This is a genomic window from Marichromatium sp. PS1, from assembly GCF_041155115.1.
Lineage (GTDB): Bacteria > Pseudomonadota > Gammaproteobacteria > Chromatiales > Chromatiaceae > Marichromatium > Marichromatium gracile.
This window is the reverse complement of sequence record NZ_BAAFHB010000001.1, coordinates 1-56235: the sequence shown is the minus strand read 5'-3', so window position 1 is coordinate 56235 and position 56235 is coordinate 1. Positions and strand designations below refer to the sequence as shown.

The window sequence follows — 56235 nt, the reverse complement described above, 5'->3', positions numbered from 1 at the left end:
CAGCTCGACCTCGAGCAGGGCGATGCGGTTGTTCTCCGGGTCCTCGGCGCGGGCCTGTTCGAGCTGTGCGGCGGCCTGCTCGAGTGCGCCCTCGGCGATACTGGCGCGGGCCTGGTCGAGCAGCCCGCTCGAGGCGCGGGGGATGTGACGATCGAGGAACTCGCGGATCTCTCCCTCGGGCAGCGCACCCATGAACTCGTCGACCGGCTGGCCGTCCTTGTAGAGCCGTACCGTGGGCAGGCTGCGCACGCCGAACTGCGCGGCCAGCGCCTGCTCCTCCTCGGTGTTGACCTTGGCGAGCAGGAAGCGCCCGGCGTAGCGCTCGGCCAGCCCGGTGAGCAGCGGCATCAGCATGCGACAGGGGGCGCACCAGTCGGCCCAGAAGTCGACCAACACTGGGCGCTCGTAGGAGCCCTCGATGACGACCGACTGGAAGTTCTCGGCGGTGACGGTCACGACATGGGGTGAATCTGTCATGGGTGATGACTCCTGATGGTGTGGATATTGGCAAGGCCGGTGACGATAGCTACCGGTCGATGACGATTCAAGGCGGTCGCGATACGGCTGGGGCCGTGGTCGGGATGGTCGCGATCGTCGACAACGACCAGGATACGCGGCGTGCGGGCGCTCCCGTCACGCCCGCATCCATCGAGAGGGAGAGAGTAAGGAGATGTCCGATCCAATCCATGTGGTCTGCCCCGCCTGCGACGCGGTCAACCGGCTGGCACCGGCGCGCCTCGGCGCGGGCGGACGATGCGGGCGCTGTCACGCGCCGCTGTTCGGTGGCGAGCCGGTGGCGCTCGACGAGGCGCGCTTCGCCCATCACCTGGGGCGCAGCGATCTGCCGCTGCTGGTCGATTTCTGGGCGCCCTGGTGCGGTCCCTGCCAGATGATGGCGCCGGCCTTCGCCGCTGCCGCGCGCACCCTCGAGCCCGAGCTGCGCCTGGTCAAAGTCGACACCGAACGGGCCCAGGGGCTGGCCGCGCGGCTCGGTATCCGCAGCATCCCGACCCTGGCGCTGTTTCGCGGCGGGGTCGAGCGGGCCCGTCAGGCCGGTGCCATGGATGCGGCGGGGATCATCGCCTGGGCGCGCCACCAACTGCACGCCGGAGGGGGCTGAAGCGGATGATCGGGTTGGCATTTCGCCGCCCGTACCGACCGGCGCGCGTGGACAGTGCGCCGGCGGTTCTTTAGAATTCAGGCCGGTCAGGGCGCTGCCATTGACCTACCCTGTGTGTCCAACGCCGTCACCCGACGTCCCGTCGCGGTCGTTGCGCATCCTCGCCCGGATTCGGAGATACCCTTGAGAAAACCCGCAGTTCTGGTTCTGGAAGACGGTTCGGTCTTCCGCGGAACATCGATTGGCGCCGATGGCTCGAGCGTCGGTGAGGTGGTGTTCAACACCGCCATGACCGGCTATCAGGAGATCCTCACCGATCCCTCCTATCTGCGCCAGCTCGTGACCCTGACATACCCCCACATCGGCAACGTGGGCGCCAACCCGGAGGACGAGGAGTCCGCCGGCATCCAGGCCGCCGGCCTGATCATCCGCCACTTGCCCCAGCGCGCCAGCAATTTCCGCCAGCGCGAGCGTCTCGACGACTATCTGCGTCGTCAGGGCGTGGTCGGCATCGCCGACATCGACACCCGTCGCCTGACCCGCATCCTGCGCGAGAAGGGCGCGCAGAACGGCTGTCTACAGGCCGGCGACGCCATCGACGAGGCCGCGGCGCTCGCCGCCGCCCGTGACTTCCCCGGGCTCAAGGGCATGGACCTCGCCCAGCAGGCCACCACCGCCGAGCCCTATGCCTGGACCCAGGGCGAGTGGGCGCTCGAGGGCGGGCTGCCCGCGCCGCTCGACCCCGCCGACGAGGCGCTGCCGTTCAAGGTCGTCGCCTACGACTTCGGCGTCAAGCGCAACATCCTGCGCATGCTGGCCTCGCGCGGCTGCAGCGTCACCGTGGTCCCGGCCCGCACCCCCGCCGCCGAGGTGCTGGCGATGAACCCCGACGGGGTGTTCCTCTCCAACGGTCCCGGCGACCCCGAGCCCTGCGATTACGCCATCGCCGCGATCCGCGAGCTGCTCGAGCACCAGGTGCCGCTGTTCGGCATCTGTCTTGGCCACCAGCTGCTCGCGCTCGCCTCCGGCGCCCGCACCCTGAAGATGAAGTTCGGCCACCACGGCGCCAACCACCCGGTGCAGGATCTCGCTACCGGCGCGGTGATGATCAGCAGCCAGAACCACGGCTTCGCCGTCGACGAGGAGACCCTCCCCGAGACGCTGCAGCCGACGCATCGCTCGCTGTTCGACGGCTCGCTGCAGGGTATTCGTCGCTGCGACTGCCCGGCCTTCAGCTTCCAGGGGCACCCCGAGGCCAGTCCCGGCCCCTGTGACGTGGCGCCGCTGTTCGATCAGTTCATCGAGTCCATGCGCGCGCGCGGCTAGACGGGCGGCGTCGCGCGCGTTCCCTGATGGACGCGCGCGCGGGCTCGACGGATCCGCCAGCGACGGCGGAGTCCGGGGTCGACCGGGTGTTGCGGAGCGGTGCGGGCGCGGATCCCTCGCGGTCCGTCGCCAACGGCATTCGTCTTCCAGCATTTGCGTTCACGTACATCCATTCTCGGATCTCAAGAAACTAACAGAATGCCAAAGCGTACTGACATCCACAGCATCCTGATCATTGGCTCTGGCCCCATCGTCATCGGCCAGGCCTGCGAGTTCGACTACTCCGGCGCCCAGGCCTGCAAGGCGCTGCGGGAGGAGGGGTATCGGGTCATTCTGGTGAACTCGAACCCGGCCACCATCATGACCGACCCCGAGATGGCCGACGCCACCTATATCGAGCCGGTCACCTGGCGCGCGGTGGCGGCGATCATCGAGCGTGAGCGCCCGGATGCGCTGTTGCCGACCATGGGTGGCCAGACCGCGCTCAACTGCGCGCTCGATCTGGTGCGCGAGGGCGTGCTCGAGGAGTACGGCGTCGAGCTGATCGGCGCCTCGCGCGAGGCCATCGACAAGGCCGAGGACCGCGACCTGTTCCGTCAGGCGATGCGCAAGATCGGCCTCGACATGCCGCGCTCGGCGATCGCCCACAGCCTCGAGGAGGCCAATCAGGTCCAGGCCTCGATCGGCTTCCCGGCGATCATCCGTCCGTCCTTCACCATGGGCGGCAGCGGTGGCGGCATCGCCTATAACCAGGAGGAGTTCGAGGAGATCTGTCGCCGCGGGCTGGATCTCTCGCCGACCCGCGAGCTGCTGATCGAGGAATCGGTGCTCGGCTGGAAGGAGTACGAGATGGAGGTGGTCCGCGACCGCGCGGACAACTGCATCATCATCTGCTCGATCGAGAACCTCGATCCGATGGGCGTGCACACCGGCGACTCGATCACCGTCGCCCCGGCGCAGACGCTCACCGACAAGGAATACCAGATCATGCGCGACGCCTCGCTGGCGGTGCTGCGCGAGATCGGTGTCGACACCGGTGGCTCCAACGTCCAGTTCGCGATCAACCCCGAGAACGGGCGGATGATCGTCATCGAGATGAATCCGCGCGTCTCGCGCTCCTCGGCGCTGGCCTCCAAGGCCACCGGCTTCCCGATCGCCAAGGTCGCGGCCAAGCTCGCCGTCGGTTATACCCTCGATGAGCTGCGCAACGACATCACCGGCGGCGCCACCCCGGCCTCGTTCGAGCCGACCATCGACTACGTGGTCACCAAGATCCCGCGCTTCGCCTTCGAGAAGTTCGCCCAGGCCGATGCCCGTCTGACCACCCAGATGAAGTCGGTCGGCGAGGTGATGGCGATCGGTCGCACCTTCCAGGAATCGCTGCAGAAGGCGCTGCGCGGGCTCGAGATCGACAAGTACGGACTCGAGGAGATCGTCGATCCCGCCGACCCCGAGGCCATGGCCAAGCTGCGCCAGGAGCTGCGCCAGGCCGGTATCGATCGGCTGTTCTACGTCGCCGATGCCTTCCGCATGGGGCTCTCGCTCGAGGACATCCACGAGCTGAGCAAGATCGAGCCCTGGTTCCTCGCCGAGATCGAGGACCTGATCGCCAGCGAGCGCGCGCTGGTCGCCGCCGGGTTCGACGGGCTCGATGCCGAGCGGCTGCGTCAGCTCAAGCGTCAGGGCTTCTCCGATCGTCGCATCGCACGGCTGCTCGAGACCACCGAGGACGCCATCCGCGCCCGCCGTCACGCCCTCGGCGTGCGCCCGGTGTTCAAGCGCGTCGACACCTGCGCGGCCGAGTTCGCCGCCACCACCGCCTATCTCTACTCCACCTACGAGGAGGAGTGCGAGGCCGAACCGAGCGATCGCGAGAAGATCATGGTCCTCGGCGGCGGCCCCAACCGGATCGGTCAGGGCATCGAGTTCGACTACTGCTGCGTCCACGCCGCCTTCGCCATGCGCGAGGACGGCTACGAGACCATCATGGTCAACTGCAACCCGGAGACGGTCTCGACCGACTACGACACCTCCGACCGGCTCTACTTCGAGCCGCTCACCCTCGAGGATGTACTCGAGGTGGTCGAGTGCGAGCGCCCGCGCGGCGTGATCGTGCAGTACGGCGGCCAGACCCCGCTCAAACTCGCCCGCGCGCTCGAGGCCGCCGGGGTGCCGATCATCGGCACCACCCCGGACAGCATCGACCTGGCCGAGGACCGCGAGCGCTTCCAGCACATGATCCAGGATCTGGGTCTGCTGCAGCCGCCGAACGCGACCGCGCGCAGCGAGGCCGAGGCGGTGGCGCTCGCTGCCGACATCGGCTACCCGCTGGTGGTGCGTCCGTCCTACGTGCTCGGCGGTCGGGCGATGGAGATCGTCTACGAGGAGGCCGATCTCGAGCGCTACATGCGCGAGGCGGTACGCGTCTCCAACGAGTCGCCGGTGCTGCTCGATCGCTTCCTCGATGACGCCATCGAGGTCGACGTCGACGCCATCAGCGACGGCCAGGACGTGCTCATCGGCGGCATCATGGAGCACATCGAGCAGGCCGGCGTGCACTCGGGCGATTCGGCCTGCTCGCTGCCGCCCTACACCCTGCCGGCCTCGATCCAGGACCGGATGCGCGAGCAGATGGCGAAGATGGCGCGCGCGCTCAACGTCGTCGGCCTGATGAACGCCCAGTTCGCGGTCAAGGGCGAGGAGATCTATATCCTCGAGGTCAACCCGCGCGCCTCGCGCACCGTGCCCTTCGTCTCCAAGTCGATCGGCGTGCCGCTGGCCAAGGTCGCCGCGCGCTGCATGGCCGGTCGCTCGCTGACCGAGCAGGGCTACGAGCGCGAGAGCCGCCCCAAGCATTACTTCGTCAAGGAGGCGGTGTTCCCCTTCGTCAAGTTCCCCGGCGTCGACACCGTGCTGGGCCCGGAGATGAAGTCCACCGGCGAGGTGATGGGCGTCGGCGACACCTTCGGCGAGGCCTATGCCAAGGCCCAGGAGGGCGCCGGCTCGCTGTTGCCGGGGCGTGGCGGCAAGGCGCTGCTGAGTGTGCGTGATGCCGACAAGCCGCGACTGCTGCGCGTTGCCCGCGATCTCATCGAGTTCGGCTTCAGCCTCTATGCCACCCACGGCACTGCTGCGGCGGTGCGTGAGGCGGGGCTCGAGTGCGTCGGGGTGAACAAGGTCGCCGAGGGGCGTCCGCACCTGGTCGACATGATCAAGAACAAGGAGGTCAGCCTGATCGTCAACACCACCGAGGGTGCCCAGGCGATCGCCGACTCCGCCGAGATCCGTCGCGCCGCGCTCCAGCACAAGGTGTGCTACACCACCACCATCGCCGGTGCCGAGGCGACCTGTCTGGCGCTCAAGCAACTGGACATCTGCACCGTCAATCGGTTACAAGATCTCCATTGATCCAGGCCGAACGGGCGCCCCGCACGGGGTGCCCGTGGTCTCTTTTTGTCTTTTTGGGGTCCGCAACGGGCCCGAACGACCGCGCGCCCCGGCACGCGGTCCATCCATACGAGGGAATCACCCATGACCCAGGTACCTCTGACCGCGAGAGGCGCTGAGAAATTGCGTGAAGAATTGGACCAGCTCAAGCGGGTCGAGCGTCCGCGCGTGATCGAGGCGATCGCCGAGGCGCGCGAGCACGGCGATCTCAAGGAGAACGCCGAGTATCACGCCGCGCGCGAGCAGCAGGGCTTCATCGAGGGTCGTATCAAGGACATCGAGTCGAAGCTCTCCAACGCGCAGATCATCGATGTCACGACGTTGCCGAAGACGGGGCGGGTGGTGTTCGGCGCGACCGTGCACGTGCTCGAGCTGGACAAGGATCAGGAGCTCAAGTATCGGATCGTCGGCGAGGACGAGGCCGACCTCAAGCTGGGGATGATCTCGGTCTCCTCGCCGATCGCGCGCAGCCTGATCGGCAAGAGCGAGGGCGATGTCGCCTCGGTCGATGCCCCCGGCGGGGTGCGCGAGTTCGAGATCCTCGAGGTCGAATACATCTGACCCCGCGCGCGGGGTCGCTCAGCCGGCGCCGCCGCGCGAGACCCGCGCCAGCAGCCAGTCGAGCGCGCGGGTCGACAGGACCCGTCTCAGCCCGCCGAGCACATGGGTCGGCAAGGTGACATAATATCTCGGGCGGGGACGCGGGCTCTCGATGGCGTGGACCAGTGCGCGCAACACCGCCTCGGGCGGCAGGGTGAAGGGTTGCGCCTTGCCCGCCTTGGTCAGTCGTTGCTCGGCGCGGACATAGGCGTCGCGATGGACGCTGTGCTCGACGTCGATGTGGTCGCGAAAGGCGCGATGGGCGTTGTCGCGGAAGCGGCTGGTGATCGGTCCCGGCTCGATCAGCGAGACCGTGATGCCGCTGCCGCGCAGCTCCAGGCGCAGGGTGTCGGTCAGACCCTCGAGCGCATACTTGCTGGCGACATAGGCGCCGCGGAAGGGCAGTGGGATGAGCCCGAGGATGGAGCTGTTCTGGACGATGCGGCCCTCTCCCTGACGGCGCATCACCGGGATCACCCGGCAGGTCAACTCGTGCCAGCCGAGGAGGTTGGTCTCGAGCTGCGCGCGCAGCGCCGCGCGACTGAGGTCCTCGACCGCGCCGGGCTGGCCGTAGGCGCCGTTGTTGAACAGCGCATCGAGCCTGCCGCCGGTGAGCGCGAGCGCCTGCTCGAGCCCCGCGGCGATGCTCGACGAGTCGTCGAGGTCGATGCGCACCGCCTCCAGGCCGCTGGCGGCCAAGCGCTCGACATCGGTCTCGGCGCGTGCCGAGGCGATCACCCGCCAGCCGCGGCGCGCCAGCCCCTCGGCGCAGTGCGCGCCGATGCCGCTGGAGCAACCGGTGATGAGGATCGAGGGCTGACGGGTCGAGGGCATGGCGTCCTGGCTCAAACCTGGTTTCGAGGGGCTGTCATTGAAGGCCAATTCCATGCTGGCCCGCAACTCCTCATGGTATCGGCGCACGGTCGATGGGCCGCGACCGCCGTTGTTTATCCGATGACGAGGTATGATCAATGCCGATCTATGAATATCGCTGCGAGGCGTGCGGACACGAGATGGAGGCGATGCAGAAGATCAGCGATGCGCCGCTGACCGACTGTCCCGCCTGCGGCAAGTCCGAACTCAAGAAGCAGATCTCGGCAGCCGGCTTCCGCCTCAAGGGCGGCGGCTGGTACGAGACCGACTTCAAGCAGGGCAAGAAGAAGAACCTGCACGAGGGCTCGAGCGGCGGGTCCGACAAGGCCGCCTGACCCGGCTCGCGGGGGTCGTGCTTGCGTGTGCGCCCGCCGCTTCAGTATCTTCTCGCCCCCGCGAGGGGGGTTGATACGAAGCGGCACCCGCCGTCGGCGATGCGCCGTGAGGCCGGTCCCCCCTGTTCGAGCCGCAAGCCGCGCTGGCGCGCCCAGCGCGGTTTTTTGGTTTCTCATGTCCCGGACGCCGACGCCGTCCGGGGGCGGGGCACTCGGCCCCAGGCGAGCGACTGCGCGATGACGCGGCGCCGCGAACGATCAACGACGACTTTCAGGACAATGGGGCGATAGAACGATGCGCACGCACTACTGTGGGGACTTGAACGGCAGCCATGACGGCCAGGAGGTCGTGCTCTGCGGCTGGGTGCATCGGCGCCGCGACCACGGCGGGGTGATCTTCGTCGACCTGCGCGACCGCGACGGTCTGGTGCAGGTGGTGTTCGACCCCGATCGCGCCGAGATCTTCGCCCGCGCCGAGCAGGTCCGCAGCGAGTTCGTACTGCGCGTCAAGGGCCGGGTGCGGCCGCGTCCCGAGGGCACCGTCAACCCCGATCTCCCCACCGGCGAGATCGAGGTGCTGGGCCTGGAGCTGGAGATCCTCAACGCTGCGGCCACCCCGCCGATCCAGCTCGAGAGCCATGCCGCCGACGCCTCCGAGGAGGTGCGGCTGCGCTACCGCTATCTCGATCTGCGACGCCCCGAGATGCAGGCGCGGCTGCGTACCCGCAGCCAGGTCACCCGGGTGATGCGTCGCTTCCTCGACGAGCACGGCTTCCTCGATATCGAGACCCCGATCCTCACCAAGTCGACCCCCGAGGGCGCGCGCGACTATCTGGTGCCCAGCCGCACCCACCCCGGTGAGTTCTTCGCCCTGCCGCAGTCGCCGCAGCTGTTCAAGCAGCTGCTGATGATGTCCGGGATGGATCGCTACTACCAGGTCGCGCGCTGCTTCCGCGACGAGGACCTGCGCGCCGACCGTCAGCCCGAGTTCACCCAGCTCGACATCGAGGCCTCCTTCGTCGACGAGGAGACGCTGATGGGGCTGATGGAGTCGATGATCCGCACCCTCTTCGAGGAGGTCAACGGCGAGACCCTGCCCAACCCCTTCCCGCGCATGACCTATGCCGAGGCGATGCGTCGCTACGGCTCCGACCGTCCCGACCTGCGCGTGTCGCTGGAGCTGATCGACGTCGCCGATCTGATGGACGGGGTCGAGTTCAAGGTCTTCGCCGCTCCCGCCCAGGACCCCGAGGGCCGCGTGGCGGCGCTGCGCCTGCCCGGCGGCGGCTCGCTCACGCGCAAGGAGATCGACGGCTACACCCAGTTCGTCGGTATCTACGGCGCCAAGGGGTTGGCCTACATCAAGGTCAACGAGTGGTCGACCAAGGGGCGCGAGGGGCTGCAGTCGCCGATCCTCAAGTTCCTCCCCGATGCCACCGTCGAGGGCATCATGGCGCGCACCGGCGCCGAGGACGGCGACCTGATCTTCTTCGGCGCCGACAAGGCGCGGGTGGTCAACGAGTCGATCGGCGCGCTGCGCGTCAAGCTCGGTGAGGATCGCGGGCTGATGGCCGAGGGCTGGCACCCGCTGTGGGTGGTCGATTTCCCGATGTTCGAGCACGATCCCAACGCCGATCGCTGGGTGGCCCTGCACCATCCCTTCACCGCGCCCAAGGAGGAGCAGCTCGACAGCCTCTCCAGTGATCCGGGCCGCTGTCTGTCGCGTGCCTACGACATGGTGCTCAACGGCACCGAGGTCGGCGGTGGGTCGATCCGTATCCACCGCGAGGCGGTGCAGCGCCAGGTCTTCGAACTGCTCAAGATCAGCGACGAGCAGGCCGAGGAGCGCTTCGGCTTCCTCCTCCAGGCGCTCAAGTTCGGCTGCCCGCCGCACGGTGGCATCGCCTTCGGTCTCGACCGTCTGGTGATGCTGATGACCGGCGCGCAGTCGATCCGCGACGTCATGGCCTTCCCCAAGACCCAGACCGCGGCCTGTCTGCTCACCGACGCCCCCTCGGCGGTCGACGAGGCGCAGCTCAAGGAGCTGGCGCTGCGTCTGCGCCAGCGCGGCTGAGCCCGTCGCTCCCGCCCGCACGCCCGTCGCGGGCGTCGGCAACACGCGCCACCGTGAGGTGGCGTGTGCTCATTTCTCCCTCAGGCCGCCGGTCGTGACGCCGAGGCCGAACCAAGACAGGTAATGTTGATGGCCAAGTGTGTGGATCCCGGGATCCTGCGTCAGCTCAGGGTGAGCGAGGCGGAGGCAGAGGCAATGAGCCGGCTGCCGCGCAAGCGCCCGCAGTCGGTGCTGGTGGTCATCTGTACCCGCGGGGGCGAGTTCCTGATGCTCCGTCGGGCGCGTCCGCTGGCCTTCTGGCAGTCGGTCACCGGCAGCCTCGATGCCGGCGAGAGCCCGCGTCAGGCCGCGGCGCGCGAGGTCTACGAGGAGACCGGGCTGCGTGCCGGCGGGCGCTTGATCGACCTGCATCAGTCGGCGCTGTTCCCGATCGTGCGCGCCTGGCGCAAGCGCTATGCCCCCAACGTCTGCTTCAATCGCGAGTACTGGTTCGCGCTGGTGCTCGAGACCCGGCGGTTGGTGCGGCTCAATCCGCGCGAGCACCTCGAGTACCGCTGGGTGCCGGCGGGTGCCGCCGCGCGGCTCACCGCCTCCTGGACCAATCGCGACGCCATTCGCGCCCTGGCCGGTACGCTGGGCTGATCGCCGCGCCGTGGCGATCGCGGCTTATACTTGAGCCGTGCGCGGGATGTCCGGCGCATCCCCGGCCTTGAGTCGGGGTTCATCGTTGGGGGCAGAGTTAGTTGTCCGCTCCCGACTGGCCTGATGCGAGGAGGGGGAATGATGCGTATTCGTGGACTGCTGACCGCTGGTCTGGTGGCGGCGCTGTGGTGTGGGGGCGCGCTGGCGCGTGATCTGGTGAGCGCGGCCGATCCCGAGGCGGTGCTGACGGCGGCCAAGGGTTTCGGCAGCGCCGAGTTGCAGACCGACAGTGTCGGCGACCCGCGTATCCGTGGGCGGATGTTCGGGGTCATCTATCTGGTGACCTTCTATGGCTGCGATGACGGCAAGGACTGCAAGGACATCCTGTTCTATGCCGGTTGGGAACAGCCCGGCCTGACCCTTGAGGACGTCAACCGCTGGAATCGCGACAAGCGCTTCGGCAAGGCCTATATCGACGACGAGGGCGATGCGGTGCTGGAGTTCGCCGTCAACCTCAACTACGGCGTCACCCCGCGCAACCTCGAGGATACCTTCGACTGGTGGGGCGTGGTGCTGCGCGAGTTCCGCGAGGAGATGCTCTAGCGCGCGCTCGCGGGGCGTCACCGCTGATCCGTCATGCAATGCCCCAAGTGTCGTGCCGAGCAGTCCGATCACGCCGACATCTGCACGGCCTGCGGGCTGGTCTTCGCCAAGTACTACAAGCATCACCCGCCCGCGGGCGAGGCCCCGGCGCGTCCAGCGCGCCGGGGCCGGCGGCGGGCGTCGTGGCGCGTGAGCGAGCTGCTGCTCGGCGTACCCCCGGCCGGTGGCGCGCCGGTGCTGGCGCTCCGCGTCCTGCTCTGGTGCGTGCTGCTGGTCTGGGGGCTGCGGCTGATGGCCGCGCCGGTGTCGAGCAATGTTGTCGGCGAATCGCTGCTGCATCTGGTCAATCTGCCCTTCCACGAGGCCGGGCACGTCATCTTCGCCCCGCTCGGCGACTTCATCGGCTCGCTCGGCGGCACCCTGGGGCAGCTGCTGATGCCGCTGATCTGTCTGCTGGTGCTGCTGCTGCGTACTCGTGACCCCTTCGGGGCCAGCGTCTGTCTGTGGTGGTTCGGGGAGAACTTCCTCGATATCGCGCCCTATGTCGCCGATGCCCGCGCCGGGGTGTTGCCGCTGCTCGGCGGCAACACCGGACAGACCGCGCCCTATGGATTTCACGACTGGGAATACCTATTAACCGAGACCGGGCTGTTGCATCTCGATCGCGCGCTCGCTCAGGCCAGTCATCTGCTCGGCGCCCTGCTGATGCTCGCCGCGCTGCTCTGGGCGGCGTTGTTGCTGCTGCGCCAGTGGCGCGCGCTCGAACGCGGCTGAGTCCCGGCCCTCGGTCGTTCTCCTTTCGTTGTCCGCTTTGCTGTAAGGAATCCCATGTCCCGATCATCCTCCGTCGCGCCCGATCGTCCGGGCACCCGCGATCTGCGTGCCTTGGCGCGTCTGCTGCGCTTCACCCTGCCTTATCGCTGGCGCCTGCTCGCCGCGCTCGCCGCGTTGCTGTTCGCCGCCGGGTCGGTGCTGGCCTTCGGTCAGGTGATCCGGGTGGTGGTCGATCGCGGGCTGTCGAGCGGCTCGGCGGTGGCGCTCGATCGTTCGTTGCTGCTGTTTCTCGCCGTGGTGGTGCTCACCGCCGGGGCGATGATGGCGCGCAGTTATCTGCTCAACTGGATCGGCGAGCGGGTGGTTGCCGACATCCGGCGCGCGGTCTTCGATCGGGTGCTGGGACTCGATGTCGGCTTCTTCGAGACCACCCGCACCGGCGAGGTGATCTCGCGACTGACCAGTGATACCGCGCTGCTGCAGGTGGTGGTGGGCTCGACCCTGGCGATGGCGCTGCGCACCTCGCTGATGATGCTCGGCGGCATCGCCATGCTGGCGGTGACCAGCCCGGGCCTGACCGGGTTGGTGCTGCTCGGGGTGCCGCTGGTGATCGGCCCGGCCTGGCTGCTGGGGCATCGGGTGCGCCGTCTCTCGCGCGCCAGTCAGGATCGGGTGGCCGATGTCGCGGCCTATGTCGATGAGGTGATCCACGGCATCCGCACCGTGCAGGCCTGCGGTCACGAGCCGCTCGATCGGCGTCGTTACGGCGAGCAGGTGGAGTCGGCCTTCGAGGTGGCCCGTCAGCGCTCGCTGACCAGCGCCTTGCTTGCCGGGATCGCCACCCTGCTGACCTTCGGCGCGATCGGTGTGGTGCTGTGGATCGGCGGTCACCAGGTACTCGACGGGGCCCTCAGCGGCGGCGAACTCTCGGCCTTCCTGTTCTACGCCATCCTGGTGGCCAGTGCGGTCGGTTCGCTCAGCGAGCTGCTCGGCCAGCTGCTGCGCGGTGCCGGAGCCAGCGAGCGGTTGATGGAGCTGCTCGAGGCACGCCCGGCGATCGCCGCGCCGAGCGACCCGGTGGCGCTGCCGCGGCCGGCGCGCGGCGAGGTCCGTTTCGACGCGGTGCGCTTCTGCTACCCCTCGCGTCCCGATACCCCGGCGTTGGATGCGCTCTCGCTGGTGGTGCGCCCGGGCGAGCGGGTGGCGCTGGTGGGGCACTCGGGGGCGGGCAAGTCGACCCTGTTCCAGCTGTTGTTGCGCTTCTACGACCCGAGCGCCGGCAGGGTGTGTTTCGATGGCGTCGATCTGCGCGCACTCGACCCGCGCGAGCTGCGTGGACGGATCGGGCTGGTGCCGCAGGACCCGGTGATCTTCGCCACCAGTGCCTGGGAGAACATCCGCTACGGTATGGAGTCGGCGACCGACGCCGAGGTGCGTCGCGCCGCCGAGGCGGCGCACGCGACCGAGTTCCTCGATCGCCTGCCGCAGGGCTTCGACACCGATCTCGGCGAGCGCGGGGTGCAGCTCTCAGGGGGGGAGCGCCAGCGGATCGCCATCGCCCGCACCATCCTGCGCGACCCGGCGCTGCTGCTGCTCGACGAGGCGACCAGCGCGCTCGACGCCGAGAGCGAGCGCCTGGTGCAGCAGGCGCTCGAGGAGCTGATGCGCGGGCGCACCAGCATCGTCATCGCTCACCGGCTGGCGACGGTGCGCAACGCCGACCGCATCCTGGTGATCGACGGCGGACGCATCGCCGCCGCCGGAGGCCACGAGGCGCTGATCGCCGAGGGCGGGCTCTATGCGCGCCTCGCCGCGCTGCAGTTCCAGGAGCCGACGCCGGCGCGCGCGGCGCCGGTCGTCTGAGCCGGGGTCAGTCGCGCGGGGCCAGGTCGCGATCGAACAGCTCGCGATAGTGCTCGGCGTAGGGGGCGAGGGCGCGATAGACGAAGCCCGGCACCACCCGCGACTCCTGACGCTCGAACTTGCTGCGCACGTGGTTGAGGTTGCGCAGCAGCTTCATCTCGATCACCGCGCGGGCGAACTCCAGCCCGCGTGGTCCGCGGTTGCGCTGCAGCCAGGCGACCAGCTTGCGGATGAGCAGCGGCGGGCGCCCGGTGCCGGGCGGGTGGTTGAGCCGCTCCATGAAGCGCGGCATGCCGCGGGTGCGGTCGCCGCCCTCGGTGAGGGTGCCGAACTCGAGCTCGGGGCGCAGCATCTCGAACATCCGCTCGCCGCGCTCGGTGCGCGCCATCACCCACTGCCAGCCGAGTTCCGCGCCCATGTAGCCGATGGTCAGGTCGCTCAGCGCGTTGGGGTAGTCGAAGCAGGACAGACAGGCCGAGGGGAAGATGCCGTGGAGCTTGTCCATCGGGAAGTCGATGTAGTTGACCCGCTCGACCGCGCCGTCCTCGTGGCGCAGCCAGAGACTGAAGTCCTGCATGAACTCGTGATGGACCACGGTCTTGGGTGAGCGCGAGATCTGCTCGAGGAAGTATTCGAGATCGGGGTAGGAGACGTTGTCGCTGCAGGGGATGCCGATCACGTACAGCGCCTCGAGTCCGAGCTCGGACTCGATCGCGCGCAGCGCGTGCACCTGGCAGCCGGTGCCGATGAAGGCCAGGCGCTTGATGCCCTGCTCGCGCACCAGGTCGAGCAGCCCGAGGTTGGGCGACAGGCTGGGCTTGTTGCCGGCGGTGGCGAGCACCTCCTCGGGGGTACGGGCGAGGATCGGCTGGGCCTTGAAGCGGGTGCCGGGGGCGGCGGCGGTGGTGATCACCGCCTCGACCTCGCCGCGTTCGAGCAGCCGCGCGCCGAGGGTGGTGACCATGCCGCTCCACTGTGCGCCGGGACGCGCGGCGCGCATGCGCGCGGCATAGGTGGCGCGGTAGCAGCCGAACAGCAGCTCGTCGCCGTCGCCGCGGCTGCGACCGAACAGGCGCTGCTCGATGGCGTCGGTCTGGTTGTTGACGAACATGCACGCCTGGGTCATCTGCGGCTTGAGCGTGCTGTCGCACAGCCCGCAGTCGCTGCACAGACGGGGGCGACCCTGGAGTCGCTCGTCGTTGCTGAGCAGCGAGATCTGACCCATGCCCTTGGACGGGCCCTCGGCGACGGGGGCGGCGGACTGATTCATCGCTGCGCCTCGTGCGAGTGCTGGCTGGCTGCGGGATGACGGATCGGCATGCTGGATCTCCTCGTGGTCGATGGGCACGCCGCGCGCGTCGGTCTGCGCCGGGCGTTGCCCGGAGTGGCTTGGAGGGCGGTCGTCGGGGGACCGCCGTGGGCGGCGTGCAGTCTGCCGCAAATGGTCGCGCTCAGTCCATCGGCCCCGGTCATGGAAACCACGCGCCTTTCGGGGATTCTCGCCGGTGATTGATCCTGTCGGCTTGACCACGGTCGAGCAGGGGCGCTAGGGTCGCGAACTTGATCGAATAAGGCTTGGGGCGGGCTGCGCGCCGCGCGACCGGCTCCATGGTTCATCGGGACAACGTCCAGCAAGCGCCTGTGTGCGCGACGGTCTTGGGCGTGTCCGCTCAATCTGGCCGTTTGCGCCGAACAGACTAAGCAACAAGGTTTGCAGCGTTATGCCCATCCCGTTCCCGTTTTCCGCCGTTGTCGCCCAGGAGGAGATGAAACGCTCCTTATTGATCGCTGCCATCGATCCCTCGATCGGCGGTGTACTGGTATTCGGCGACCGCGGCACCGGCAAGTCCACCGCGATCCGTGGCCTGGCCGCCCTGCTGCCGAAGATGCGTGCCGTCGATTGCACCTATCAGTGCGACCCCGAGGCCAGCGATGACGTCCTGTGTGAGGACTGCCGCGCCAAGCGTGCCGCGGGGCGGACGCTGAAGAGCCGTCAGGTGCCGGTGCCGGTGGTCGACCTGCCGCTCGGTGCCACCGAGGACCGCGTGATCGGCGCCCTCGACCTCGAGCGCGCCCTGACCAAGGGCGAGAAGGCCTTCGAGCCGGGTCTGCTGGCGCGTGCCCATCGCGGCTTCCTCTACATCGACGAGGTCAACCTGCTCGAGGACCATCTGGTCGACTCGCTGCTCGACGTCGCCGCCTCGGGTCAGAACCTGGTCGAGCGCGAGGGCCTGAGTGTCCGTCACCCGGCGCGCTTCGTGCTGGTCGGCTCCGGTAACCCCGAGGAGGGCGAGCTGCGCCCGCAGCTGCAGGACCGCTTCGGTCTGTCCGTCGAGGTCAAGACCCCGCAGGACCTGCCCACCCGGATGAAGGTGGTGCGGCTGCGCGACGCCTTCGAGCGCGATCCCAACGCCTTCGTCGAGAAGTGGAAGCGTCAGGACGGCAAGGTGCGTCGCCAGATCCAGAAGGCGCGTGAGCTGCTGCCCAGCGTCGAGGTGCCGGATGCGACCCTCGAGCGCGCCGGCGAGCTGTGCATGAAGCTCGGCACCGACGGGTTGCGCGGCGAGCTCACCCTGATCCGCGCCGCGCGTGGCCTGGCCGCGCTGCAGGGCGACACCGAGGTCGTCGACCGCCACCTCAAGGAGGTCGCCACCTCGGCGCTGCGTCACCGTCTGCGTCGCGATCCGCTCGACGAGTCCGGTTCCACCAGCCGGGTCGAGCGCGCCGTGGCGGAACTGTTCGGGGAATGAACATGACCGCCGCGAATCCCGCCGCCGATCAAGGCGTCGACGCGGGTCCGCCCCCGGCCGGGGCGGGCCTGTCCGCGTGGGATGATGCGGTGCTGGCTGCGGCCCTGATGAGCGTCGATCCGGTCGGGACCGGCGGCGTCGCGCTACGGGCCCTCGCCGGCCCGGTGCGTGAGCAGTGGCTGAGCCTGATGCGCGATCTGCAGCCGCCCGAGGCGCCGCATCGCCGCATCCCGCTGCACGTCTCCGACGGTCGCCTGCTCGGCGGCCTCGATCTGGCCGCGACCCTCAACGCCGGTCGCCCGATCGCCGAACGTGGCCTGCTGGTGGAGGCCGATGGTGGTCTGGTGGAGCTGGCGATGGCCGAGCGCATCTCGGCCCATACCGCCGCGCGCCTGACCATGGCCTTCGACTCGGGCGAGGTGGTGCTCGAACGCGACGGCCTGGCGATGCGCACCCCGTCGCGCTTCGCGGTGGTCGCGCTCGACGAGGGCGTGGGCGAGGACGAGGGGCTGCTCAATGCGCTGCTCGATCGTCTCGCCTTCCACGTCGATCTCACCCACATCCGCGTCCACGAGGCGATCGCCTGCGACTACGATCCCGAGGACGTGGTGCAGGCGCGCGCGCGTCTCGCCGGGCTGACCCTCGACGAGGAGCAGCTCGAGGCGCTGTGCGGTACCGCGCTGGCGCTCGGTATCCCCTCGCTGCGTGCATCGCTGTTCGCCTGTCGGGTCGCCTGCGCCTCGGCGGCGCTCGAGGGTCGCGACCAGGTGGAGGCCGAGGACCTGGCCGTCGCCGCGCGTCTGGTGCTGGCGCCGCGTGCCACCCAGCTGCCGCCGAGCGAGGAGCAGCCGCCCGAGGAGCCGCCGCCACCGCCGGAAGAGCCCGAGGAGCAGGAGCAGAACCAGTCCGAGGAGCAGCAGCAAGAGCCGCAGGAACTCGAGGACACCGTGCTCGATGCGGCCAAGGCGGCGATCCCCGCCGATCTGCTCTCGCAGCTCCAGCTCGGCACCCTGCGTCGCTCGCGTTCGCGCGCCACCGGCAAGGCCGGTGCGATACAGAACGCGCCGACCCGCGGTCGTCCGGCCGGGGTGCTGCGCGGCGAGCTGCGTTCCGGGCTCAAGCTCAACGTCGTCGAGACCCTGCGCGCCGCGGCGCCCTGGCAGCGGTTGCGGCGCGAGGAGCGGGCGCGACGCGGCATCGAGTCCTCGCGCATCGAGGTGCGTCAGGACGACTTCCGCATCACCCGCTTCAAGCACCGCTCCGAGACCACGACCATCTTCATGGTCGACGCCTCGGGCTCCTCGGCGCTGCACCGTCTCGCCGAGGCCAAGGGTGCCGTCGAGATGTTGCTGGCCGACTGCTATGTGCGCCGTGACCAGGTGGCCCTGATCGCCTTCCGCGGCAAGGGCGCCGAGGTGTTGCTGCCGCCGACTCGCTCGCTGGTGCGTGCCAAGCGCACCCTCGCCGGGCTGCCCGGTGGCGGCGGTACGCCGCTGGCCTCGGGGATCGATCTGGGGATGATGATGGCCGACTCGATCCAGCGTCGTGGCGGTACCCCGATCCTGATCCTGATGACCGACGGTCGCGCCAACGTGGCGCGCGACGGCGCCGGTGGTCGGGCGCGCGCCTTCGACGAGGCCAAGGCCGCGGCGCGGGCGGTGCGGGCGCAGGAGATGAGCGCCATGGTGATCGACACCTCGCCACGTCCGCAGCAGCAGGGGCGCGAGCTCGCCGCCGAGATGGGTGCGCGTTACCTGCCGCTGCCGCATGCCGATGCCGGTGCGTTGAACCAGGCGGTTCGCGTGGCGACCGGCTGAGGCCCCGCGCTCGCGCCCGACCACCCCAGGGATGGTCGGGCGCGAGCGTTCATCGGGTTTGCCGAACGTCTTGCCGAAGGAGGTGAAAGGGATGCGATTCACCCTGACCAGACGGCTCGACTGGACGCGCGACGGCGACAGTTGGCCGAATCGAGGCGCCAGTCGCTTCGTCACCGCCGGCGGGATCCGCTGGCACGTCCAGCTGATGGGGCAGGGGCCGGTGTTGCTGCTGCTCCACGGCACCGGCGCCTCGACCCACTCCTGGCGCGATCTCGCGCCGCTGCTGGCCGAGCGCTTCACCATCATCGCCCCCGACCTGCCCGGTCATGGCTTCACCGAGGCCTTGCCCTACGCGCAGATGTCGCTGCCGGGGATGAGTGCCGCGCTCGGCGCGCTGCTCGAACGTATCGGACACCGCCCCGTCGCAGTCATCGGGCACTCGGCCGGGGCGGCGATCATGGTGCGTGCCGTGCTCGAGGCGCGGTTCGTACCGCATGCCCTGGTCGCGCTCAACGGCGCGTTGCTGCCCTGGCGCGGGGTGCCCGGGCGGGTGTTCTCGCCGACCGCGCAGCTGTTCGCCTCGGTGCCGGTGGTCTCGCGCTTTCTCTCCTGGCATGCGCTCGACCGCAAGGCCATCGAGGGACTGGTGGCCAATACCGGTTCGCGGCTCGACGAGGCCGGGATCGAGTTCTACCGACGGCTGGTCGCCGATCCCGATCATATCCGCGCCACCCTGACGATGATGGCCAACTGGGACCTGGAGCCGCTCGCCCGGGCACTCCCCGAACTCGCGCCGCCGCTGTTTCTGGTCGTCGGCGAGAACGACGGCACGGTCTCGCCGCGCGAGGCCGAGCGGGTGCGCGAGCGGCTGCCGAGCACCGAGATCCATCGTCTGTCCGGGCTCGGGCACCTGGCTCACGAGGAGCGTCCGCAGGATGTCGCGGTGCTGATCGGCGAGCTGCTCGGGCGGGCTGGTCTGCTGCCCGATCCGAGCTGATTCCGATCAAGTTTCAAAAGGCGCCGCCGGGGTGGACGGGGCGGTCATGCTGCTATAATGTCAAGCCATCTTGACACTAGATTGGGTATTAGAGACTTGACACTTGCGGCTCCACAGGTTTCCAAGGGCGTGACGGGCGCCAAGCCCCACGCGATCGTGATCGGCACCGGGTTCGGTGGTCTGGCCGCGGCGATTCGCCTTGGCGCGCGCGGTTATCGGGTCACCATGCTCGAACGGCTCGACGCGCCGGGCGGGCGTGCCTACATGCACCATCGCGACGGTTTCTCTTTCGACGCTGGCCCGACCATCGTCACCGCTCCCTTCCTGCTCGAGGAGTTGTGGTCGCTGTGCGGGCGCAAGTTCTCCGACGACATCGATCTGCGCTTGATGGATCCCTTCTACCGGATCCGTTTCGACGACGGCAAGGTGTTCGATTACAGCGGCGATCCCGAGGCGGTGAAGGCGCAGATCGCGCAGTACTCGCCGGACGACGTCGAGGGCTACGATCGCTTCATGAAGTACAGCGAGGGGGTGTTCAAGGTCGGCTTCGAGGACCTCGCACACATCCCCTTCACCTCCTGGACCGATATGGCCAAGATCGTGCCGGACATGGTGCTCAAGCAGAGCTACCGCACCGTCTACGGCATGGTCTCGAAGTACATCAAGGACCCCTATATCCGCCAGGTGCTCTCCTTCCACCCGCTGCTGGTCGGTGGCAACCCCTTCAAGGTCACCTCGATCTACACCCTGATCTCCTTCCTCGAGCGCAAGTGGGGCGTGCACTCGGTGATGGGCGGCACCGGCGCCCTGGTGCGCGGCATGGTCGACCTGATCGAGGGGCAGGGCAGTGAGATCCGCTACAAGGCCGAGGTCGAGCAGATCATGGTCGACTCGCGTCGGCGCGCCACCGGCGTGCGGCTGACCTCGGGCGAGGAGATCGCCGCCGATATCGTGGTCTCCAACGCCGACGCGGCCAACACCTATCGTCGGCTGCTGCCGGCGACGGTGCGTCGTCACTGGACCGATCGCAAGGTCGAGCGTTCCAGGTTCTCCGCCGGGCTGTTCGTCTGGTACTTCGGCACCAAGCGCCAGTACCCCGACGTCAAGCACCACACCATCCTGCTCGGCCCGCGCTATCGCGAGCTGATCGAGGACATCTTCCAGCACAAGCGTCTGGCCGAGGACTTCAGCCTCTACCTCTATCGCCCGACGGCGACCGATCCGAGTCTCGCCCCCGAGGGGTGCGACACCTTCTATGCCCTGTCCCCGGTTCCGCACCTCGAGAGCGGCACCGACTGGGCCACGGTGGCCGAGGAGTATCGGGCCAAGATCGCCCGTTATCTCAGCGACACCGTGCTGCCCGGCCTGGAGGACCAGATCGCGACCTCGCTGGTCACCACGCCGCAGGACTTCCAGGACAGGCTCAACTCCTATCTCGGGGCCGGGTTCAGTTTCGAGCCGACCCTCACCCAGAGTGCGTGGTTCCGCCCGCACAATGTCAGTGAGGACGTCAAAGGCCTCTATCTGGTCGGTGCGGGGACGCATCCGGGTGCAGGGATTCCCGGCGTCATCTCCTCGGCCCGTGTCCTCGATACGGTGGTGCCCGATGTTTCAGCCTTCGCTTAATGTCCTGAATCCGTCGCCGGGTCACGCCTCGGCGGACGATCTCGCTGCCTGCCGGGAGCTGCTGCGCTGTGGGTCGCGTTCCTTCTACGCGGCCTCCTTCCTGTTGCCGCAGCGCATCCGCGAGCCGGCGATCGCGCTCTATGCCTTCTGCCGGATCGCCGACGACGCGATCGACTTCGTGCCCGATGCCGCCGGCAAGGCGCGCGCCCTCACCGGGCTGCGTGCGCGGCTCGACCGCATCTACGACGGCAACCCGATCGACGATCCCGCCGATCGCGCGCTGGCCGACGTGGTGGTCCAGTACGCCATGCCCAAGGTGCTGCTCGAGGCCCTGCTCGAGGGCTTCGAGTGGGATGCCGAGGAGCGTCGCTTCGAGGACATCTCCGGGGTCTATGCCTACTCGGCCCGGGTCGCCTCGACCGTCGGCGCGATGATGGCGACCCTGATGGGTGCACGCGAGGCCGATCAGGTGGCCCGTGCCTGTGACCTCGGCGTCGCCATGCAGCTGACCAACATCTGTCGCGACGTCGGCGAGGATGCCCGCGCCGGTCGGCTCTATCTGCCCAAGCAGTGGATGCGCGAGGCCGGTATCGACCCCGATGCCTGGCTCGCCGACCCGGTGTTCAACGACGCCCTGGCCTCGGTGATCCGACGCATGCTGGATACCGCCGACGCGCTCTACCGGCGCGCCGACGTCGGCATCGCCGGGTTGCCGGTAGGGTGTCGCGCCGGGATCAACGCCGCGCGCTATCTCTATGCCGAGATCGGGCGTCAGCTCGAGCGCCAGGGGCTCGACTCGATCACGAGTCGCGCGGTGGTGCCGGCACCGCGCAAGATGCAGCTGCTCGCCCCGATCCTTGGCAGTACCATGCTGACCGCGCGCTATGTCGCGGCGCCTGCGCTGGAGGAGACCCGCTTCCTGGTCGATGCCGTGGTCGAGGCCACCCCGGTGCACATGCGTGCGCAGAACACGGGCGTCGGCGGCAAGGTGGTACGGGTGCTCGAGTTGTTCGAGGAGCTCGAGGCGCGTGAGCGCGCCGCCAGCGAGGCCGCGCGTGCCCGCGCCGGTCAGTTGGCGATGTCCTCGGCGCGCGGCTGATCGGCTGTCGCAGCCCGTCGAGACAACAACGCCGCGCCGGATCGGATCCGGCGCGGCGTTGTTGTGTGACACCTTATTAAATAGTACGCCGAGGATGCGTGGGTTCAGTCCCAGGTCTTGCGCGGCATGCGGAAGGGCAGCAGCATCTGTACCCAGTTGGCGGCGAAGCGATCGAGATCGAGGCTCTCGTGCACCGACTCGACGCGCTCGCCGCAGAGTCGGGTCTCGACCACCGAGCGGACGTAGAAGGGGGTGTCCTCCAGCGTCTGCACCACCCGCGCCTGATCGCCGGCCTCACACTGGGTGCCGCGTCCGACCCGCCAGACGCTGGCCGTCGGCAGCGCCGCCCGTGGCGGCGGCGCCACCTGCTCGACCTCGCCGTTGCGCGCGAAGCGCAGCGCCAGCTGGCTGTTGCGACCATCACGCTCGGTGGCATCGTAGAGGGTGGCGGCACCGTCGCTGAGCGCCGCACGCGACCAGTCCCAGCGCTGGAATCCGGCCTCCAGCGGCTCCTCGCCGCGGTTGGAGTCGAGATAACCGGCGCCGCTCCAGCGCAGGCCGGGATTCTGGAAGTCGAGTTCGACCCGCGCGACCGGGGCGATCGGCCACCAGCGATGACGAGCCTTGCCGTCGAGCACGAAGTCCTGCGGGTTGATGGCGCTGGGATGGACGCGGATGCGTCCGCGCAGTCGCGAGGGCAGGGGGACGGTGAGTTCGTCGACGTCGATGGTCAGCGCCTCGCCGTCCCAGTGCAGGCCGCTCGGGCCGATGCGCAGGGTATCGGCGCTCTGGTGCAGTGCGCCGCGACCACGCTCGGTCATCGCCCAGCGTTTCTTGCCGTCACGCCCGTAGAGCACCACGTTGAGCGCGCAGTGATCGAAGGGGTCGAGGTCGGGTGCGGCGCGACGTCGGCGCCAGGCGTAGTAGGGCGAGAAGACGTTGCCGAGCATGGCGATGACGGTCAGCCCGTGCTGGCCGTCGTCGCTCAGCGCGTCGACATACCACCACAGATAGCCGCCGGGGGTGATGCTCAGGTCGAAGCGAGGTCCGCGAGCAGGCTCGTCGCCGCCAGCTCCCCCGAGATCGCCGCCATCGGCACGCCCGCGCCCGGGTGTGTGCTCCCGCCCGCCAGATACAGCCGCGGGATTCGGGTCCGCGAGGCCGGTCGATTGAACGATGCCCGCCAGCCGTGGATCGCCGGGCCGTAGAGCGCTCCCCCGGTCGCCGGGAACAACCCCTCGAAGTCCCTCGGCGTGACGACCTGGCAGCGCTCCGGGTGTCGCGCCACCCTCAGGCCACATCGTTCCAACAGGGAGAATACCCGCCGTTCGCATTGCTCGATCTCCGAAGCGTCGAATGGCTGCATGTCGCCCCGTGCAGGGGCGTTGAGCAGCAACAACAGGCGCTCTGGACCCGACGGGATGTTGCCCTCGCCGCGGTCCTGGGCGCAGATATAGACGGTCCCCTCGCGCGGGACCCGTCGATGACGAAAGATATCGTCGAATTCGGCCTGGTAGTCACGGCCGAAGAAGACGTTGTGGCGCTCGAGGGCAAAGCCCTCGGTGTGTGCCACCAGCCCCCAGGTGATCGCCGAGAGCGAGCGACGGGAGGCCGGCAGGCGGGGCAGGGCGGCGATCGCCTCGGCGCCGAGGCGTCCGCTGGAGAGCGCCGCCGGATCGGCGTTGCAGACCACCGCATCGGCACTCACCCGCTCGCCGTCCTCGAGGACCACGCCGCTGGCTCGCCCCCGGGTCACCTCGATCTCCGAGACCCCGCGGCCATAGTGGAGTTCCACCCCCAGCCCCTCGGCAAGCGCGGCGAGCGCGCGTGCGACGCGATGCATGCCGTCGCGCACCAGCCACACGCCCTGCTGCTCGACATGGGCGATCAGCATCAGCGTCGCCGGCGCGGCGAAGGGTGACGAGCCGCAGTAGGTGGAGTAGCGTCCGAACAGCTGGCGCAGCCTGGGGTCGGCGAAGTGCTCGCCGAGCGCCTGCCATAGAGTGTCGTAGGGACGCATGCCGCGCAAGCCGGCCATGCCGCTGACCCCGCAGCGACCCATCAGTCCTATCAGGCTGGGACGGGAGGCGTGGATGAAGCTCTGCTCCAGGGTTTCGTAGGCGGCGCGCGCGCGCTTGCAGAAGGCGCGGTAGTGCTCGGCCTCGGCGGCGCCGGCGAAGTCGCCGATGGCCGCGACCGAGCGCTCGTGGTCGGCGTAGAGGTCGAGACGCTCGTCGGCGCTCCAGGCGTGGCGTGCTATGATCTCGGCCGGTTGCAGTCTGAGATGATCGTCGAGTCGCGCGCCGGCGGTGGCGAAGAGTTCATCGAACACCCAGCGCATGGTGAAGACGGTGGGCCCGGCGTCGATCGCCTGACCGTCGACCTGCAGCTGCCGCATCTTGCCGCCGGGGCCGGCGGCGCGCTCGAACACCCTGACCTGCAGTCCGCGAGCGGCGAGACGGATGGCCGTTGCCAGGCCGCCGATCCCTGCTCCGATGACGACCACCGATTGCGTTGACATCGGACAGCGACCTCCTGTGATTCACGTTGACGCCTCGTGCGTTGATGTCTATTGTACATGACACAAATTAGTGTCAACTAATCCTTACACTTTTTCAGACGAACACCAGTTGCCGGGGAAGCAGAGATGGATGCCACCGCAGCGAGAATCGAGCGGGCCTTGACCGAGGCCATTGAACATGTGGTCGTCTCCGGCTGTCCCCCGCGGCTGGCCGAGGCGGTGCGTCACGCGGTCTTCCCGGGCGGTGCGCGGGTGCGCCCGCGGCTGTGCATCGCGGTGGCCGCCGCCTGTGGCAGCAAGGACGTGGTCTCGGCCGATGCCGCGGCGAGCGCCATCGAGTTGCTGCACTGCGCCTCGCTGGTGCACGACGATCTGCCCTGCTTCGACGACTCGCCGCTGCGTCGCGGGGTGCCCTCGGTGCACCGCGCCTACGGCGAGCCGCTGGCGGTACTCGCCGGCGATGCGCTGATCATCCTCGCCTTCGAGCACCTCGCCCGTCAGCTCAGCGACAAGCCCGCACTGCTCGCCCCGCTGTTGCTCACCGTCGGGCGCTCGGCGGGGATGCCGCACGGCATCACCGCCGGTCAGGCCTGGGAGTGCGAGCCCAAGGTCTCGGTCGAGCACTATCACCGCGCCAAGACCGGCGCGCTGTTCGCCGCGGCGACCGCCGCCGGTGCCCAGGTCGCCGGCGCCGACGCCGATGCCTGGCGGGTGGTCGGTGACAAGATCGGCGAGGCCTACCAGGTCGCCGATGATCTGCGTGATGTTGCCGCCAGCGCCCAGGAGGTCGGCAAGCCGGTCGGACGCGATGCCCTGCTCAACCGTCCCAGCGCCGCCGGCGAACTCGGTGTCGAGGGGGCCGTGGCCCGGCTCAAGGGGCTGGTGCAGGAGGCTGTCGACGCCATCCCCGAGTGCCCCGGGCGCGAGCGCTTTGCCGAGGTGCTGGTGCACGAGGCGCGCCACATCATGCCCAAGAGCCTCGCCCAGCAGGCTGCCTGATGGCGTCTGTCGCGCGCGCCCGTGCGGCGCGCGCCGGGCGCGCACCGGAGGGACCCCGTGCCGATTCGTGACGACTGGCTGAAGCTACGCAATCGTCTCCTCTCCAGCCCGCGCTTTCAGCGCTGGGCCGCCCGCTTCCCGCTGACCCGCCCGCTCGCCCGGCGTCACGCCCGTGAGCTGTTCGACATCGTTGCCGGTTTCGTCTACTCCCAGGTGCTCTATGCCTGTGTGCGCGCGCGCCTGTTCGAGCTGCTCGACGAGCGTGGTCCGAGCGACAGCGCCGCGCTTGCCCCGGCGCTGGGGCTGCCGGAGGAGGGTGCGCGCCGTCTGCTGCTCGCCGCGGCCAGCCTGCGTCTGGTCGAGCAGCGCGGGGCGGACCGCTTCGCCCTCGGCGAGCGTGGTGCCGTGGTGCTCGGCAACCGCGGCATCGCCGCGATGGTCGAGCACCACGCGATGCTCTATGCCGATCTCGAGGACCCGCTGGCGTTGTTGCGCGGCGAGCGTCCGCAGCGCGCGCTCGCCGACTATTGGGCCTATGCCGAGTCGAGTGCGCCGGCGCGCAGCGATGCCGCGGCGGTGGACGGCTACTCGGCGCTGATGGCCGACTCCCAGGCGATGATCGCCGAGGAGGTGCTCGATGCCTATTCCTTCCGCGATCACCACTGTCTGCTCGACATCGCCGGCGGCGATGGCACCTTCCTGGTCGAGGTGGCCAAGCGCTGGCCGCACCTGCAGGTGATCCTGTTCGATCTGCCGGCGGTGGCCGAGCGCGCCCAGGCGCGCTTCGTCCGCGAGGGCCTCGCCGAGCGCGCCCGTGCCGTCGGCGGTGACGTGTTGCGCGATCCGCTGCCCGAGGGGGCGGACGTGGTCTCGCTGGTGCGGGTGGTGCACGATCACGACGACGAGCGTGCCGCCGGTTTCGTCGCCGCGGCGCATCGCGCACTCGCCCCCGGCGGTACGCTGCTGGTGGCCGAGCCGATGTCCGGCACCCGTGGTGCCGAGCCGGTGGGGGACGCTTATTTCGGTCTCTACCTGCTGGCAATGGGCAGCGGTCGCCCACGCACCGCCGCCGAGCTGGAGGCGATGCTCGCCGCCGCCGGGTTCGAGCAGACGCGCGAGCTGCCAACCAACCGCCCGATCCTCACCCGTGCGCTGCTCGCACGCCGGGCGTCCGACTGAGCGCGTTCCACCACGTCCCGTGGCGATCGCTTTTGCCGATGCAGATCAATATCCCTGGGCTCTCGCGGTGGACGGGTCGGTCACATCCGTTAAACTGCGAGGCTCGTCCGTAACAACTCGAATGCGTGCCGCACCGTGAACCTCGAAACCCTCGCCGTTGTCCTCGAACAGCCCGAACGTCTTTCGCTTCAACGATTGCAGCTCACCCCGCCCGAGGCGGGCGATGCGGTGGTCGAGATCGACTGGAGCGGGATCAGTACCGGCACCGAACGTCTGCTGTGGTCCGGGCGCATGCCCCCCTTCCCCGGCATGGGCTATCCGCTGGTGCCCGGCTATGAGTCGGTCGGTCGCGTGGTCGAGGCCGGTCCAGAGTCGGGGGTCAAGGCCGGCGACTTCGTCTTCGTCCCCGGTGCCCGCTGCTATGGCGAGGTCAACGGCCTGTTCGGCGGTGCCTCGGCGCGGGTGGTGGTGCCCGGCGCGCGGCTGCTCGCGGTCGACGAGGCCCTCGGCGAGCGTGCGGTGCTGCTGGCGCTGGCGGCGACGGCCTATCACGCCATCGCCACCCCCGGCAAGGCGCCGCACGCCGAGCTGATCGTCGGTCACGGGGTGCTCGGTCGGCTGCTGGCGCGCATCGCCGCGCTCGCCGAGGAGGGCAGTCGTCCGGTGGTTTGGGAGGTCAATCCCGAGCGTGCCAGCGGCGCCGAGGGCTTCGACTACGAGGTGGTCGATCCGGCCAATGACGAGCGGCGCGACTATCGCAGCATCTGTGATGTCAGCGGCGATCCGCAGATCCTCGATCAGCTGATCGCGCGGCTCGCCCCGCAGGGCGAGATCGTGCTTGCCGGCTTCTACAGCCAGCCGCTGTCGTTCACCTTCCCGCCGGCGTTCATGCGCGAGGCGCGGTTGCGGGTGGCGGCGCAGTGGCATCCCGCCGACCTGGCCGCAGTCAAGGAACTGGTCGAGTCCGGCCGGTTGTCCCTGGACGGGCTCATTACGCATCGGGAGCCGGCCACCGAGGCCGATCGCGCCTATCGCACCGCCTTCGGCGACCCGATGTGCCTGAAGATGATTCTGGATTGGAGAGCGATTTCGTGAGCGTATCCGTCAACACACCCGCCTCGAGCAGTGCGGCACCCGCGGTCAAGGAGACGCAGATCATCGCCATCTACGGCAAGGGTGGCATCGGCAAGAGCTTCACGCTCGCCAACCTGTCGTACATGCTGGCGCAGCAGGGCAAGAAGGTCCTGCTGATCGGCTGCGACCCCAAGAGCGATACCGCCACGCTGTTGTTCGGCGGGCGCTCCTGCCCGACCATCCTCGGCACCTCCTCGGCGAAGAAGCGCGCTGGCGAGGAGGTCGTGATCAGTGACGTCTGCTTCAAGCGCGATGGCGTGTTCGCGATGGAGCTCGGCGGCCCCGAGGTCGGTCGCGGGTGCGGTGGTCGCGGCATCATCCACGGTTTCGAGCTGCTCGAGCGTCTCGGCTTCAACGACTGGGACTTCGATTATGTGTTGCTCGATTTCCTCGGCGACGTGGTCTGCGGCGGCTTCGGCCTGCCGATCGCCCGCGATCTCTGTCAGAAGGTGATCGTGGTCGGCTCCAACGACCTGCAGTCGCTCTACGTCGCCAACAACGTCTGCTCGGCGGTGGAGTACTTCGCCAGCCTCGGCGGCAACGTCGGCGTCGCCGGCATGGTGATCAACAAGGACGACGGCACCGGCGAGGCCCAGGCCTTTGCCCACGCCGCCGATATCCCGATCCTCGCCACCATCCCGGCGCACGAGGAGATCCGTCGCAAGAGCGCCAACTACGAGATCATCGGTCGCCCCGGCGAGCGTTGGGGGCCGCTGTTCGAGGAGCTGGCGACCAATGTCGCCGAGGCGCCGCCGCGTCGTCCCAAGCCGCTCGACCACGAGTCGCTGCTCGGCCTGTTCAAGGGCGATGAGGTCGGTCGCAACGTCGTGCTCGAGCCGGCGCAGCCGACCGACATGTGCAGTACCGCCGCGATCGAGCGGCCCTCGCTCGAGGTGGTCTACGACGATGTCTGAGCAGCACCAGGACGCGCCCCGCGGCTCGCAGGCCGTTGCCGCACCCGGGGAGGGGGGGGGTCAGCACCGTGACGTGCTGCGCCGTGCCGCCGAGGCCGCCGGCGACAGCGCGCTGATCGCGCGGCTCGACGCCAACGCGGTGGCGGCGCCGCACGATCAGCCGCAGACCATGTGTCCCTCGTTCGGCGCGCTGCGCGTCGGGCTGCGGATGCGTCGTACCGCGATGCTGATGGTCGGCTCCGGCTGTTGTGTCTATGGCCTGAGCTTCACCGCCCACTTCTACGGCGCGCGCCGCTCGATCGGTTATATCCCGTTCGATTCCGAGAGCCTGGTCTCCGGTCAGCTCTACGAGGACGTGCGCGAGGCCGTCGACACGCTCGCCGACCCCGAGCGCTACGACACCATCGTGGTGATCAATCTGTGCGTGCCGACCGCCTCCGGGGTGCCGCTGCGGCTGCTGCCCAAGGAGCTCAACGGGGTGCGCGTGCTCGGTATCGACATCCCCGGTTTCGGTGTGCCGACCCATGCCGAGGCCAAGGACGTGCTCGCCGGGGCGATGCTCAACTACGCCCGTCGCGAGGCCGAGCAGGGCCCGGTGCAGGCCCCGCGCGGTGGGCGCAGCGAGCGCCCCACGGTGACCCTGCTCGGTGAGATGTTCCCGGCCGACCCGGTCGGTATCGGCATGTTGCTCGAACCGCTGGGGCTGGCCGCCGGTCCGGTGATCCCGACCCGCGAGTGGCGCGAGCTCTATGCCGCGCTCGACTGCGCCGCCGCCGCGGCGATCCATCCCCACTATGCCGCCAGCGCGCGCGAGTTCGCCGCCGCCGGGCGTCCGGTGGTGGGCTCGGCCCCGGTCGGGGTCGAGGGCACCGCCGCCTGGCTCGATGCCATCGGCGCGGCCTGCGGGATTGCGCGCGATACCGTGGACGCGGCCAAGAACCGCTTCCTGCCGGCGATCAAGGGCGCGCTCGCCGGCGCGCCGATCAAGGGGCGGGTGCTGGTCTCGGGCTACGAGGGCTCGGAGCTGCTGGTCGCGCGCCTGTTGATCGAGTCCGGTGCCGAGGTGCCCTATGTCGGCACCGCCTGTCCGCGCACCCCCTGGTCGGAACCGGATCTTGCCTGGCTCGAGGAGCGCGGTGTGCCGGTGCAGTTCCGCGCCTCGCTGGAGCAGGACCTCGCCGCGGTGAAGGCGCTCGAGCCGGACCTGGCCATCGGCACCACGCCGGTGGTGCAGGCGGCCAAGGAGATGACCATCCCCGCGCTCTATTTCACCAACCTGATCTCGGCGCGCCCGCTGATGGGGCCCGCCGGGGCCGGCTCGCTGGCGCAGGTGATCAACGCCGCGCTGGGCAATCGTGCCCGCTTCGACACCATGAAGGCGTTCTTCGCCGGGGTCGGGGAGGGGGCGACGAGCGGGGTCTGGCCCGTCGCGCCCGGCACACGCCGCGCCAAGCCGACCCGAGCCGCGCACTGAGGACGCCTTACCGATGCTGATCAACGACCTCGACCGCGCTGGCGGTTACTGGGGCTCTGTCTACGTCTTCACCGCCGTCAAGGGCCTGCAGGTGATCATCGACGGCCCGGTGGGCTGCGAGAACCTGCCGGTGACGGCGGTGCTGCACTACACCGATGGCCTGCCGCCGCACGAGTTGCCGGTGGCGGTGACCGGGCTGGGTGAGGAGGAGCTGGGGCAGGAGGGGACCGAGCAGGCGATGCGCCGGGCCTTCGAGAGCCTCGATCCGAAGCTGCCGACGGTGGTGGTGACCGGCTCGATCGCCGAGATGATCGGCGGCGGCGTGACCCCCGAAGGCACCAACATCCAGCGCTTCCTGCCGCGCACCATCGACGAGGACCAGTGGCAGAGCGCCAACCGCGCGATGTACTGGCTGTGGACCCAGTACGGGCCGAAGAAGGGCAAGGCGGTCAAGCGCCGCGAGCGCGGCCCCGACGAGCGCCCGAAGGTGAACATCATCGGTCCGATGTATGGCACCTTCAACATGCCTTCGGATCTGGCCGAGATCCAACGCCTGATCGAGGGCATCGGCGCCGAGGTCAACCTGACCTTCCCGCTCGGCTGCGAGCTCTCGGAGATCCCCAGGCTTGCCGACGCCGACGTCAACGTGTGCATGTACCGCGAGAGCGGTCGGGCGCTGTGCGAGGCGCTCGAGCGGCCCTATCTGCAGGCGCCGATCGGGTTGCACAGCACCACCAAGTTCCTGCGCACCCTCGGCGAGCTGCTCGGGCTCGACCCCGAGCCCTTCATCGAGCGCGAGAAGCACACCACGATCAAGCCGATCTGGGACCTGTGGCGCTCGGTCACCCAGGACTTCTTCACCACCGCGAGCTTCGGTGTCGCGGCCAGCGAGACCTATAGTCGCGGGCTGCGCCACTTCCTCGAGGACGAGCTGGGATTGCCCTGCAACTTCGCCTTCTCGCGGTGCGCCGGGGTGAAGATCGACAACGACGCGATCCGCACCGCGGTGCAGGAGAAGACGCCGCTGATCGTCTTCGGCAGCTACAACGAGCGGATGTATCTCGCCGAGATCGGCGCTCGCGCGACCTATATCCCGGCCTCCTTCCCGGGCACGGTGATCCGGCGTCATACCGGCACCCCCTTCATGGGCTACGCCGGGGCGACCTATCTGGTCCAGGAGGTGTGCAACGCGCTGTTCGACGCCTTGTTCAACATCCTGCCGTTGGGCAGCGATCTCGATCGCGTCGATCCTACTCCGGCGCGAATGCATCGCGAGCTGCCCTGGGCGGAAGAGGCGCGGGCGCTGTTCGACCGGATCGTCGAGGCGCAGCCGGTGCTGGTGCGGATCTCGGCGGCCAAGCGGTTGCGGGACGCTGCCGAGCGCGCTGCCCGGACCGCGGGTCTCGAGCAGGTCGGTGTCGCCCAGGTGGAGCAGTCGCGCGGCGCCGTCTCCGGCGCCTGAGGCCGCTGCTGAGGGTGTCGTCCGGGCGGCCCGAGGCGGCCCGGACGGTGCCTGTCGGCACTCTCTCATCACCCTTCCGTGCCCGCCTTCCCGGTGGGCGCTGTCGTGCCAGCGGCCTTCCTCACACCGCTTTGCGCGTCGCTATCCGGCAGCCTTCAGGCCCCATTGGGAAGGAATCCTGATCCGGGGCAGGGCTGGGTCAAAATCCGGTGTAAATGTAGATTGACATCTCTGCCAGTCAAGCTAGACTGACACCCAAAATCCAGCCAGCCCGTAGGGCCATCGTGTTTCGAGCCCGCGCTGTCGTGAGTCCTCTGTGAACCACGCGAATGACGCTAGCCTCGATCAGCACTCCTGAGTTTGAGAGTGAGCGAGGCCGAGGGTGCGAGCGCACCAGGGGTGGCGGATCGAATTGACGATCTCCCCCGTCGCGGGGCGATCGGCACGATGGGATTTCGCCCGACAGGCATCGGGTGTCTTCTCAGCCGTGGCAGACACTCTCACGGCACCCCTCGCCGCACGGGGCAAGTGCGGCGTAACTGAGGTTTAGCTCCAAATTCGGAGGATTTATCCAATGGCTGACAACACCAGCGTGACCGGTCTGACCGAGCAGGAAGCACAGGAGTTCCACGGCATCTTCGTGCAGAGCATGACTGCCTTCTTCGGCATCGTGGTCGTCGCGCACATCCTCGCTTGGCTGTGGCGCCCCTGGCTGTAATCCGAGCGTAGGTGCACAGGCGCCCATCGGGGCCGCCTGGGCAGCAAGTGCTGCACGACCTTTACGATTTCTTTAGGAGAATTAGTTATGTTCCCGACCGAAGCCCTGTGGAAGATCTGGATGCTCATCGATCCGCGTCGCATCCTGATCGCCCTCTTCGCCTTCCTGATCGTGCTGGGTCTCGCCATCCACATGATTCTGCTGAGCACCGCCGAGTTCAACTGGCTCGAAGACGGTGTTCCGGCCTCGTCGGTCCAGCAGGTGACGCCGGTTGTGCCGCAGCACCAATAACGTCCCTGATGGGGGCGGCAGGCGAGGCTCGGCCAAGCTGGTCGGCCCCTCCTACCGCCGACAGTGCTAAGAGGAGGCAGCCGCCTCGGGTGCCTCCCCAGCAGAGGATTTTACGATGGCCATGCTCAGTTTTGAGAGAAAATACCGCGTCCGTGGCGGGACGCTGATAGGGGGAGACCTATTCGACTTCTGGGTGGGGCCGTTCTATGTCGGCTTCTTCGGGGTGACGGGCTTCTTCTTCGCATTGTTGGGCGTGCTCCTGATCGTTTGGGGTGCGACCATCGGTCCTAACGCCGAACTCCAGACCTACAACATTTGGCAGATCAGCATCGCGCCGCCGGACCTGAGCTACGGTCTGGGAATGGCGCCGCTGACCGAGGGCGGGTTGTGGCAAATCATCACAATCTGTGCCACCGGTGCCTTTGTGTCGTGGGCTCTCCGAGAGGTCGAAATCTGCCGTAAGCTCGGCATCGGCTTCCACATCCCCTTTGCATTTGCGTTCGCGATCGGCGCCTATCTGACGCTCGTGGTCGTTCGCCCGGTGCTGATGGGCGCTTGGGGTCACGGTTTCCCCTACGGGATCCTGAGCCACCTCGACTGGGTTTCGAATGTGGGGTATCAGTTCCTGCATTTCCACTACAACCCGGCTCACATGCTCGGCATCACCTTCTTCTTCACCACCTGCTTGGCGCTGTCGATGCACGGCTCGCTGATCCTGTCGGTGACCAATCCGCAGAAGGGTGAGCCGGTCAAGACCGGCGAGCATGAGAACACCTTCTTCCGTGACCTCGTGGGCTACTCCATTGGCGCACTCGGCATCCACCGTCTGGGCTTGTTCCTGGCGCTGAGCGCCGTCTTCTGGAGCGCGGTGTGTATCGTTATCAGTGGACCCTTCTGGACCCGCGGTTGGCCTGAATGGTGGAACTGGTGGCTTGAGCTTCCGCTCTGGTAGGATCTAGGAGACTACAATGCCTGAATATCAGAACATTTTTACGAGCGTGCAAGTGCGCTGCCCGGCCTATCCGGGTGTGCCGCTGCCGAAAGGCAAGCTGCCACGTCTCGGAAAGCCCATTTTCTCCTACTGGCTCGGGAAGATCGGTGACGCTCAGTTCGGTCCCATCTACCTCGGCTTCACCGGTACCCTCTCGCTGATCTTCGGTTTCGTCGCGATTCTGATCATCGGCCTGAACATGATGGCGACGGTCGATTGGAATCCGATCGAGTTCGTCAGGAACTTCTTCTGGCTCGCGCTCGAGCCGCCGGCACCGCAGTACGGACTGAGCATTCCGCCGCTCACCGAGGGTGGTTGGTGGCTGATGGCCGGCTTCTTCCTGACAGCCTCGATCCTGCTGTGGTGGGTGCGCACCTACAAGCGCGCGGCCGACCTCGGCATGAGCCAGTATCTGTCCTGGGCGTTCGCCGCAGCCATCTTCTTCTATCTGAGCCTGGGCTTCATCCGCCCGATCATGATGGGGAGCTGGGCCGAGGCGGTGCCGTTCGGCATCTTCCCGCACCTCGACTGGACGGCTGCCTTCTCGATTCGCTACGGCAATCTTTACTACAACCCGTTCCACATGCTCTCGATCGCCTTCCTCTATGGTTCGGCGCTGCTCTTCGCCATGCATGGTGCAACCATCCTGGCCGTGAGCCGCTTCGGTGGCGACCGTGAGATCGATCAGGTGGTGGATCGTGGTACTGCTGCAGAGCGTGCGGCGCTGTTCTGGCGCTGGACCATGGGCTTCAACGCGACCATGGAGTCGATCCACCGCTGGGCCTGGTGGTGCGCGGTCCTGACCGTGATCACTGCTGGCATCGGCATCCTGCTGACCGGCACCGTTGTCGACAACTGGTACCTCTGGGCGGTCAAGCACGGCGTTGCGCCGAGCTATCCGATCGAAACCACCGTGCAAGACCCATTGATGCTGCAGGGGGTGTCGCAATGAATATTGGCAAGCATGCATCCATCCCAGCGGTAGCACTCGTTGCTTCGGTGGTGCTCCTCGGGTGTGAGCGTCCGCCACCAGAAGTCGAGCAGGGCGGCTACCGCGGTCTGGCGATGGAGCACGTCAAGAACCCCCGTCTGCTCGAGGCCAGCTTCCGGGAGAACGTGCCGCCGGAGGTGATCCCGGCCGCGGCACCCGGTGGTCCGATGGCGACCGACATCTACCAGAATGTCCAGGTCCTCGACGACCTCACCATGGCTGAGTTCACTCGCACCATGGTCGCCGTGACCATGTGGGTCTCGCCCGAGGAAGGCTGTAACTACTGCCACGTCCCCGGTGACTTCGCCTCCGACGACATCTACACCAAGGTGGTGTCGCGGCGGATGTTCGAGATGACCCGTCAGGCCAACGGCGCGTGGAAGGATCACGTGGCCGACACCGGTGTGACCTGCTACACCTGTCACCGCGGCAACCCGGTGCCGGAGTATGTCTGGACCACCGATCCGGGTCCGGACCACCCGTCCGGTGTGGTGCCGACCGGGCAGAACGCCGCTGGCATGGTGACCGCGGCCTACTCGTCGCTGCCGTTCGATCCGATGACCCCGTTCCTCGACAACGACAACGAGATCCGCGTCATCGGCAACACCGCGCTGCCCTCGGGTAACACCAACTCGATCAAGCAGGCCGAGTGGACCTATGGTCTGATGATGCACATCTCGGAAGCGCTGGGCGTGAACTGCACCTACTGTCACAACAGCCGGTCGTTCTTCGCCTGGGATCAGAGTACGCCCAAGCGGACCACCGCCTGGTACGCGATCCGCCATGTGCGTGAGATGAACCAGGACTACCTGTGGCCGCTCAACGAGGTGCTGCCCGAGTCGCGCAAGGGGCCCTATGGCGACCCCTTCCGCGTCAGCTGCAAGACCTGCCACCAGGGCGCCTACAAGCCGCTCTATGGTGCGAAGATGCTGAAGGACTATCCGGGCCTCATGGGTCGTCAGACCGAGGCAGCGGAGGCCGAGCAGGAGGCTGCTCCGGCCGAGGCGGATACTCAGCAGCTGTAACGGGCGAACTCGGACTTCGCTCGTGATCTGGGCAAGGACGCCCTAGACGGCGCCGGAGGCATCCGCCCCGGCGGCGCCCAAGCCGAGGGGACCGTGCCACGGTACGCCCCCCCGGGGACGCAACACCGGCGAAGTCGATCGCCTAAGGTGACGATCGAGAGGAAGGCATTCAATGGCTCAGGAAAACCGCTCGATGTCTGGACTGACCGAAGACGAAGCCAGGGAATTTCACGGCATCTTCGTGTCCAGTTTCGTCGCGTTCACGGGGATCGTTGTCGTTGCACACATCCTCGTGTGGTTGTGGCGTCCCTGGCTGTAACGGCCAAGGGTCTTTTGGTCGATGACCGCTCGGGTGGCCGTCAGCTCGGTAACACCCACTCTGTATGAAACTGGAGAGAACCATGCATAAGATTTGGCAGATCTTTGATCCGCGCAGAACCCTGGTCGCCCTGTTCGGGTTCCTGTTCGTGCTGGCACTGCTGATCCACTTCATCCTGCTCAGCAGCCCGGCCTTCAACTGGCTCGGCGGTGCTGCTTAAGTCCGAGTCCCGGGCAACGGCTGCGTCCCCGGGTCAGGCCTCGGCCGCCCATGGACGCACCGAATCATTCCCCGCCGCGGGGTAGATCGCGGTAACGGCCTAATCGGCCTAACATGAAAAGTGAGGGTAATTCCATGGCTGATGAGAAAAGCATGACCGGGCTGACCGAGGAAGAGGCGAAGGAGTTTCACGGCATCTTCGTGCAGAGCATGACCACTTTCTTCGGCATCGTGGTCGTGGCTCACATCCTCGCGTGGCTGTGGCGTCCCTGGCTGTAATCAGCCAGACCTCCGCCGCACAGCGGATTTGACGGGAGGCTGGCAGCCTTCGTGTGCTGCCGCGTCCCGTGCCATGTATGTAGGAGACAACCAATGCACAAGATTTGGCAGACCTTTGATCCGCGCATGACCCTGGTCGCCATGGGTGGGTTCCTGTTCGTGCTCGCGCTGCTGATCCACCTCATCCTGCTCAGCTCCCCGGGCTTTGGCTGGCTGCAAGGTTCGGAGGCTGCTCCGGTGGCTGTCGCAGGAATGTCGGCCATGCCGACGCTCTGAAGCGAAAGCGGCTGGTTGCGGACGCGGGCGAGGAGGGCGAGCAGCCTTCCCGCTCGTGGCCGCTGAGATCGAAGTCATCTTGTTATGCATTTCCATCACGAACGCCTGCCGTTGAGAACGGCCTCCCCGATCGAGATCATCGATATCACTGCCGAGATCCGGCAGGTGTTCGAGAAGAGTTCGGTGCGCGAGGGACAGGTCACCATCCACTCCCCGCACACCACCGCCTTCGTTGCCCTCAACGAGCGCGAGACCATGCTCCAGCAGGACATGCTCGCCTTCCTCTCGCGCCTTGCCCCGAAGAGCGCGGGCTATGGTCACGACCAGGCGCCGATCGACGGTCGCGAGAACGCCCACGCCCATCTCATCGGGCTGTTCATGAACGCCTCCGAGACCATCCCCGTGCACCACGGCGAGCTGTTGCTCGGTCGCTGGCAGTCGATCTTCTTCGTCGAACTCGACGGACCGCGCGAGTCGCGCACCCTCAACATCCAGATCTCCGGAGTCCGCTGACCCCATGACCCCTGCCGATTGCGAGGGCTTCTTCGCCACGCTCGACGAGCTGGTGGCCGACGACTACATCCTGCTCGACTACTACCTCGAGTGCAGCGGCGATCCGCGCGAGGCGGTCGCGCACTTCTGCGCCGAGCAATCCACCGCGCAGTGGCGCCGCGTCGGCAGCGACGAGGACCTGCGCCCGCGCTTCGGTGCGCGCGCGGTCGAGCTCGAGGTGCTGGAACAGGACCGCCCGGGCTTCAGCTATGGCGTCGAGCCCGAGGTCACCGAGGGCGTCTCCGCCTGCCGGGTGCGCATCGCCCATCCCCATCGCAACTTCGGCCCGCGCATTCCCAACCTGCTGAGCGCGGTGTGCGGCGAGGGCACCTTCTTCTCGCCCGGCGCGCCGGTGGTCAAGCTGCTCGACATCCACTTTCCGGCGGCCTATCTGGCCCAGTTCCCCGGTCCCAAGTTCGGCGTCCAGGGGCTGCGCGAGCAGCTCCAGGCCTATGATCGGCCGATCTTCTTCGGTGTCATCAAGCCCAACATCGGTCTGCCGCCCGAGGCCTTCAGCGAACTCGGCTACCAGGGCTGGCTCGGAGGGCTCGACATCGCCAAGGACGACGAGATGCTCGCCGACACCGACTGGTGTCCGCTCGAGCGTCGCGCCGAGCTGCTCGGCGCCGCGCGGCGTCGCGCCGAGGCCGAGACCGGCACCCCCAAGATCTATCTCGCCAATGTCACCGACGAGGTCGAGAACCTGATCGAACTGCACGATCGTGCCGTTGCCCGCGGCGCCAACGCGCTGCTGGTCAACGCCATGCCGGTGGGCCTGAGCGCGGTGCGCATGCTGCGTGAGCACACCCAGGTGCCGCTGGTCGCCCACTTCCCCTTCATCGCGCCCTTCAGTCGCATGGAGCGCTTCGGCATCCACTCGCGGGTGTTTGCCAAGCTGCAGCGTCTGGCCGGGTTCGATGTCGTCATCATGCCCGGCTTCGGCTCGCGCATGTTCACCTCCGACGACGAGGTGCGCGCCAACGCCGCCGCCTGTCTCGAGCCCATGGGCGAGCTGCTGCCCAGCCTGCCGGTCCCCGGGGGCAGCGACAACGCCCTCACCCTCGGCGGCGTCCACGACAAGCTCGGTACCGTCGACTTCGGCTTCGTGCCGGGGCGGGGCGTGTTCGGCCATCCGCATGGCCCGCGCGGCGGCGCCGCAAGCATTCGTCAGGCCTGGGAGGCGATCGCCCGGGGCGTTCCCCTGCTAGACTATGCCGCCGAGCACGTCGAGCTGCGCGCGGCCATCGACGCCTTCGGGACGCGCTGAGTCGTCGGCGTCCCGATCCGACCCTGAATCCGAACGACGTCTCCCGCACCTCGTCGCGCGCCTGGTGGGGCGGGAGCGTGCTGGAGGTGAGACCTTGACCGCCCAAGTCCTTCCGCCCCTGAACGCCGCCGAACTCGAGCAGGTCGCCCGACGCGACGCCAGCGAGCAGCTGATCGTCGTCGATCGAGAGGATCGCGAGATCGGTCCGGCAGGCAAGCTGGAGGTGCACGTCGACGGCCGACTCCATCGCGCCTTCTCGATCCTGGTGTTCAACACCCGTGGCGAGCTGCTGCTGCAGCGCCGCGCCGATGCCAAGTATCACTTCGCCAACCGCTGGTCGAACACCTGCTGCGGTCACCCGCGCCCGGGCGAGACCACGGTCGCCGGTGCCGGCCGCCGGCTCAAGGAAGAATTCGGCTTCCGCGTCCCGCTCACCGAGCGCAACGAGCTGATCTATCGCGCCGAGGATCAGGCCTCGGGCCTGATCGAGCACGAATACCTGCACATCTACCACGGTCACTTCACCGATGACCCGCAGCCCGACCCCTCCGAGGTCGGCGCCTGGCGGTGGATGTCGGTGGCGGCGATCCGTCGCGCCCTGCGCATGCACCCGGAGTGGTTCACCCCCTGGTTTGCGATCCTCGTCGATCGGCTGCTGCCGCCCGAGGACTGATTCCCGTCCTCCGTTGCCCGGCGCGACCTGACTCTGGTCGCGCTTGTTTCGCTGCCTCGTCTCCCCGATGATGATGCGGATGTCGTCAACCGCAACAGCCTCGTGTGAGCGCGAGGCCGGGAACCCGTCCATGTCAGATCAGGATCCGCTACGCGCGCCCTCGCGCGCGACCCCAGAGACCCACCAGCGTGGCCGCGACAAGCTCGCCCGCATCCCGGTCAAGGTCGCGACCGATGCCCCGGTGCTGCGCAAGCCCGCCTGGATCCGCGCGCGCGCCCCGCTCGGCGCCGAGGTGCGGCGCATCAAGGCGCTGATGCGCGAGCACAAGCTCGCCACCGTGTGCGAGGAGGCGATGTGCCCGAACCTCGGTGAGTGCTTCAACCACGGCACCGCCACCTTCATGATCCTCGGCGATGTCTGCACCCGCCGTTGTCCCTTCTGCGACGTCGCTCACGGTCGTCCCGAGCCGCCCGATCCCGGCGAGCCCGAGCACCTGGCCAGTTCGATCGCGGCGATGGGGCTGCGCTACGTGGTCATCACCTCGGTCGATCGCGATGACCTGCGCGATGGCGGCGCGGCTCACTTCGCCGCCTGCGTGCGCGCGGTGCGCGCCCAGGAGGCGGGGGTCCGCGTCGAGGTGCTGGTGCCGGACTTCCGCGGTCGCGAGTCGGTCGCGCTCGAGTGCTTCGTCGACGACGCGGTGCCCGACGTCTTCAACCACAACCTCGAGACCGTGCCCAGGCTCTATCGCGAGGCCCGGCCCGGTGCCGACTATGCCGGCTCGCTGCGACTGCTCGAGGCGTTCAAGGCGCGCCACCCCGATGTGCTCACCAAGTCGGGGCTGATGCTCGGACTCGGCGAGACCCGCGACGAGGTGCTGGAGGTGATGCGCGCGCTGCGCGAGCACGGCTGCGACATGCTCACTCTCGGGCAGTATCTGCAGCCCTCGCGCGCGCACCTGCCGGTGCGTCGTTACTGGACCCCGGAGGAGTTCGACGCCCTGCGCGAAGATGGCGAGGCGATGGGGTTTCGCAATGTCGCCAGCGGCGCCATGGTCCGCTCCTCCTATCATGCCGACCTGCAGGCGCCGCTGTGAGTCGCCGCCCCCGGCGCGCATGAGCGTGCTCTACAGCGTACTCAAGAGCCTGCTGATGCCGCCCGGCATCCTGGTGCTGGCGTTGTTGCTGGCCGCGCTGCTGGTGCAGGGCGGGGTGGGGCGGGGGCTGCTGCTGACCGCCACCCTGGCGCTCGCGGCGATGAGCCTGCCGGCCGTCGGCGCCTGGCTGATGGCGCCGCTGGAGCGGCATGCGCCGCTCGCCACCCCCGGTCACCCGATCCCGGCCGATGCCGAGGCGATCCTGGTGCTCAGCGCCGGACGTACGAGCGCGGCCCCGGAGTACGGCGGCGAGAGCGTCGACAGCGCCACCCTGCGTCGTCTGCGCTACGCCGCGCACCTGCAGCGCGCCACCGGTCTGCCGCTCTATGTCAGCGGCGGCAGCCCGCCGCCGGAGGCCCCGCCGATCGCGCGGCTGATGGCCGAGGTGTTGCTCGAGGATTACGGCATCGCCGTCGCCGGGGTCGAGGCGCGGAGCCTCAACACCTGGGAGAACGCCGCCTATTCGGCGCCGCTGCTCGCGCGCGACGGCCATCGACGCATCCTGCTGGTCTCCGATGCCTGGCACCTGAGACGTGCGTTGCGGGTGTTCGAGGAGGTCGGTCTGGCGCCGATCGCCGCGCCCACCGGGTTTCTCCACGACCCCGATCCGGATGACTGGAACTATCGTGACTGGCTGCCCTCGGCGCGCGGCTTCGTGGTCAGCTACTACGCCCTCCACGAGCATCTCGGTTGGCTGTGGTATCGGTTGCGCCGCCTGGTCGCGGGCGCGCCGCGCCCGCTCTCGGGCTGAGTCCGCTCAATCGTCGCGCACGGCCAGCGGCGGTTCGCGGCGGATCATCAGATAGCAGAGACAGTCCTGACGGATCACCACCTCGTTGCGGGTGAGCATCGAGGGCATCGCCGGGCGGCGCAGCAGCAGCTCCTCGCCACTGATCCTGAAGAACTGCGCGCTCAGGTCGCGGCCCTCGGCGTCGTGCACCTCGACACAGAGCCCCTTGCCGGGGCGCACCCGACCGAAGGCCATGCCCGCCGGCAGCTCGCAGAAGTTGAGCCGTTCGAGCGCCGGGTCGAGGACCAGATCGGCCTGCTCGGGCGGGAAACCGAAGTGCACCCCGGGCGGGATGCGGGCGCGGGCGACGGTCTCGAACAGATCGAACTCACGCGCCGCCGGCAGGCGCGCGGGCAGCTCGGTGAGCTGGAGCAGGGCGCCGACGAACTCGCGCGCGTGGTCGACGCCGCCCTGCTCGCCGACCTTGCCGCACTCCAGGGTCACCGCCGGGCAGATGCCGGTGAAGGCCTGTGACTGCACCCCGGTGGGGCTGGTGAAATAGACCAGGGTGCGGGCGAACAGGCTCGCCAGCTGCAGTGTCCGGGGTTCGAGCACGTTGACGCATCCATAGTGCGGGTTGCGCCCGGTGTTGTTGTGCAGGTCGACGCTGGCGAAGGGCGCGCGTGCACGCATGGTCTCGACCACCTGGGCCATCATCAGCTGCTCCGGGCCGTGGTCGGGTGCGGCGCCCGGCCACACCCGGTTGTAGTCCGGTTGTCCGGGCAGCCGCCGGACGCTGTGGGCGGCGGCGGCGACATTGCCGATGAACAGGCTCAGCGCACGGGGCAGGCGCAGCGCGCCGTAGCGGGTCAGACGCGCGGCGAGCAGGGCGCGCACCGCCTCCCAGCCGACGGTCTCGTTGCCGTGGAGCAGCACCGAGACGAACAGCGGCGCCCGGCGCTGTCCCGGCAGATGGATCAGGGTCGGGCCGCCGAGCAGGGCCTCGAGTCCGGGCGCCGGGGTCTCGAGCAGTCCCTCCGGCAGGTGGTCGAGCTGTTGCAGCATGGCGATGGTCTCTGCGTCCTCGGGATGGTCGTCCCTGGTTCAGTCGATGCTCCATTGGTGCACCGGGTGACCGGCGCGCTGGCGTGCCAGATAGGCGGCGGTCAACCCGTACATGTCGTGGCCGTGGCGCGCCACCCAGGCGCGTTGCCAGGCCGCGCCGGTGCGTCGCCGGGCGAGACGCTGGGCGATGATGTCGAGCCAGTGTCCGCGTTCGTCCGCGCCCATCCCCAACGCCTCCAGCCCGCGATGGGCGCGCGGCAGCAGGTCGTCGCGGAGGATGGTGGCGACCTGGTGCTCGCGCCCGTCGAGCCAGCGGATGCGCGCGCCGAGCCCGGCGCGGGCGCAGTCGTAGAAACCGGCCATCGCCAGGGGGAAGGGCAGTCGCTGCTCCGGGGGGCGCGGGTCGTGGCTGAGCGCGTGCACCGCACCGAGATAGAGCGCGGTGTTGGCGATGGCGTCTGCAACCGTGGGACCGGCGGGGATCACCCGGTGCTCGATGCGCAGATGCGGGCGGCCGTCGTCGTCGAAGCCGATCAATGGCCGGTTCCAGCGCCAGATGGTGCCGTTGTGCAGGCGCAGGTGGGTGAGCGTCTCGGGTGGCTCGTCGCTGCACTGCGGCAGCAGGACCGGATAACGCGCGAGATTGGCCTCGAAGGTCTCGAGGATCGAGTGCGCGGCATAGCGCTGGCCGAAGTTGACCCGTTCCTGGAGAATCGCGCCGCCGACCGAGACCGCCTGCTCGAACAGCGCGATCCGCGTCTCCTCCCACAGCGCATGACCGAACAGGAAAGGCGAGTTGGCGCTGATCGCCACCAGCGGGCCGCTGAGGATCTTGGAGGCGTTGTAGACCCGGGCGGCGTGCTCGGGGGCGACCTGCAGGTGGATCTGGAAGGAGGTGCCGGCGGCCTCGAGCATGACGTCGTGCCAGTGCAGCTCGAGCGGTTCGTCGCCGTCGATGATCAGCGACAGCGCTCGCCCCTGGCGCAGCGCGAAGATACGGGCGTTGAGCGCGCGATAGCGCGCTAGCGGCGACATCGTCTCGATGTCGAGCTGCTCGGCGTCGATCGTCGGCAGGGTGCCGATGGTGACCACCCGCAGCCCGAGATCCTCGCCCAGCCGTTGGGCGCGCTCGAGTGGCTCGCCGAGCGTCGTGGCGAGCTGCGAGAGGGTCGTCGCGCCGAGTTCGAGCGGGGTGCCGTTGAACTCGATGTTGAACACCGAAAGCTCCGGGACCACCCGGGGGTCGGCGAGCGCGTCGAGCAGCGCCGGGGCGCGCGGGGCCGGGCGCATCGCGGTGTCGACCAGCCAGGCCTCGAGTTCGAAGCCGAGCATCGGGGGCGCGCGCGCGATCCGCCCCTCGGCGAACCAGCGCGCGAGCAGCGCGGTCTCCTCGCGCAGCCGGGTGGTGAAGCGCGCGAGATCGGCCTCGCTGAACCGGTCACTGGCGATCTCCTGGCCCATCCGCTGCCTCCACCGGTCGCAATCGTACATCCGCATTGACGTCATGGCGTTCGCTATACAGTCTATGCGGCTTGATCGTCGTCGACGCAACGTGGGTCGGCGGCAGCACAATGGAAGATCGAAACCGCCATGGTCGGCGGACGAGAGGTGGATCGAATCATGGCTCCCTGGTCGAAGGGCTTGTGTTGGAACTCGGGCGGTATCAGCGATGCCGGTCGGGTGCGGCGGGACAATCAGGACGCCTATCTGGATCGTCCGGAGCTGGGGCTCTGGGCGGTGGCCGATGGCATGGGCGGGCATCGCGACGGCGCCGAGGCGAGCCGGCTGATCGTCAGTCGGTTGGGACGGCTGGAGCGCGCACTCGAGCTGGAGTCGGGGCTGGAGACGCTGGAGCGGACGCTGCGTGCGGTCAACCGCGAGCTGGTGGCGAGCGCCGAGGGCGTGCTCGAGGCGCTCTGCGGCAGCACGGTCGCGGCCTTGCTCGCCGTTGGTGATCGCGCTGCGCTGTGCTGGGCCGGCGACAGCCGTATCTATCGGTTGCGCGCCGGCGTGCTCGAGCAGCTCAGCCGCGATCACTCCCAGGTCCAGGCGCTGGTCGATATGGGGCTGCTCTCCCCCGAGGAGGCCGAGCTGCACCCGCTCTCGAGCGTGCTGGTGCGCGCCGTCGGCGCCGACGCCCGGCTCGAGTTCGAGCGGCGTACCGAGTCGCTGCGCGCGGGCGATCGATACCTATTGTGCAGCGATGGGCTGAATCGCGACCTCGCCGGCGACGAGATCGCCCGTATCCTCTCCCAGATCCACCCCGCGGAGGTCGCCGCTCAGGCGCTGGTACGGGCCGCCTGCGAGGCCGGTGGCAGCGACAACGTCACCGCGGTGGTGGTCGACTTCACGGCCTGAGCGCGTCGCGGGCGGCCCGCGCGGCCCGGCGTCGGGCGCGGAAGAAGTCACGCAACAGCTCGCCGCAGTCCGCGGCGAGCACCCCGCCGCGACACTCGGTGCGATGGTTGAAGCGCGCATCCGAGGGCAGCAGGTCGAAGACGCTGCCGCAGGCCCCGGCCTTGGGGTCGGTCGCGCCATAGACCACCGCGCCGACACGGGCATGGACGATGGCCCCGGCGCACATCACGCAGGGCTCGAGGGTGACATAGAGCCTGGTCTCGGGCAGGCGATAATTGGCGAGCCGGCGTCCGGCGTCGCGCAGCGCCTGGATCTCGGCGTGGGCGCTGGGGTCGTTGTCGGCGATCGGGCGGTTCCAGCCCTCGCCGATGCACTGCCCGTCGCGCACCAGCACCGCGCCGACCGGGACCTCGCCCTGTTGCGCCGCGCGCTCGGCCAGGCGCAGCGCGTGGCGCATCCAGAATTCATCGGGGCTGTCGACGGCAGGCTCCACTCGGGGGTCTCCTGTGGTGAGGATGCGCGGGCGCGGAAAAGGGATCGATGCTAGTCGCCGCCCGGGCACGGGGCAAGGCGGGCACCTTCGGAGGGAAGATGAGACGACGACTCACCGAGCACGACAACTTCGGCTATCTCACCGTCGCCCTGGTGGTGCTGCTGTTCGGTACCGCGCTGGCCGACGAGCTCGGTCTGCGGCTCGGTCAGCTGCTGGTGCAGCTGGCGATCGTCGCCGCGCTGGCGCTCGGGGTCTGGGGGATGAACCGGCGCACCCACTGGTTCCGCACCCGGCTGGGGCTGATCCTCGCCAGCCTGGTGGTGATCCTGCTCGGGCGCTGGCTGGAGACGGCGGTGGTGTGGCTGCTGATCCTGCTCGGCTATCTCATCCTCACCAGCTGGCTGGCGATGGAGCAGGTGCTGCGCGGCGATTCGGTCGACTGGAACAAGATCGTCGGTGCGGTCTGCGTCTATCTGCTGATGGGGCTGGTCTGGGCGACGCTCTACATGTTGATCGCACTGCTCGAGCCGAGCGCCTTCGCCGGTCTACGCCCCGGTCCCTGGTACCAGGGCTTTCCCGAGCTGGTCTATTTCAGCTTCATCACCCTCACCACGGTCGGTTACGGCGACATCGTGCCGGTGTCCTCGCTGGCGCGCTTCTTCGCCTTCATCGAGGCGGTGGTGGGGCAGTTCTATCTCGCCATCCTGGTGGCCAGCCTGGTCGGTATCCGCCTCGCCGACTGGCGCGGCAACGGCGACTGAGCGGGTCCGCTCAGGGCCGCGAGTCGTCGGGGACCGGGCCGGCGACGCTCGCCGTGGCATGTCGCACCTCCGCCGGCGAGACCCGAAAGTGACGCTTGAACTCGCGGCTGAACTGCGAGGCGCTCTGGTAGCCGACCCGGGTGGCGGCGACGCTCGCGCGTACCCCCTGGGCGGCGATCAGCGCCCGGGCGCGGTCGAGGCGGATGCGCTTGAGATAGCGCAGCGGGGTCTCGCCGGTGACCTGCTTGAAGGCGCGATGGAAGGTCGAAGCGCCCATGTGCGCCTCGGTGGCCAGCGATTCGACGCTCAGCGCCTTGGCATAGTCACGATGGATGCGCGCCAGTGCCCGGGCGATGCGTGCATCGGCATCCTGGTGCTGGGTGAGCGCACACAGCGCCGGACCATGAGGGCCGAGGAGGGCGCGGTAGTGCAGCTCGCGCACCAGCGCCCGGCCCAGCACCTGCGACTCCAGCGGCGAGTCGAGCGCGTGCAGCAGTCGAGCTGTGGTGGCGATCATCTCGGCATCGAGCGCCACCGGCGCGAGTCCGCGCGGCAGTCCGGCGGTCTGCGGCCGCTGCGGCGCGAGTCCGCCGCAGACCAGTGCGACCAACTCGTGGAGCAGGGTCCAGTCGATGGCGACGAACAACCCGAGCAGGGGATCGCTCGGACTGGCGTGGGTCTCGCATTCGAGCGGCAAGGGTACGCTGACGATCAGATAGTGATTGGGGTCGTAACCGAAGCGGGTGCGCCCGAGATAGACGGTCTTGTGGCCGCCGGCGATGATCACGATCCCGGGCTCGTAGATCATCGGGGTGCGAGCCGCAGAGGCGTCGGTCCAGAACACGCGGACCCCGGGGATCTCGGTGTCGAAGGTGCCACTGCGCGCACGTGCCTGGTGTGCGGCGCGCAGCCGCGCGAGCGGTTGCTGAAGTCCTGGCGGCATGCTGGTGTCGTATTGTGTGATGGCCTGGAAGCAGGATCTTATCCTTTATCGGGCATGATTTGTGGACGATCCGCCCGGATTGAGCAGGATCAGGCAAGTAATCGGCAGGATCGACGGTTCAGGCCGCGATAGTCGCGGGGTAGGCTGATAGGGTCACGGGCAACGCATGCCCCTTGTACCGAATCCACAGGAGTCACGATGGACAACTTCGTCTACGAGAACCCAACCCGTATCCACTTCGGCAGCGGCCAGATCGCCGCGCTGGCCGAGGCCATCCCTACTGGGGCGCGGGTGCTGATGCTCTATGGCGGTGGCTCGATCAAATCCAATGGGGTCTATGATCAGGTGGCAGCGGCGCTCGCCGGCTTCGACTGGGAAGCCTTCGGCGGCATCGAGCCCAACCCGCGCTACGACACGCTGATGCGCGCGGTCGAGCGGGTGCGCGCCGGTGGCTTCGACTATCTGCTCGCCGTCGGCGGCGGCTCGGTGATCGATGGCACCAAGTTCGTCGCCGCCGCCGCGTGCCATCCGGGCGACGATCCCTGGGCGATCCTCGCCGAGCAGGCGCCGGTGCGCGAGGCGCTGCCGCTGGGTTGCGTGCTCACCCTCCCGGCGACCGGCTCGGAGACCAATATCAACGCGGTGGTGACCCGGGCGGAGCGCAAGCTCGCCTTCTACAGCCCGCTGGTGCGCCCGCGTTTTGCCATCCTCGACCCCGCCACCACCCTCAGCCTGGCGCCGCGCCAGATCGCCAACGGGGTGGTCGACGCCTTCGTCCACGTCATCGAGCAGTACCTCACCTATCCCGCCGATGCCCGGGTGCAGGATCGCTTCGCCGAGGGCTTGCTGCTGACCCTGATCGAGACCGGCCCCAAGGCGCTCGACGACCCCAATGATCTGGCGCTGCGCGCCGACATCATGTGGGCCGCCTCGCTCGCGCTCAATGGCCTGATCGGCTGTGGCGTGCCGCAGGACTGGGCCACCCACCGCATCGGTCACGAGCTGACCGCGCACTTCGGCATCGACCACGGGCGCAGCCTGACCATCGTGCTCCCTGCGCTGATGCAGGCCCGCCGCGCGGCCAAGCGCGACAAGCTGCTGCAGTACGCAGAGCGGGTCTTCGGGATCGACCAGGGCGAGCCGGAGGCGCGTATCGATCAGGCGATCGCGCAAACCCGAGCGTTCTTCCAGCGCATGGGTGTCGAGACCTCGCTCGCCGACGCCGGGCTCGACGCCACCGCGATCGACACCCTGGTCGCCGGCCTGGAGGACAACCACCTGCTGCCGCTCGGTGAGCGCGGCGACATCGGTTCGGCCGAGGTGCGGGCGATCCTCGAGGGCGCGCTGCGCTGAGCGTTGGCGGCGTACGCGTTCGGCAGGGATGCCGGCGCGGTCTCCACTCAGGCGGTCGAGGACGACACCCGGGCAAGCCATAGCCCCACATCGCGATGCTCACGCCGCGCGCGCCGCCTCCGCGCGCGGCCCTTGAGCAGGAAACCGACCACGCGACAGGGCGCGCGGCGGCGCTGTCGACTCGGGCGGGGATGGCCGGTAGATCCCCGATTGAGTCGGTGTCTTTTCGCTTGTTAGCTTGATGTCTGGCGTTCTTACTCGTCCGGCAGGGACGCCCCTCAAGTGCTCGAGAATCACACCCGAACACGCCGCAACCCTCGCCAGATCGCAACACTCTCGCTGATCCAAAATCCTTGAGCGGGAAACCGGTGTGCTTGACGAAACGCTCGGGCGCGATGTCGAGACGGCGGCATCAGGCAGGCGCCTAACTGTACGTGCGCGCCCTTTCTCCCGGTGCCAGGCAATCGCTGCAACGCTCCTGTTAGTATGGCTGCTGTTCGAGAGCCGCACCGCTGGCGCATGGCCGGTTCGCGGCGGACGAGACAGGCGTGCGAGGAGTATCCGCCATGAAGAGCGTAGGGCGTCAATCACCGCTGATCTTGATCGCCTTGAGCGTGTTGTTGTCGCTCATGACGCCTGCAGAGGGCGGGGCCGACGAGCCGTCGGGCGAGCGCGAACTCGTCATCGCCACGCGTGATGCGCCGCCCTTCGCCATCAAGCGGGAGAAGGGCTGGGATGGCATCACCATCGAGCTGATCCGGCGTATCGCCGACGAGGAAGGGTTCCGGGTCCAGTTCAAGGAAATGGGACTCGACGAGATGTTGGATGCGGTTGCCGCTGGAGAGGTGGATGCGGCCGCCGCCGCCCTGACCATCACCGCCGAGCGCGAGCAGCGGGTCGACTTCACCCATCCCTTCTTCACCTCCGGGCTCGGGGTGGCGGTCCCGCAGCGCCCCGAGCTGACCTGGTTCTCCGCGCTCAGGCGCGTGGCCTCGGGTGCCTTTTTGCAGTCCTTGGCGGCCTTGCTGGGTGTCCTCACCTTACTCGGCGCCCTGGTCTGGCTCGCCGAGCGTCGCCACAACGAACAGTTCTCCGGCAAGCCGGCCAAGGGGATCGGCTCGGGCATCTGGTGGTCCGCCGTCACCATGACCACCGTCGGCTATGGCGACAAGGCCCCCGTGACCTTCGCTGGGCGGCTGATCGGGCTGGTCTGGATGTTCACCAGTGTGGTGGTCGTCTCCAGCTTCACGGCGGCCATTGCAAGCTCGCTGACCGTGGGCGAGCTGGGTCAGAACGTGAGCGGGCTCAGCGATCTCTACGGCAAGCGGGTGGTGACGGCCGAGGACAGCACCAGCGCCCGTTTCCTCGACCAGAAGCTGGTGCGCTACAGGTCGGTCGCGGATGTCTCCGAGGCACTGGAGGCGCTCGCCGCCGGGCGGGCCGATGCCGTCGTCTATGACCTGCCTATCCTGAGACACCTGGTCAGCTCGGAGCATGCCGGTGAACTCCGTGTGCTGCCGGGCATTCTGCTGCGGCAGGATTACGGCATCGCGCTTCCGCCGGAGACCGAGCTACGCGAGCCCGTCAATCGATGGATTCTGCGCATGATCCAGAGTCCGGAATGGACGCCCATGATCGAGGGCTACCTCGGTCACGCGGGCTGAACGGGCGCGTTCCCCGTCGAGTGATGCCGACGCCTTGAGCTGAAGATGGTCCGCTGCGAGTCTCCCCTGAGACGCTGGTGTGACCTCCCTTCAAGCGGCCGAGAACAACAGTCGGGCGCGCCGCAATCCCCGCAGATAACGACACTCGCGCCGTGCCGCGAGCGCCGTCAGCCGCTGCGGTGCGCCGATCGCCGACCCGAACCCCTTGAGCAGGAAACCGGCGTGCTCGACGAAGCGCTCCGGCGCGATGCCGAGCCGGGTGAGGATCTCGGGCAACTCCGCCGGGATCGCCCCGCGCTTGCGTGGATGCAGGGCGCGACCGAGCGAGTCGACCAGGGTCAAATAGCCGTCGAAGGTGAAGGGGATCGTTGCCGGGAGCTCGGCGGGGTTGCCGAAGGGCAGTAGTGGGGCAGGGGGCAGGCGGTTGAGGGCCGCTTCCCAGAGGTTGGTGCTGCGGGCGTCCGGTGAGGCGTCGTTCTCGGGTTCGGCTGGTGTGGGTGCGTGACTGGCTGGTGTCTTGCGCTGATGGGGAATCGGTCGTTGCGAACCGGGAGAGACCTCTGGTGGTGTCTCCGGCCCGACATCCGGGCGGTACGCCACGTCGAGATGCTGCCCGATTGCCGTACCCTCATCGCCCGCGCGCAAGGCGGCGATCCGTGCCGCAATCCCGGTATGCGCACTCTCCTCCGGCGTCTCCGCGATCCCCGCCCGAATCGGGTTGAGATCGACATAGGCCATCACTGCCAACAGCGCCGTCTCATCGAGGATCGCCTGTGAACGGAAGCGTCCCTCCCAGAACCGTCCCCGAACCCCATCCTCCCGATTCGCTGCCCGCGCGATCGACTCGTTCAACACCCGCATGAACCACGAGAGATCCGCCAACCGCGCCCGATAGGTCGCGACCAACCCCGCGACCCCATCCAGCTCCGCCTCGGTCATCCCCGCCCGCGTCGACGGCGACAGAAACCGTTCCACCACCATAGGCCCCCGGAACAGACACCGCCAGCGCCGCAGCACCTCGGTATCCGACCACCCCGCCGCCCGATTGGCATCGACCCGCACCACCAGATGCACGTGATTGCTCATCACCGCATAGGCCGCGACATCGATCGCGAACACCCCCGCGAGCTGACGCAACCGCAACTCCACCCAGCCGCGCCGATGCTCGAAACTCCGCCCGGTCAGCCGATCGAAGCCACAGAGATACGCCCGGCGCACGCACCGTGTGACGACGTGATACCAGGGCGTATCAGACAAGGAGACGAGCGCGGCGCGGGGACGAGTCATGGGGCATCTCCGCTGGGGGTGTTGGGAGAAGCGTAGGAGAGGGCCTTGGGAGCGTCAACGGTAAGTGGGTGTCCCTTTATAACGCGACACTCGCGCCGTGCCGCGAGCGCCGTCAGCCGCTCCGGCGCGCCGATAGCCGACCCGAAGCCCTTGAGCAGGAAGCCCGCGTGCTCGATGAAGCGCTCCGGCGTGATCCCGAGCCGGGTGAGGATATCGGGCAGGTTCTCCGGGATCGCCCCGCGCTTGCGTGGATGCAGGGCGCGACCGAGCGAATCGACCAGGGTCAGATAGTCGTCGAAGGTGAAGGGGATCGTTGCCGGGACCTCGGCGGGGTTGCCGAAGGGTAGTAGTGGGGCAGGGGAGAGGCGGTTGAGGGCCGCTTCCCAGAGGTTGGTGCTACGGGCGTCCGGTGAGGTGTCGTTCTCGGGTTCGGGCGGTGTGGGTGCGTGACTGGCTGGTGTCTTGCGCTGGTGGAGAATCGGTCGTTGCGAATCGGGAGAGACCTCTGGTGGTGTCTCCGGCCCGACATCCGGGCGGTACGCCACGTCGAGATGCTGCCCGGTCGCCTTACCCTCATCACCCGCCCGCAACGCGGCGATCCGCGCCGCGATTCCGGTGTGGGTACTCTCCTCCGGCGTCTCCGCGATCCCCGCCCGAATCGGGTTGAGATCGACATAGGCCATCACCGCCAACAACGCCGTCTCGTCGAGGATCGCCTGTGAACGGAAGCGTCCCTCCCAGAACCGTCCGCGTACCCCATCCTCCCGATTCGCCGCCCGAGCGATCGACTCGTTCAACACCCGCATGAACCACGACAGATCCGCCAACCGCGCCCGATAGGTCGCGACCAACCCCGCGACCACTTCCAGCTCCGCCTCGGTCATCCCCGCCCGCGTCGACGGCGACAGAAACCGTTCCACCACCATAGGCCCCCGGAACAGACACCGCCAGCGCCGCAGCACCTCGGTATCCGACCACCCCGCCGCCCGATTGGCATCGACCCGCACCACCAGATGCACGTGATTGCTCATCACCGCATAAGCCGCCACATCGATCGCGAACACCCCCGCGAGCTGACGCAACCGCAACTCCACCCAGCCGCGCCGATGCTCGAAACTCCGCCCGGTCAGCCGATCGAAGCCACAGAGATACGCCCGGCGCACGCACCGTGTGACGACGTGATACCAAGGCGTATCGGACAAGGAGACGAGCACAGCGCGGGGACGGGTCATGGGGCATCTCCGCTGGGGGTGTTGGGAGAAGCGTAGAAGAGGGCCTTGGGAGCGTCAACGGTAAGTGGGTGTCCCTTTATTTCCTAAAACGGTAAGTGGGTGTCCCTTTATTTCCCTTTATTTCCTTTATTTCATTTGTCCCAGACGATGAGCTGGTGCGGATCAGTGCATGTGGGCCTGCACATGCCCAACGAGCGAACGAGCGATGAGCTCCCCAAGCCGAACGGGCACGGCATTGCCGATCAGACGCCCCATCTTATTGAACTTAATCGGAGCGCCAGGTGGGGCGAATGCGTAAGACTTCGGGAAGGTTTGGAGCATTGCTGCCTCTCGGAGCGAGATGGCGCGATCCTGGTCTGGATGCCCGAATCTTCCGTTGCCGTACCCAAAACATTGCGTGGTGATGGTCGGTGCGGGCTGATCCCATTCCATTCGTCCGTAGACGCTCGGATAGGTGGCTCCTGTATCCTTCCGGTGGCATGATGCCTGCAACTCTTCGGGCCAATCTCGCCACGTCCCTCCAGGGCGCGACTTGCGAATCCTCGACAGGTTCAAAGGACTCAAGGACGAGGCAGTGTGCAACTCGTCTTGGGGATCGCGCTCGCCAGCCTTGATCGGGGGGAGCGAGCCGATCGTCTCGTACACTGTCACCTTCCGAGCTTGATCCTGCGAAAGCTCCAGACCTTCGCTGCCAAGTCTCGATGCAAGTAGCACCAGGCGCTTTCGAGTCTGCGGAATACCTATCGACGAGCATTCCACGATTTGCCACCATTTCTTGTAGCCAGAAAGGCTCTTGAGGAATTGCTGGAAGACCGGGTGATCCACCAGTTGCGGGACATTCTCCATGGTCACTAGGTCGGGCTTGATTTTCTTGACCAAGCGGCCGAAGGAGGACACCAGAGGCCATTGCGACTCATAATCGCTGTTCCGTCCGCTGCGACTGTAGGTGGAGAACGGCTGACATGGGGCGCAACCTGCGAGCAATGTGAAGTCGGCGCCCTCATAGAAGGGCATGATGTCCTCGGCTTTCAGCTTCCCGACATCGCACTCCAGGAACGAGGCGGAATTATTCGCCTCGAAGGGGAACTTGCAGCTCGAATCAATATCCACTCCTGCGGCCACCTGAATGCCACCACGAATGAGGCCATGTGTGAGACCGCCCACACCACAGAAAAGATCGACCCCCACGATTCGAGGCATGTTCTTTGGATTGCGGCTCATGCAGGTCGCCTCTCCGGGAGGAGATATTCGAAGCTATTAATGTATCTGATGAAGCAATTCACAACTTCTTTCAGATAATCTACGGTTTTATCCTTCAATTCGATGAGCCGCCCCACAGTGATATCTTCGGCACACTGCGCGAACGAGATGGATCCGTGCGCGAGACGATTTCTTAGTTGCTTCACCAAGGCGAGCGGCCCTAGATCGTTCCGGAAGGGCTGCTTGATGGCTCTGTAGACGGGCTGACTTACATCCAATTGGAAGCCCAGCCGCTTGCTGAATGCTTCGATCTCTGAGTCGTCCCAATTGCCACCGCCCCCTTTTTCGATGTCGAAGATTTCGATCGGCAACGAGTCCATCAGATTTTCGCAAAGGCGCAATGCGCTCTCCAGTCTTTTCTCTGGTGTCAATTCGATGTGTGTGCGAGCTGTTACGCGCACCCACTCGCGCCTCATCGAGTCGCTAAGGTCGCCAGGCTTCCATTGAGCATTCTCTTTCGCGGCCTCTGAAACTGCTTCGATGCAGCGGGACATCGTTGCTTCGACAAGGTTGTACAACTGCAAATACACGCTCGAATAAAGGATTCTTTGTTGTTGGGTAGTAATGGGATGTTCTGCGCCTTCGATCCGTGGCGGCCCTTGTTGGGCCTGAGCTTCTATGGTCGAAAGGAAATTCAGATATTCCTCGACTTCCTCTAGTCGCTCTTGGAATACGATGGCTAGGTTGCTGCTCATTCACTCACCCAGCAGTCGATTTCGCACGAAACCAGTACGTTCCTGTAGGCGTGCGATAGCATTGGCACCGTCCGAACCAGTGACCGTCTTGAATTCATTACTGGTCAACCATGGCTTCACGTCCTCAATGTCATCGTGGACGAGGCCGGGACGCTCGTTCAGTGCGAGGCGCGATCCCACGGCAATGGCTTCGAACCTAGCCCTGGGGGTGGCTTTCCCTTTTTGAGTCTTGCGGAAGCCATACGGGAACACACGTTCAATAAAGTCAATGGTCTCCTGGAAGCGGGCACGGTACTGATTAGCCAATTCCGGATTATCGGCTGCTTCGATATTCATCTTTTTGACATAGTTGAAGATGAACTCGGACGGACGATCCTTGTAGTCCTCCAATCCATCGCTGTAGGCAAAGAAGCGGGCAACGAGTTCTTCACGCTCGCGCTCTTTCAAGCCTTTCTTGGATACAGGTGCCAGAGCAACAAACTTCGGAAGCATAGAGAGTTCGATGATGAGGTCCATGAAAGGACCAGCAAGAGCACCACGGCGGACCTCGGCCATGTTGGCGATCTTGCTACCCGTATTGATCCGCTCGAACATGTCGAAGCGTGCCTGCTCATCGGCATGCTCGTTGAGCACAATGCCACGTATCGAGCGATTTTTGATTTTCCTCTGACGGGAATCGGGGAGGTCGGAGAACTTGAAGTGAGACAATGCCGTCAGGCTTTTCAACTCACCGAGTCGAAGATCACCCAGCACGAATTCCTCGATCGACCGCAGTCGCTGCGAGCCATCAACGATTTCCAGCTTTCCGTCCGGCATTTCCCAGAAGAAAAGGAATGGAATGGGAAGACCCAAGATCAGAGATTCGATGAATCGGGATTTTCGATCATGCTCCCACGTGTATTCGCGTTGATATGCGGGAACGACGAACTCGCCCTTGATCATCTTGCTGGCCAAGAGTTCAACGGAATACTCCGTCAAATAGAACTCGATCCTCTTGGAAAGCTCGACGATTTGAGCTTCGGCTTGTGCGATCTCGTCCTCGGACTTGATGCGCGCCAGTTCTTTATGATTTTTCATGTCTTCTCGTCCGAGTTCTGCCTGGCGCGCCGCTCCGATACCTCGGCGGATGGGGCCGTGTCATGCGTCATCCCCAATTCGACCAGCGGTAGTGCCCTGACCGATAGGATTTTGAATCGCTCAATGTGTTTGGCTCACCCGCAGTGAGTCAAGCGCACATCGTTTCGTTGTAGTGATGAATGAAGTGCCAGAGTGCACCCAGATGGTTTTCCTGGTTTTTCGAGAATGCGAGCGACTTTCTCACCAAGCGGGAGATACGCTGCCGGAGTGTACCGTTAAACCGTTCGATATGGTTGGTTTCCCCTTGTGACTTCGCACTGGGATAATGTCGGTGTGCCGGGATGATCCGCGCATAGGCGCTCCAGAAATCTGTGTAGACGGGAGCGGAAGTCTGATATTGCGCTGGGATGGAATCCCACAGAGCCTGTGCGGAGCGCTCCGTACGATCGCCAACATGGACCCCGACGATACGCCGGGTCAGGCGATCCATGGCGAGCCAGATCCATTGTTTGTTCAGGCGTTTTCCGACAAAGGACCACAGTTCGTCGCACTCCAGGATCACTCCGTAGGGTGTGGTGTTTTTTTTAGCGCGACCTGACGAGGAACCTTCTTGTACTTCTCGTTCACGTAGTTCTGCAGCCAAGCCTCGGAGACCTTCACCGCACGGGCAATTCCGGCCAGGGAGATTTTGGTAGTGCCCTGACCGATAGGTTTCGATAAGATCAGAATCTCTTGCTTTAAGGATGAAGAAGATGTATCTGACATGTCCGCAGTGTCACTCCAACCATGTGACCAAAAATGGATTCAACCGGCTGAAAAAGCAGTTGTACAAGTGTCAAGATTGCGGTCGCCAGTTCGTTCTCCATCCTGCCAAGGGGCCGGTTTCTCAGGAAACCCGCGAACTGATCGATCGGTTGCTGCTGGAAAAAAT

55 protein-coding genes (1 of these 55 only partly in view) are annotated in these 56235 nt (G+C 67.3%); 40 read left to right on the top strand and 15 right to left on the bottom strand.

Annotation, left to right across the window (positions count from 1 at the left end):
• On the bottom strand, positions 1–477 hold the 5' portion of the coding sequence (trxA, locus tag ACAM26_RS00275; protein WP_123143341.1) for a thioredoxin. It extends 387 nt beyond the left edge of the window; only the first 477 of its 864 coding nucleotides appear in the window; it begins with the start codon at positions 475–477; its stop codon lies off the left edge, out of view.
• Positions 478–670: 193 nt separating this feature from the next.
• On the opposite strand from trxA, the gene trxC reads away from it, so the two are divergent.
• The 4 genes from trxC to greA all read left to right on the top strand — a co-directional run bounded on the left by trxC (position 671) and on the right by greA (position 6454).
• Positions 671–1120, top strand: coding sequence for a thioredoxin TrxC (gene trxC / locus ACAM26_RS00270; protein ID WP_123141456.1), 450 nt, complete (start codon positions 671–673; stop codon positions 1118–1120).
• Between the two features lie 183 nt (positions 1121–1303).
• Positions 1304–2446: a glutamine-hydrolyzing carbamoyl-phosphate synthase small subunit gene (carA, locus tag ACAM26_RS00265; protein WP_005221406.1), complete on the top strand. Its 1143-nt coding sequence runs from the start codon at positions 1304–1306 to the stop codon at positions 2444–2446.
• Positions 2447–2644: 198 nt separating this feature from the next.
• Positions 2645–5854: a carbamoyl-phosphate synthase large subunit gene (carB, locus tag ACAM26_RS00260; RefSeq protein ID WP_123143342.1), complete on the top strand. Its 3210-nt coding sequence runs from the start codon at positions 2645–2647 to the stop codon at positions 5852–5854.
• 123 nt (positions 5855–5977) lie between these two features.
• Positions 5978–6454 (top strand): transcription elongation factor GreA, encoded by a 477-nt coding sequence (gene greA / locus ACAM26_RS00255; protein WP_062272541.1) that lies wholly within the window; start codon positions 5978–5980, stop codon positions 6452–6454.
• Positions 6455–6472: 18 nt separating this feature from the next.
• On the opposite strand, the gene ACAM26_RS00250 is transcribed toward greA, so the two are convergent.
• Entirely contained in the window at positions 6473–7327 is an 855-nt protein-coding gene (locus tag ACAM26_RS00250) for an SDR family oxidoreductase (protein ID WP_123141453.1), read from the bottom strand.
• 137 nt (positions 7328–7464) lie between these two features.
• Between ACAM26_RS00250 and ACAM26_RS00245 the strand changes: the two genes are divergently transcribed.
• The 6 genes from ACAM26_RS00245 (at position 7465) to ACAM26_RS00220 (ending at position 13657) form a co-directional block, all read left to right on the top strand.
• Positions 7465–7701 (top strand): FmdB family zinc ribbon protein, encoded by a 237-nt coding sequence (locus ACAM26_RS00245; RefSeq protein WP_123141452.1) that lies wholly within the window; start codon positions 7465–7467, stop codon positions 7699–7701.
• Between the two features lie 295 nt (positions 7702–7996).
• Positions 7997–9775 carry an aspartate--tRNA ligase gene (aspS, locus tag ACAM26_RS00240; RefSeq protein WP_123141451.1) on the top strand — a complete coding sequence of 593 codons (1779 nt, stop codon included), beginning with the start codon at positions 7997–7999 and terminating at the stop codon, positions 9773–9775.
• Positions 9776–9970: 195 nt separating this feature from the next.
• Positions 9971–10417 carry a dihydroneopterin triphosphate diphosphatase gene (gene nudB / locus ACAM26_RS00235; protein WP_123141486.1) on the top strand — a complete coding sequence of 149 codons (447 nt, stop codon included), beginning with the start codon at positions 9971–9973 and terminating at the stop codon, positions 10415–10417.
• Positions 10418–10558: 141 nt separating this feature from the next.
• Entirely contained in the window at positions 10559–11020 is a 462-nt protein-coding gene (locus ACAM26_RS00230; RefSeq protein WP_062272637.1) for a YbjN domain-containing protein, read from the top strand.
• 33 nt (positions 11021–11053) lie between these two features.
• Positions 11054–11794 (top strand): zinc ribbon domain-containing protein, encoded by a 741-nt coding sequence (locus tag ACAM26_RS00225; protein ID WP_132228718.1) that lies wholly within the window; start codon positions 11054–11056, stop codon positions 11792–11794.
• Between the two features lie 54 nt (positions 11795–11848).
• Positions 11849–13657, top strand: a complete 1809-nt coding sequence (locus tag ACAM26_RS00220; protein WP_132228720.1) for an ABC transporter transmembrane domain-containing protein — start codon at positions 11849–11851, stop codon at positions 13655–13657.
• A 7-nt stretch (positions 13658–13664) separates the two neighbouring features.
• Here the strand turns inward: ACAM26_RS00220 and ACAM26_RS00215 are convergent, their stop codons facing one another.
• Entirely contained in the window at positions 13665–14927 is a 1263-nt protein-coding gene (locus tag ACAM26_RS00215; RefSeq protein ID WP_369612904.1) for a Coenzyme F420 hydrogenase/dehydrogenase, beta subunit C-terminal domain, read from the bottom strand.
• A gap of 451 nt (positions 14928–15378) precedes the next feature.
• On the opposite strand from ACAM26_RS00215, the gene bchI reads away from it, so the two are divergent.
• The 5 genes from bchI (at position 15379) to ACAM26_RS00190 (ending at position 21946) form a co-directional block, all read left to right on the top strand.
• On the top strand, positions 15379–16407 hold the full coding sequence (bchI, locus tag ACAM26_RS00210) for a magnesium chelatase ATPase subunit I (protein WP_123143403.1): 1029 nt from the start codon (positions 15379–15381) through the stop codon (positions 16405–16407).
• Positions 16404–18224: a magnesium chelatase subunit D gene (locus ACAM26_RS00205; protein ID WP_123141419.1), complete on the top strand. Its 1821-nt coding sequence runs from the start codon at positions 16404–16406 to the stop codon at positions 18222–18224. Before bchI ends, ACAM26_RS00205 begins: the two co-directional genes overlap by 4 nt.
• A gap of 91 nt (positions 18225–18315) precedes the next feature.
• Positions 18316–19221 carry an alpha/beta fold hydrolase BchO gene (bchO, locus tag ACAM26_RS00200; protein ID WP_123141420.1) on the top strand — a complete coding sequence of 302 codons (906 nt, stop codon included), beginning with the start codon at positions 18316–18318 and terminating at the stop codon, positions 19219–19221.
• A gap of 57 nt (positions 19222–19278) precedes the next feature.
• On the top strand, positions 19279–20847 hold the full coding sequence (locus ACAM26_RS00195; protein ID WP_223806173.1) for a phytoene desaturase: 1569 nt from the start codon (positions 19279–19281) through the stop codon (positions 20845–20847).
• Positions 20828–21946, top strand: coding sequence for a phytoene/squalene synthase family protein (locus ACAM26_RS00190; protein WP_132228724.1), 1119 nt, complete (start codon positions 20828–20830; stop codon positions 21944–21946). Before ACAM26_RS00195 ends, ACAM26_RS00190 begins: the two co-directional genes overlap by 20 nt.
• 104 nt (positions 21947–22050) lie before the next feature.
• On the opposite strand, the gene ACAM26_RS00185 is transcribed toward ACAM26_RS00190, so the two are convergent.
• Both ACAM26_RS00185 and crtD read right to left on the bottom strand, forming a co-directional pair.
• Positions 22051–22896: a carotenoid 1,2-hydratase gene (locus tag ACAM26_RS00185; RefSeq protein ID WP_223806132.1), complete on the bottom strand. Its 846-nt coding sequence runs from the start codon at positions 22894–22896 to the stop codon at positions 22051–22053.
• 80 nt (positions 22897–22976) lie between these two features.
• A complete protein-coding gene (crtD, locus tag ACAM26_RS00180) occupies positions 22977–24467 on the bottom strand; it encodes a 1-hydroxycarotenoid 3,4-desaturase CrtD (RefSeq protein WP_369612903.1) in 1491 nt (496 codons plus the stop codon).
• A gap of 126 nt (positions 24468–24593) precedes the next feature.
• Here crtD and ACAM26_RS00175 point away from each other — a divergent pair, with 126 nt between their 5' ends.
• The 20 genes from ACAM26_RS00175 to ACAM26_RS00080 all read left to right on the top strand — a co-directional run bounded on the left by ACAM26_RS00175 (position 24594) and on the right by ACAM26_RS00080 (position 41137).
• Entirely contained in the window at positions 24594–25466 is an 873-nt protein-coding gene (locus ACAM26_RS00175) for a polyprenyl synthetase family protein (protein WP_062272565.1), read from the top strand.
• Positions 25467–25523: 57 nt separating this feature from the next.
• Positions 25524–26645, top strand: coding sequence for a methyltransferase (locus tag ACAM26_RS00170; protein ID WP_123141424.1), 1122 nt, complete (start codon positions 25524–25526; stop codon positions 26643–26645).
• Between the two features lie 135 nt (positions 26646–26780).
• A complete protein-coding gene (bchC, locus tag ACAM26_RS00165) occupies positions 26781–27740 on the top strand; it encodes a chlorophyll synthesis pathway protein BchC (RefSeq protein WP_123141425.1) in 960 nt (319 codons plus the stop codon).
• On the top strand, positions 27737–28693 hold the full coding sequence (locus tag ACAM26_RS00160) for a chlorophyllide a reductase iron protein subunit X (RefSeq protein ID WP_062272639.1): 957 nt from the start codon (positions 27737–27739) through the stop codon (positions 28691–28693). The genes bchC and ACAM26_RS00160 overlap by 4 nt, the downstream gene beginning before the upstream one ends.
• Positions 28686–30167 (top strand): chlorophyllide a reductase subunit Y, encoded by a 1482-nt coding sequence (gene bchY, locus ACAM26_RS00155; RefSeq protein ID WP_369612902.1) that lies wholly within the window; start codon positions 28686–28688, stop codon positions 30165–30167. Before ACAM26_RS00160 ends, bchY begins: the two co-directional genes overlap by 8 nt.
• A 13-nt stretch (positions 30168–30180) precedes the next feature.
• Positions 30181–31629, top strand: a complete 1449-nt coding sequence (gene bchZ / locus ACAM26_RS00150; protein WP_123141427.1) for a chlorophyllide a reductase subunit Z — start codon at positions 30181–30183, stop codon at positions 31627–31629.
• Positions 31630–32203: 574 nt separating this feature from the next.
• A complete protein-coding gene (gene pufB / locus ACAM26_RS00145) occupies positions 32204–32347 on the top strand; it encodes a light-harvesting antenna LH1, beta subunit (protein ID WP_062272574.1) in 144 nt (47 codons plus the stop codon).
• Between the two features lie 87 nt (positions 32348–32434).
• On the top strand, positions 32435–32638 hold the full coding sequence (gene pufA / locus ACAM26_RS00140) for a light-harvesting antenna LH1, alpha subunit (protein WP_123141428.1): 204 nt from the start codon (positions 32435–32437) through the stop codon (positions 32636–32638).
• Positions 32639–32753: 115 nt separating this feature from the next.
• On the top strand, positions 32754–33590 hold the full coding sequence (pufL, locus tag ACAM26_RS00135; protein ID WP_123141429.1) for a photosynthetic reaction center subunit L: 837 nt from the start codon (positions 32754–32756) through the stop codon (positions 33588–33590).
• Positions 33591–33606: 16 nt separating this feature from the next.
• On the top strand, positions 33607–34581 hold the full coding sequence (pufM, locus tag ACAM26_RS00130; protein ID WP_123141430.1) for a photosynthetic reaction center subunit M: 975 nt from the start codon (positions 33607–33609) through the stop codon (positions 34579–34581).
• Positions 34578–35645, top strand: a complete 1068-nt coding sequence (gene pufC, locus ACAM26_RS00125) for a photosynthetic reaction center cytochrome PufC (protein ID WP_223806133.1) — start codon at positions 34578–34580, stop codon at positions 35643–35645. The genes pufM and pufC overlap by 4 nt, the downstream gene beginning before the upstream one ends.
• Before the next feature lie 172 nt (positions 35646–35817).
• Positions 35818–35964 (top strand): light-harvesting antenna LH1, beta subunit, encoded by a 147-nt coding sequence (gene pufB, locus ACAM26_RS00120; protein WP_062272584.1) that lies wholly within the window; start codon positions 35818–35820, stop codon positions 35962–35964.
• An 82-nt stretch (positions 35965–36046) separates the two neighbouring features.
• Positions 36047–36184: a light-harvesting antenna LH1, alpha subunit gene (gene pufA / locus ACAM26_RS00115; RefSeq protein ID WP_082805927.1), complete on the top strand. Its 138-nt coding sequence runs from the start codon at positions 36047–36049 to the stop codon at positions 36182–36184.
• A 134-nt stretch (positions 36185–36318) separates the two neighbouring features.
• Positions 36319–36462, top strand: coding sequence for a light-harvesting antenna LH1, beta subunit (pufB, locus tag ACAM26_RS00110; protein ID WP_062272586.1), 144 nt, complete (start codon positions 36319–36321; stop codon positions 36460–36462).
• A 93-nt stretch (positions 36463–36555) separates the two neighbouring features.
• Positions 36556–36738: a light-harvesting antenna LH1, alpha subunit gene (pufA, locus tag ACAM26_RS00105; RefSeq protein ID WP_123141431.1), complete on the top strand. Its 183-nt coding sequence runs from the start codon at positions 36556–36558 to the stop codon at positions 36736–36738.
• Between the two features lie 84 nt (positions 36739–36822).
• The gene (locus tag ACAM26_RS00100; protein WP_123141432.1) at positions 36823–37251 is read left to right on the top strand and encodes a secondary thiamine-phosphate synthase enzyme YjbQ; all 429 of its coding nucleotides are present in this window, start codon (positions 36823–36825) and stop codon (positions 37249–37251) included.
• Between the two features lie 4 nt (positions 37252–37255).
• Positions 37256–38557: a RuBisCO large subunit C-terminal-like domain-containing protein gene (locus ACAM26_RS00095; RefSeq protein WP_123143040.1), complete on the top strand. Its 1302-nt coding sequence runs from the start codon at positions 37256–37258 to the stop codon at positions 38555–38557.
• A 94-nt stretch (positions 38558–38651) separates the two neighbouring features.
• Positions 38652–39230: an isopentenyl-diphosphate Delta-isomerase gene (idi, locus tag ACAM26_RS00090; RefSeq protein ID WP_062272594.1), complete on the top strand. Its 579-nt coding sequence runs from the start codon at positions 38652–38654 to the stop codon at positions 39228–39230.
• A gap of 130 nt (positions 39231–39360) precedes the next feature.
• Complete coding sequence (gene lipA / locus ACAM26_RS00085) at positions 39361–40326, top strand: lipoyl synthase (RefSeq protein ID WP_123143042.1); 966 nt, start codon at positions 39361–39363, stop codon at positions 40324–40326.
• Entirely contained in the window at positions 40301–41137 is an 837-nt protein-coding gene (locus ACAM26_RS00080) for a YdcF family protein (protein WP_223807028.1), read from the top strand. Before lipA ends, ACAM26_RS00080 begins: the two co-directional genes overlap by 26 nt.
• A gap of 6 nt (positions 41138–41143) precedes the next feature.
• Here ACAM26_RS00080 and ACAM26_RS00075 read toward each other — a convergent pair whose 3' ends face one another.
• Both ACAM26_RS00075 and ACAM26_RS00070 read right to left on the bottom strand, forming a co-directional pair.
• Entirely contained in the window at positions 41144–42181 is a 1038-nt protein-coding gene (locus tag ACAM26_RS00075) for a M14 family metallopeptidase (protein WP_132228728.1), read from the bottom strand.
• Positions 42182–42220: 39 nt separating this feature from the next.
• A complete protein-coding gene (locus tag ACAM26_RS00070; protein ID WP_369612901.1) occupies positions 42221–43642 on the bottom strand; it encodes a glutamate-cysteine ligase family protein in 1422 nt (473 codons plus the stop codon).
• Positions 43643–43801: 159 nt separating this feature from the next.
• Here ACAM26_RS00070 and ACAM26_RS00065 point away from each other — a divergent pair, with 159 nt between their 5' ends.
• Positions 43802–44539 carry a PP2C family serine/threonine-protein phosphatase gene (locus ACAM26_RS00065; protein WP_369612900.1) on the top strand — a complete coding sequence of 246 codons (738 nt, stop codon included), beginning with the start codon at positions 43802–43804 and terminating at the stop codon, positions 44537–44539.
• Here the strand turns inward: ACAM26_RS00065 and tadA are convergent.
• Positions 44529–45032 carry a tRNA adenosine(34) deaminase TadA gene (gene tadA, locus ACAM26_RS00060; protein WP_123141437.1) on the bottom strand — a complete coding sequence of 168 codons (504 nt, stop codon included), beginning with the start codon at positions 45030–45032 and terminating at the stop codon, positions 44529–44531. The two genes, ACAM26_RS00065 and tadA, sit on opposite strands and share 11 nt — an antisense overlap.
• A 98-nt stretch (positions 45033–45130) precedes the next feature.
• Here tadA and ACAM26_RS00055 point away from each other — a divergent pair, with 98 nt between their 5' ends.
• Positions 45131–45793 (top strand): potassium channel family protein, encoded by a 663-nt coding sequence (locus ACAM26_RS00055; RefSeq protein ID WP_165913433.1) that lies wholly within the window; start codon positions 45131–45133, stop codon positions 45791–45793.
• Positions 45794–45803: 10 nt separating this feature from the next.
• On the opposite strand, the gene ACAM26_RS00050 is transcribed toward ACAM26_RS00055, so the two are convergent.
• Positions 45804–46736, bottom strand: a complete 933-nt coding sequence (locus tag ACAM26_RS00050) for an AraC family transcriptional regulator (RefSeq protein WP_123141439.1) — start codon at positions 46734–46736, stop codon at positions 45804–45806.
• 198 nt (positions 46737–46934) lie between these two features.
• Between ACAM26_RS00050 and ACAM26_RS00045 the strand changes: the two genes are divergently transcribed.
• Both ACAM26_RS00045 and ACAM26_RS00040 read left to right on the top strand, forming a co-directional pair.
• Positions 46935–48089 carry an iron-containing alcohol dehydrogenase gene (locus ACAM26_RS00045; protein ID WP_369612899.1) on the top strand — a complete coding sequence of 385 codons (1155 nt, stop codon included), beginning with the start codon at positions 46935–46937 and terminating at the stop codon, positions 48087–48089.
• Positions 48090–48655: 566 nt separating this feature from the next.
• Positions 48656–49753: a transporter substrate-binding domain-containing protein gene (locus ACAM26_RS00040; RefSeq protein WP_369612898.1), complete on the top strand. Its 1098-nt coding sequence runs from the start codon at positions 48656–48658 to the stop codon at positions 49751–49753.
• 90 nt (positions 49754–49843) lie between these two features.
• On the opposite strand, the gene ACAM26_RS00035 is transcribed toward ACAM26_RS00040, so the two are convergent.
• The 6 genes from ACAM26_RS00035 to ACAM26_RS00010 all read right to left on the bottom strand — a co-directional run bounded on the left by ACAM26_RS00035 (position 49844) and on the right by ACAM26_RS00010 (position 55866).
• Positions 49844–51040, bottom strand: a complete 1197-nt coding sequence (locus tag ACAM26_RS00035) for a transposase (protein WP_369612897.1) — start codon at positions 51038–51040, stop codon at positions 49844–49846.
• On the bottom strand, positions 51037–52272 hold the full coding sequence (locus tag ACAM26_RS00030; RefSeq protein WP_369612896.1) for a transposase: 1236 nt from the start codon (positions 52270–52272) through the stop codon (positions 51037–51039). Before ACAM26_RS00030 ends, ACAM26_RS00035 begins: the two co-directional genes overlap by 4 nt.
• A gap of 162 nt (positions 52273–52434) precedes the next feature.
• On the bottom strand, positions 52435–53493 hold the full coding sequence (locus ACAM26_RS00025) for a DNA cytosine methyltransferase (protein ID WP_369612895.1): 1059 nt from the start codon (positions 53491–53493) through the stop codon (positions 52435–52437).
• Entirely contained in the window at positions 53490–54227 is a 738-nt protein-coding gene (locus tag ACAM26_RS00020) for an MAE_28990/MAE_18760 family HEPN-like nuclease (RefSeq protein WP_369612894.1), read from the bottom strand. The genes ACAM26_RS00025 and ACAM26_RS00020 overlap by 4 nt, the downstream gene beginning before the upstream one ends.
• Positions 54228–55304 (bottom strand): DUF262 domain-containing protein, encoded by a 1077-nt coding sequence (locus ACAM26_RS00015; protein WP_369612893.1) that lies wholly within the window; start codon positions 55302–55304, stop codon positions 54228–54230.
• A gap of 148 nt (positions 55305–55452) precedes the next feature.
• Positions 55453–55866, bottom strand: coding sequence for an IS1 family transposase (locus tag ACAM26_RS00010; RefSeq protein ID WP_369612892.1), 414 nt, complete (start codon positions 55864–55866; stop codon positions 55453–55455).
• Positions 55867–56047: 181 nt separating this feature from the next.
• Here ACAM26_RS00010 and ACAM26_RS00005 point away from each other — a divergent pair.
• On the top strand, positions 56048–56235 hold a 188-nt coding region (locus tag ACAM26_RS00005; RefSeq protein WP_369612891.1), incomplete at its 3' end, for an IS1 family transposase.

Bases quoted from the DNA above. Each gene is read 5' to 3' on its own strand.
- ACAM26_RS00080 (WP_223807028.1), top strand. From the start codon at position 40,301: ATGCCGACCTGCAGGCGCCGCTGTGAGTCGCCGCCCCCGGCGCGCATG.
- ACAM26_RS00220 (WP_132228720.1), top strand. From the start codon at position 11,849: ATGTCCCGATCATCCTCCGTCGCGCCCGATCGTCCGGGCACCCGCGAT.
- pufA (WP_123141428.1), top strand. From the start codon at position 32,435: ATGTTCCCGACCGAAGCCCTGTGGAAGATCTGGATGCTCATCGATCCG.
- pufA (WP_082805927.1), top strand. From the start codon at position 36,047: ATGCATAAGATTTGGCAGATCTTTGATCCGCGCAGAACCCTGGTCGCC.
- pufB (WP_062272584.1), top strand. From the start codon at position 35,818: ATGGCTCAGGAAAACCGCTCGATGTCTGGACTGACCGAAGACGAAGCC.
- ACAM26_RS00100 (WP_123141432.1), top strand. From the start codon at position 36,823: ATGCATTTCCATCACGAACGCCTGCCGTTGAGAACGGCCTCCCCGATC.
- ACAM26_RS00215 (WP_369612904.1), bottom strand. From the start codon at position 14,927: ATGAATCAGTCCGCCGCCCCCGTCGCCGAGGGCCCGTCCAAGGGCATG.
- ACAM26_RS00245 (WP_123141452.1), top strand. From the start codon at position 7,465: ATGCCGATCTATGAATATCGCTGCGAGGCGTGCGGACACGAGATGGAG.
- bchO (WP_123141420.1), top strand. From the start codon at position 18,316: ATGCGATTCACCCTGACCAGACGGCTCGACTGGACGCGCGACGGCGAC.
- carB (WP_123143342.1), top strand. From the start codon at position 2,645: ATGCCAAAGCGTACTGACATCCACAGCATCCTGATCATTGGCTCTGGC.
- ACAM26_RS00020 (WP_369612894.1), bottom strand. From the start codon at position 54,227: ATGAGCAGCAACCTAGCCATCGTATTCCAAGAGCGACTAGAGGAAGTC.
- ACAM26_RS00185 (WP_223806132.1), bottom strand. From the start codon at position 22,896: ATGCTCGGCAACGTCTTCTCGCCCTACTACGCCTGGCGCCGACGTCGC.
- pufC (WP_223806133.1), top strand. From the start codon at position 34,578: ATGAATATTGGCAAGCATGCATCCATCCCAGCGGTAGCACTCGTTGCT.
- ACAM26_RS00175 (WP_062272565.1), top strand. From the start codon at position 24,594: ATGGATGCCACCGCAGCGAGAATCGAGCGGGCCTTGACCGAGGCCATT.
- trxC (WP_123141456.1), top strand. From the start codon at position 671: ATGTCCGATCCAATCCATGTGGTCTGCCCCGCCTGCGACGCGGTCAAC.
- crtD (WP_369612903.1), bottom strand. From the start codon at position 24,467: ATGTCAACGCAATCGGTGGTCGTCATCGGAGCAGGGATCGGCGGCCTG.
- ACAM26_RS00055 (WP_165913433.1), top strand. From the start codon at position 45,131: ATGAGACGACGACTCACCGAGCACGACAACTTCGGCTATCTCACCGTC.
- ACAM26_RS00225 (WP_132228718.1), top strand. From the start codon at position 11,054: ATGCAATGCCCCAAGTGTCGTGCCGAGCAGTCCGATCACGCCGACATC.
- lipA (WP_123143042.1), top strand. From the start codon at position 39,361: ATGTCAGATCAGGATCCGCTACGCGCGCCCTCGCGCGCGACCCCAGAG.
- greA (WP_062272541.1), top strand. From the start codon at position 5,978: ATGACCCAGGTACCTCTGACCGCGAGAGGCGCTGAGAAATTGCGTGAA.
- pufA (WP_123141431.1), top strand. From the start codon at position 36,556: ATGCACAAGATTTGGCAGACCTTTGATCCGCGCATGACCCTGGTCGCC.
- ACAM26_RS00035 (WP_369612897.1), bottom strand. From the start codon at position 51,040: ATGACTCGTCCCCGCGCCGCGCTCGTCTCCTTGTCTGATACGCCCTGG.
- ACAM26_RS00070 (WP_369612901.1), bottom strand. From the start codon at position 43,642: ATGGGCCAGGAGATCGCCAGTGACCGGTTCAGCGAGGCCGATCTCGCG.
- ACAM26_RS00025 (WP_369612895.1), bottom strand. From the start codon at position 53,493: ATGAGCCGCAATCCAAAGAACATGCCTCGAATCGTGGGGGTCGATCTT.
- bchZ (WP_123141427.1), top strand. From the start codon at position 30,181: ATGCTGATCAACGACCTCGACCGCGCTGGCGGTTACTGGGGCTCTGTC.
- bchY (WP_369612902.1), top strand. From the start codon at position 28,686: ATGTCTGAGCAGCACCAGGACGCGCCCCGCGGCTCGCAGGCCGTTGCC.
- ACAM26_RS00250 (WP_123141453.1), bottom strand. From the start codon at position 7,327: ATGCCCTCGACCCGTCAGCCCTCGATCCTCATCACCGGTTGCTCCAGC.
- ACAM26_RS00015 (WP_369612893.1), bottom strand. From the start codon at position 55,304: ATGAAAAATCATAAAGAACTGGCGCGCATCAAGTCCGAGGACGAGATC.
- pufM (WP_123141430.1), top strand. From the start codon at position 33,607: ATGCCTGAATATCAGAACATTTTTACGAGCGTGCAAGTGCGCTGCCCG.
- nudB (WP_123141486.1), top strand. From the start codon at position 9,971: ATGAGCCGGCTGCCGCGCAAGCGCCCGCAGTCGGTGCTGGTGGTCATC.
- pufB (WP_062272574.1), top strand. From the start codon at position 32,204: ATGGCTGACAACACCAGCGTGACCGGTCTGACCGAGCAGGAAGCACAG.
- ACAM26_RS00095 (WP_123143040.1), top strand. From the start codon at position 37,256: ATGACCCCTGCCGATTGCGAGGGCTTCTTCGCCACGCTCGACGAGCTG.
- ACAM26_RS00030 (WP_369612896.1), bottom strand. From the start codon at position 52,272: ATGACCCGTCCCCGCGCTGTGCTCGTCTCCTTGTCCGATACGCCTTGG.
- ACAM26_RS00045 (WP_369612899.1), top strand. From the start codon at position 46,935: ATGGACAACTTCGTCTACGAGAACCCAACCCGTATCCACTTCGGCAGC.
- bchI (WP_123143403.1), top strand. From the start codon at position 15,379: ATGCCCATCCCGTTCCCGTTTTCCGCCGTTGTCGCCCAGGAGGAGATG.
- ACAM26_RS00205 (WP_123141419.1), top strand. From the start codon at position 16,404: ATGAACATGACCGCCGCGAATCCCGCCGCCGATCAAGGCGTCGACGCG.
- pufL (WP_123141429.1), top strand. From the start codon at position 32,754: ATGGCCATGCTCAGTTTTGAGAGAAAATACCGCGTCCGTGGCGGGACG.
- ACAM26_RS00040 (WP_369612898.1), top strand. From the start codon at position 48,656: ATGAAGAGCGTAGGGCGTCAATCACCGCTGATCTTGATCGCCTTGAGC.
- ACAM26_RS00195 (WP_223806173.1), top strand. From the start codon at position 19,279: ATGTCAAGCCATCTTGACACTAGATTGGGTATTAGAGACTTGACACTT.
- aspS (WP_123141451.1), top strand. From the start codon at position 7,997: ATGCGCACGCACTACTGTGGGGACTTGAACGGCAGCCATGACGGCCAG.
- ACAM26_RS00050 (WP_123141439.1), bottom strand. From the start codon at position 46,736: ATGCCGCCAGGACTTCAGCAACCGCTCGCGCGGCTGCGCGCCGCACAC.
- ACAM26_RS00075 (WP_132228728.1), bottom strand. From the start codon at position 42,181: ATGCTGCAACAGCTCGACCACCTGCCGGAGGGACTGCTCGAGACCCCG.
- ACAM26_RS00190 (WP_132228724.1), top strand. From the start codon at position 20,828: ATGTTTCAGCCTTCGCTTAATGTCCTGAATCCGTCGCCGGGTCACGCC.
- pufB (WP_062272586.1), top strand. From the start codon at position 36,319: ATGGCTGATGAGAAAAGCATGACCGGGCTGACCGAGGAAGAGGCGAAG.
- ACAM26_RS00230 (WP_062272637.1), top strand. From the start codon at position 10,559: ATGCGTATTCGTGGACTGCTGACCGCTGGTCTGGTGGCGGCGCTGTGG.
- ACAM26_RS00065 (WP_369612900.1), top strand. From the start codon at position 43,802: ATGGCTCCCTGGTCGAAGGGCTTGTGTTGGAACTCGGGCGGTATCAGC.